Here is a 54,963-nt window from a genome sequence, read left to right as displayed (position 1 = left end):
GGTGGATGGGCTGGAAAGCGGGCGACATGGCCGGTGCTTTCAATGGAGCGATCAGCCCCGGCCCCACCAGCCATGACCGCGCCGGTCCATCTTCTCGCGCACCTGCTGTTGCTGCGCGGGGGTCAGGCTGTCGTAGAAGTCGCCAAACGCGGCCAGCACCTTGGGGCCGTTGCCTTGCACCACCTGGGTTTTCTGGTCGAGCAGGGCCTGGGCCTTGATGCGGTCGAACTTGTCGCCCGCCACCAGCGATTTCATGTCGGCGCGCGGGTCGGCGGAGCCGCCCTTGAAGGCCTTGCGCGAGGCGATCATTTCGTCGGCCAGCACACCGAGCTTGGCTTTCTGCTCGGCGTTGAGGTCGAGCTTGCCGCTGATTTTTTCGATGGCCTTGCCGCGCACCTCGGTGATGCGCTCGTCGCTCCAGCCGCGGGCGTGGTCGCCGCGCGAACCGCAGGCGGTGAGACCGCCGAGCACGACGGTGGCGGCTGCAAAGCCGATGAGACTGCGTTTGATCCAGGTTTTCATGACGGTGTCCCTTTCAGGAAGCTGTTGAACATGACCGTGATGGTGCCGGGGGCCAGCGTGCCAAGGGTGTCAGCGCGGTAGCGGTTTCTTTCGTTTTGTATCGGCGCCGGCCTGGCGCACCCGCTGCAGGTGCAGGTCCACATGAACCGCCAGCGACTCGGCCACGATGCGCGCGATGCGCGGCAGCGGGCGGCTCGCGCTGGTGGCCACCGACACGCTCTGCGCCTGCGCGTTGCGGTCGCGCAGGGGCACGAACACCACGCTGCCGTCGAGCACCTCGGGGCCCACGTCCAGCTCCGAGGTCAGTGCCACGTGGCTGCCGCTGCGCACCAGGCTCTTGACCAGCTGCAGCGAGTTGGTCACCAGCGGCGGCCGCGCTTCCTGCAGCAGCCAGCCGTGGCGTTTTTCCAGGTAGCGGCGAATCGCCAGCGCGCGGCTCTGCGCGGCCAGCGGCCAGGCCGCCACGTCCTTGAAGCCCACCTCGGCGAGCGCGGCCAGTGGGTGCCCGGCCGCCACCGCACAACCCAGCGGCAGCTCGGCGCTCCAGATCAGGTTCAGGTCGCGCTGGGGCTTGAGGTTGAAGGCCACGGCGATGTCCACGTCGCCGCTGAGCAGGTGGGTCACGGCGTCGTCGGGGCTGACGATCTCGATGTCGATCACGATGCCCGGGTGCTCGCGCGCCGCGGTCTGCAGGAACTCGGGCAGGAAGCCGTTGGCGTGGCTGTCCATGGCGGCCAGGCGCAGCTGCCCGTGGTTCACGCCCTGCAGCTGCTTGATGTCGGACAGCGTGCGGTTCAGGTCGGCCTTCCAGCGCTGCGACAGCGCCAGCAGCAGCTCGCCCGCAGCCGTGAGCCGCATGCCGCGCGGCAGGCGCTCGAACAGCGGCACGCCCAGGTCTTCTTCCAGGATCAGGATCTGGCGGTCGATGGCCGAGGCAGAGATCGACACCTCGCGCGCGGCGGCCTGGACCGAGCCAAGCTGGGCCACGGCCGCCACGTAGCGCAACGCTTTCGGGTGCAGGGGACTGTTGAGGCTTCTCATCGTGCTGTTTATTCGAATGATTGACATCAAATTATGCGATGGACGGCAACGCAAAGCGACATCAAACTGCGCCCAAGATGTCCACCACCGACCCACACCCCCTTCCTTTCGACGCGCTGCAGGCGCTCGACGAGTCCGGTTTTGTCGCCCGCCTGGGCGGCGTGGTCGAGCTGTCGCCCTGGGTGGTGCAGCGCGCCTGGCAGCGCCGCCCGTTCGCCTCCCGCGAGGCGGTGTTCGAGGCGCTGGCGGGCTGCATCCGCAGCGCCCCGCTGGACGAGCAGCTCGCGCTGCTGCGCGCACACCCCGAGCTGGCCGGGCGCGAGGCCGTGGCCGGCACCATGACCCCGGAGTCCAACGCCGAGCAGGGCCGCCTGGGCCTGCTGGCCCTGAGCCACGCCGACTGGGAGCGGCTCCACGCCCTGAACGCCCGCTACCGCGAGCGCTTCGGCTTCCCGTTTCTCGTGGCGCTGCGGCTGCACGCCTCGCTGGCCTCGGTCTTCGACAGCTTCGAGCGCCGCCTGCACAACGACCCGGCGCAGGAACGCGACGAGGCGCTGGGCCAGGTGTGCGAGGTGATGCGCGGGCGCCTGGAGCGCACCCTGGCCGAGGCGGGAGCCACGGCATGAGCGCCGCGCTGGGCCGCCCCGAGCAAGCTCGCACCGCAGCCCGAAGGGTGGAGGTTTTCCCATGAGCGCGTTTGACTTCGACCTGGTCGTGCGCAACGCCCGCGTGGCCACCGCCAGCGACGTGTTCCTGGCCGACATCGGCGTGCGGGACGGCCGCGTCGCCCAGCTCGGCCGCGAGCTGCCGCGCGGCGCAACGGACATCGACGCCGCCGGTCGCACCGTCACCCCCGGCGGCGTGGACGCCCACTGCCACCTCGACCAGCCCATGGCCCCGCCGCTGCGCATGGCCGACGACTTCGACACCGGCACCCGCGCCGCGGCCTGTGGCGGCACCACCACCGTGATCCCGTTCGCCGCCCAGGCCAAGGGCGGCAGCCTGCGCGCCGCCGTGGCCGACTACCACCAGCGCGCCGAGGGCCGCGCCCATGTGGACTACGCCTTCCACCTGATCGTGAGCGACCCCACGCCCACCGTGCTGGCACAGGAACTGCCCGCGCTGATCGCCGAGGGCTACAGCTCGTTCAAGATCTACATGACCTACGACGACCTCAAGCTCGACGACGGCCAGATGCTGGACGTGCTGGCGGTGGCCCGCGAGCACGGCGCCATGGCCATGGTGCACGCCGAAAACGCCGACTGCATCGAGTGGCTGACGAAACGGCTGGAGGCCGCCGGGCGCACCGCGCCGCGCTTTCACGGCCTGTCGCGGCCGATGCTGGTGGAGCGCGAGGCCACGCACCGCGCGATGTCGCTGGCCGAGCTGGTGGACGTGCCGATCCTGATCGTGCACGTGTCCGGGCGCGAGGCGGTGGAGCAGATCCGCTGGGCGCGTTCGCGTGGCCTCAAGGTGTTTGCCGAGACCTGCCCGCAGTACCTGTTCCTCACCGCCGACGACCTGGGCCTGGACGACAGCTACCAGGGCGCGCGCTGCGTCTGCAGCCCACCACCGCGCGACAAGGCCAACCAGGCCGTGATCTGGGACGGCCTGGCCGATGGCCTGTTCACCGTGTTTTCTTCGGACCACGCCCCGTTCCGCTTTGACGACCCAGAGGGCAAGAAGCCCGGCGGCGAAGAGGTGCCGTTCCGCCACATCCCCAACGGCATCCCCGGCATCGAGACTCGGATGGCCTTGCTGTATTCCGAGGGCGTGCTGGGCGGGCGCATCACGCTGGAGAAGTTCGTCGAACTCACCGCCACGAACCCGGCCAAGGCCTACGGCCTGCACCCGCGCAAGGGCACGGTGGCCATCGGCAGCGACGCCGACCTGGTGATCTGGGACGAGGGCGAGCGCGTCATCCGCAACGCCGACCTGCACCACGCGGTGGACTACACGCCCTACGAAGGCCAGCGCCTGCGCGCCTGGCCTGGCACGACGATTGCAAACGGCGAGGTGGTGTGGGACGGGGCCTTCCATCCCCGCGCCGGCCAAGGCCGCTTTCTGGCCTGCGGCGCGCCCACGCTGCTGCCCCGCGCGCCCCGGAGCCTCGCCCCATGAAGCTGCTGTTCATCAACCCCAACATCTCGGACAGCGTCTCCGACCTGATCCGCGCCGAGGCGATGCGCAGCGCGTCGCCCGGGACCGAGGTCACGGTGCTGACCGCGCCCTTCGGCGTGGCCTACATCGAGACCCGCTTCGAGGCCCTGATCGGCGCCTACGCCGCGGCCGAACTGGCGGCGCAGCACCACGCGGGGTACGACGCCGTGGTGGTGGCGGCCTTCGGCGATCCCGGCCTGGGCGGTCTGCGCGAAGCCCTGCCCTGCGCCGTGACCGGGCTCACCGAAGCGGCACTCGCCAGCGCCTGCCTGCTGGGCCAGCGCTTTTCCATCGTGGCGATCTCGCAGCGCATCCGTCCCTGGTACCGCGAAACGGTGCACGCCAGCGGCCTCACCGGCCGGCTGGCCAGCATCCGAGGGCTCGACGAACCGCTGGCCGACATCGGCAGCGTGCAGACCGACCAGGGCGAGCGCCTGGTGCGGCTCGCGCAACGCTGTGTGGACGAAGACGGTGCCGACGTGATCGTGCTGGCCGGCGCGCCGCTCGCGGGCCTGGCCCGCGGCCTGGCCGGGCGCCTGCCGGTGCCCATGGTGGACGGCGTCTCCAGCGCCGTGCGCCATGCCGAAAGCCTGGTCGCCCTGCGCCCGCACCGCCCCACCGGCGGCAGCTTTGCGGCGCCCCCGCTCAAACCGAACCGGGGCCTGAGCCCGGCCCTGTCGCTCCTGCTCGCCGCAGGCCGCACCCCCTGATCCATACCCGCCTTTTCACTCACCTCGAAAGCACCGCCATGAAAACACCCTCTTTTGCCCGCCTGCTCGCCCCCGTGTCCCTGGCCGTCGCCCTGATGGCCGCCACCCCCGCCCACGCCCAGCAGAAGCTGCAGATCGCCGGCAACTTCGCCGTCGAGCACCCCAGCAGCGTGGCGGTGGAACAGGTGTTCAAGAAAGAGGTGGCCCGCCTGAGCAACAACCAGCTGGTGGTGGATGTGTTCCCCGCCATGCAGCTCGGTGGCGCCAAGGAAAACGTGGACGCGGTGCGCTCGGGCACCCTGGCCATCACCTGGGTCGGCGCGGCCTTCCTCTCGCGCATCGCGCCCGAGCTGGAAGCGGTGAGCCTGCCCTTCATCTTTGCCAACCGCGACGCCGCCTTCCGCGTGATCGACGGCCCGGTCGGTGACGCCATCGACAAGAAGCTGCAGGACAAGGGCTTCATCGCCCTGGGCTGGATGGAACTGGGCATGCGCCACATCACCAACAGCCGGGCGCCGGTGCAAAACATCGCCGACCTCAAGGGCATGAAGCTGCGCCTGCAACCCAACGAAACCCACCTGGCCACCTTCCGCGCGCTCGGCGCCAACCCGGTGGCCATGGATGCCAAGGAGGTGTACTCGGCGCTCGAACAACACGTGGTGGACGCGCAGGAGAACCCGTACACCGTGATCAGCGCCAGCCGCTACGGCGAGGTGCAGAAGCACCTGAGCAACTCGGGCCATTTCTTCGACTTCATCGCCGTGGTCGCCAGCAAGAAGGCCTTCGAGCAGCTGAAGCCCGAACAGCAGAAGCTGATCCGCGAAGCCATGACCACCACCATCGCCCACCAGCGCAAGCTGGCCATCACGACCGAGGCCAGCGCCCTGGCCGGCCTCAAGGGCAAGATGACCTACACCGAGGTGTCGCCGGCCGTGAAGGAAGAGATGCGCAAGGTGGCGATGGCGGCGGTGCTCGACGGGGTGAAGAAACGCGCCGGCGCCGAGCTGGTCGATCAGGTGCTGGCCGAAGTGGCCAAGCGCTGAGGAGCGAGGCATGAGCGAAGCCGTCTTGCGCCACCCGGTGCTGCCCGTCGTCTACGACACGGCACGCTGGCCGGGCCGCGTGCTCCACGCGTTCGACCACGGGATCATGGTGCTGCTGCTGGTGGCCGTGGGCACCATGGTGGGCGTGGTCTCGGCGCAGGTGCTGCTGCGCTACGGGTTCAACCTGTCGATCGACTGGGCCGACGAGATCTCGCGCCTCGCCTTCGTGTGGAGCATCTTCCTGGCGATCCCGCTGGGCGTTCGCCAGGGCGCGCACATCGGCATCGACATCGTGGTGCTTAAGCTGCCCGTGCCGGTGCAGACCGGCCTGCGCCGGATCGCGGCGGCGCTCAGCGCGGCCCTGATGCTGGCGATCGCCTGGGCCTCGTGGGGCGTGGCGGCCGAACAGTGGGACGAGCTCATGGCCACGCTGGACTGGAGCGTGGGCTGGTTCATTGCGCCGGTGGGTATCGGCGCCCTGCTCTCGGGCCTGCATCTGGTGCGCATCGCCATCGAAGGGCCGCCCCTCGCGGTCGCCGGAGGTGCGGAATGAACGTCGCCACACATTTCATGGAGGCATCGACATGAGCGCCGCCGTCGTCATCGGCTTCATGCTGCTGGCCTGCTTCGGCCTGCCGATCGCCTTTGCCATGGGCGTCGCCGCGCTCGGCGCCCTCTGGGCCACGGGGGTCGATTTCTCCATGGTGCCGCAGCGCATGATGCACGCGGTCAATTCGTTCCCTTTGATGTCCATCCCCTTCTTCATGCTCGCGGGCGAGCTGATGATCAAGGCCGGCATCGTGGAGCGCCTGATCGGGCTGGCCAACGCGCTGGTGGGCCGGGTGCGCGGTGGCATGGCCCACGTGACCATGCTCTCGGGTGCGGGCCTGGCCACGGTGTCGGGCGCGGCGGTGTCGGACGCGAGCGCGCTCTCGTCCATCCTCGTGCCCTCGCTCTCCAGGATCTACGACAAGGGTTTCGCCACCGCCATCGTGGCGGCCGCAGCCAACCTGGGTCCCATCATCCCGCCCAGCGGCGCCATGATCGTCTACGCCTTCATGGCGGGGTCGTCGGTGTCGGTCGGCGGCATGTTCATGGCCGGCGTGGTGCCGGGCCTGATCATCACGGTGGGCTTTATGGCGCTGTGCTCCTGGATCGCCACGCGGCGTGGCTGGGCCGTCACGGGCGAGCCCTTCCGCATCGCCCATGTGCTGCACGAACTGCGCCGCTCGCTGGTGGTGCTGGCCATGCCGGTGCTGGTGATCGGCGGCATCGTGGGCGGCGCCTTCACCGCCACCGAGGGCGCGGCGATTGCCGTGGTCTATGCACTGATCATCGGTTTCTTCATCACGCGCCAGCTCTCGGTGCGCGACCTGCCGGGCCTGGTGGTGCGCGCGGCCATCACCTCGGCGGTGGTCGGTGCGCTGATCGCCTTCGCCTCGGTGATCACCTACCTGATGACGGTGGACCTGCTGCCGCAGACGCTGTCGCAGGCGCTGCGCGGGCTGACGTCCGATCCACTGGTGTTCCTCGCGCTGGTATCGGTGCTGCTGTTTGTGGTGGGCATGTTCCTGGAGTCGAATGCGGCCTACATCATGCTGGTGCCGCTGCTGCACCCCATCGCGCTGCAGTACGGCATCGACCCGCTGCACTTCGGCTTTTTGTTCGTGCTCAACCTGGTGATCGGCATGCTCACGCCACCCGTCGGCGTGGTGCTGTTCGTGGTCTGCGGCGTGACCGGCGTGACCATGCGCGAGCTGGTGCGCAACGCCTGGCCCTTCATCACGCTGATGTACGCGGTGCTGGTGCTGTGCATGTTCTTCCCCGCGGTCGTCACCACCCTGCCCCGGGCACTCGGCTACTGAGCCCGCTGCTTTTCCGCCGTTTCTCTTTACCCACCTCGAAGGACGTTTGCCATGAAACACGCCACCCGCACCTGTCTCGCCGCCAGCGCCCTGCTGTCGCTGGCCCTGCCCGCCGCCCACGCCCAGGCCTGGCCGGCCAAGCCGATCAAGATCGTCGTCACCTTCGCGCCGGGCGGCTCGTCCGACATCGTGGCGCGCCTGCTGCAGCCCGGCCTGCAGGAGAAGCTGGGCCAGACCGTGATCGTCGAGAACAAGCCGGGCGCGGGCAGCACCATCGGCGCCAACGAAGTGGCCAAGGCCGCGCCCGACGGCTACACGCTCCTGCTGTCGAACACCGCGCCCATGAGCCTCTCGCCGTTCATGATGGACAAGGCGCCCTACGACCCGGTCAAGAGCTTCACGCACATCGCCTACATCGGCTCGGTGCCCAACGTGTTCGTGGTGCACCCCTCGGTGCCGGCGAAGACCATGCCCGAGCTGGTGAAGTGGATCAGCGCCCAGAGCCAGCCGGTGAACTACGGCAGCGGCGGCATGGGCTCCATCGGCCACATCGTGGGTGAGATGTTCAAGAACCAGTACAAGCTGAAGATGGAGCACGTGCCCTACAAGGGCTCGTCGCCCATGCACACCGACCTGCTCGGCGGCCAGCTGCAGTTCGCGGTGGACACGCTGACGCAGAACGTGCCCTACATGAAAGACGGCAAGCTGATCGGCATCGCGGTGACCTCGCGCACCCGCTCGCCCATGTCGCCCGGCGTGCCTACGGTGGTCGAGGCCGGCTACCCCAAGCTGCTGGCGGAAAACTTCCTCGGTATCTCGGCACCGGCCGGCACGCCGAAAGACGTGGTGGACAAGGTCAACGCCGCCGTGGCCGACGTGGTGTCGCGGCCCGATGTGGCCAAGCGCCTGGCCGACCTGGGGGTGAGCACCGAGAAGATGAGCCCGGCCGAGTTCACCAAGTTCGTGAGCGACCAGGTCACCGAGTGGGCGCCGGAGGTGAAGGCCTCGGGCGCGCGGCTGAACTGAGCGCCCCATGAACGGCGGACTCTCCATTCACTGTGTGGACGTGGCCAGCGGCCGCGTCGCGGCGGGCCTGCGCGTGGCGGTGCAGCGCCTGGGGCCGGACGGCCTGCCGCAAGGGCCGCTGGTCGCCGAGGGCGCCGTGGGCGGCAACGGCCTGCTGCAGCACCCGGCGCTGATGAGCGAGGCCATCACGGCCGGTGGCTACGAGGTGCGGTTCGAGGTGGGCAATTTCTACCGCGCACAGGGCGTGGCCGTGCCCGAGCCGGCGTTCCTGGAGGTGGTGCCCTACCGCTTTCACATCGCCGACACCACGCAGCACTTCCACCTGCCCTTCAAGTTCACGGCCTGGGGCTTCTCGCTGTTCCGCGGCGGCGCCTGAGCAGGCCTTCACGGCCCCGTCACACACTTGTCGTCCGGGTTTCATGGCGCACGGCGAAGCTGCACAGCTGTGCGGTTTCACCGCCGATCCAAACTCTCACCCCGACGACACCATGCACTTCACCCTCCGGCTTCTGCCCGCCCTGCTCACCCTGGCTCTGGGCAGCGCCCAGGCCCAGACCACCTTCCCCGCCACGCTCATGGGCCACGCCATCCTGCCGGCGAAGACGTTCATCGCCGCACCCAAGGACGCGCCAGCCGACCTGCAGGTCAGCGGTAAGTTCACCACCGGCCAGCGGGTCGAAAAGATCGGCAGCGTCGAAGGCAAGTCCGCCGGCCGCGCCACCGGTGTGTCGCTGCCCTTCAAGGGCCAGCCCATCCAGGGCCACTCGGGCATCAAGCGCCTGGCCGATGGCAGCTTCTGGCTGCTGACCGACAACGGCGCCGGCTCCAAGGCCAACTCGCCCGACTTCGCGCTGTTCCTCAACCGCTACACGGTGGACTTCAAGAGCGGCCAGTTCAAGCGCCTGCAGACCGTGTTCCTTCACGACCCCGACAAGAAGGTGCCGTTCCGCATCGTCCACGAGGGCACGAAGCAGCGTTACCTGACCGGCTCCGATTTCGACACCGAAGGCTTCCAGATCGCTGGCGGGCACTTCTGGATCGGCGACGAGTTTGGCCCGTACCTGATCAAGGCCGACATGAAGGGCCGGGTACGGGCCGTCCATGAAACGAAGGTGGACGGCAAGACCATCGTCTCGCCGGACCACCCTTCGGTCACCACCCCGGGCGCGCCCAACGGCGAGCTGAAGTTCCAGTCGCGCCGCTCCAAGGGCTACGAAGGCCTGGCCTCGTCGCCCGACGGCAGCAAGCTCTACGCCCTGCTCGAAGGCGCGCTGTGGGACGAAGCCACCAAGGCGCCAGAGACCCTGGACGGCAAGCAGTTCCTGCGCGTGCTGGAGTTCGACGTGAGGACCGAGCAGTGGACAGGCCGGCACTGGAAGTACGTGCTCGACGCCAACCACCACGCCATCGGCGACTTCAACATGATCGACGCCACCACCGGCCTGATCATCGAGCGCGACAACGGCGAAGGCACGGCCGACAAGGCCTGCCCCGAAGGCCAGAAGCGCACGGACTGCTTCCACGACCTCGCGAAATTCAAACGCATCGTCAAGGTCGAGCTGAGCGAGGCCAACGTGGGCGGCCCACTGCGCAAGATCGGCCACATCGACCTCATGGCCATCGCCGACCCGAACAAGCTCTCGCGCAAGCCCCTGACCAACGGCGTGCTGACCTTCCCGTTCTTCACCATCGAAAACGTGGACGTGGTGGACGCGACGCACATCGTGGTGGGTAACGACAACAACCTGCCGTTCTCCAGCAGCCGCGAGCCCAACCAGGCCGACGACAACGAGCTGATGCTGCTGGAGGTGGGTGACTTCCTGAAGGCGCGCTGAGCGCTGCCCTGGCCAAAGACAACCGGCCTTGGCCGGTTGTCTTTTTTGTCTCAGAACACCTCGGTGTCCACCTCGGTGTTGGCCTGGGCGGTGTAGCGGTCTCCGTGCACGGTGTGCTGGTTGATCAGCGCGTTCAGGCGCGCGATCACATCGGCCGACAGCCCCACGCTGGCCGCGCCGATGTCGTCCATCAGGTGCTCCACGCTCGTCGTGCCGGGGATGGGCAGGATGTGATCGCCCTGGTGCAGCAACCACGCGATCGTCAGCTGCGCGGGCGTGCAGCCCACCTCGGCCGCGATGGCGTTGTAGGCCGGCAGCAGCGCCAGGTTCCTGGCGTAATTGTCCGGCGCAAAACGCGGCATGCTGCGGCGGATGTCCTTGGCTTCGAAGGCGCTCACGTCCATGGGGCCGCAGAGGAAGCCGCGCGCCACCGGACTGAAGGCGACGAAGCTCACACCCAGTTCGCGGCAGGCCTGCAGCACCGCGATCTCGGGGTTGCGGGTCCAGAGCGAGTACTCGGTCTGCACCGCCGCGATGGGGTGCACCGCGTGCGCCTTGCGCAAGGTGGTGGCCGAGACTTCGGAGAGGCCAATGCTGCGGATCTTGCCCGCGCGCACCAGGTCGGCCAGCGCGCCCACGCTGTCTTCAATGGGCACCTGCTTGTCCCAGCGGTGCAGGTAGTAGAGGTCAATCACCTCGGTCTGCAGGCGCTTCAAGGCGTCCTCGCAGGTGGCCTTGATCGTCTCGGGCCGGCCGTCGATCACGCGCACCTTCACGCCTTGCTCGTTCGGCACGCCCTGCATGCCGCACTTGCTGGCCAGGGTGAACTTCGATCGGTGCTTCGAGAGGTATTTGCCCACCAGGGTCTCGCTGGCCCCGAAGCCGTAGAGCGCCGCGGTGTCGAAGTGCGTCACGCCCGCGTCCAGCGCGGCGAGCAGCACACGCTCGGCCTGCTGTTCGGAAACCGGCGCGCCGTAGGCGTGGCAGATGTTCATGCAGCCCAGGCCGATGGCCGAGACCTGGAAGGGGCCGAGTTGGCGTTGTTGCATGGTGTGATCTCCTGAAATGGGCAACGGCCCCAGCCGTGAGGATGGAGCCGTCGATGCTAAAGGCTGAGCGAAGGGCTTGGTCAAGGGACGCCGCGGAACCGGCTTTGCCGGGCCACTGGCGTCGTCAGTGCCGCAGGGGTGGGCTTAGCCCTTGAGTTGCTGTTCCAGGTTGTGCAGCACCTGGTAGCAGTTGAAGACCTTGCCCACGCTGGAGTTCGGCTCGCGGCCTTCCTTGATCGCGGCGAAGAACTCGCGGTCCTGCAGTTCGATGCCGTTCATGGACACCGCCACTTTCGACACGTCGATCTTTTCTTCCTTGCCGGTGAACAGGTCGTCGTAGCGCGCGAGGTAGGTCGCGGTGTCGCCGATGTAGCGGAAGAAGGTGCCGAGCGGGCCGTCGTTGTTGAACGACAGGCTGAGCGTGCAGATCGCGCCGTTGGCGGCCTTGAGCTGGATGCTCATGTCCATGGCGATGCCCAGGGTCGGGTGGATCGGGCCCTGAATGGCGTTGGCCTGCACGATGGGGCTGTTGCACTGGTAGGCGAACAGGTCCACGGTGTGGGCGGCGTGGTGCCACAGCAGGTGGTCGGTCCAGCTGCGCGCCTGGCCCAGCGCGTTGGTGTTGGTGCGGCGGAAGAAGTAGGTCTGCACATCCATCTGCTGGATGTTGAAGCGGCCCGCCGTGATTTCCTGGTTCACGTACTGGTGGCTGGGGTTGAAGCGGCGGGTGTGGCCGCACATCGCCACCAGCCCGGTCTGCTTCTGCAGGGCCACGACTTCTTCGGCGCCCTTGAGGCTGTCGGCCAGGGGAATCTCCACCTGAACGTGCTTGCCGGCCTTCAGGCAGGCCAGGGTCTGCTCGGCGTGCATCTGCGTCGGCGTGCAGAGGATGACGGCGTCCACTTCCTTCATCGCCAGGCTGTCGGCGAGGTCGGTCGTCACATGCTGGATGCCGTACTTGTCGGCAACCTCTTTGGTCTTTTCCAGGTCGCGGCTGATCAGCGACACGACTTCAACGCCATCGATGTTCTTGATGCCGTCCAGGTGCTTGATGCCGAAGGCGCCGGCGCCGGCGAGTGCGACTTTGATGGTCATGTCAGTTGTTCTCCAGGATGAGGTGGCCCACCGCCGTGTTGGACGCGGGCACATGGTAGAAGCGGTGCTTCACGGTCGGGGCAGGTCCCTGCACCTTGCCGTCGACGATGTCGGACATGGCGCCGCGGGCGATCAGCCACATCACGAGTTCGATGCCTTCGCTGCCCGCTTCGCGCACGTAGTCGATGTGCGGCGTGTCGGCGCAGGCCACCGGGTCGGCGATCATCTTGTCGAGCCAGGCGTTGTCCCACTCGCGGTTGATCAGGCCGGCGCGCGCGCCCTGCAGCTGGTGGCTCATGCCGCCCGTGCCCCAGATGTGCACGTTCAGGTTGTCGTCGTAACTTTCCACCGCCTTGCGGATGGCCTGGCCGAGCATGAAGCAGCGCTTGCCCGAGGGCACCGGGTACTGCACCACGTTGACCGCGAACGGGATCACCGGGCAGGGCCAGGCGTCCTTCTTCGGGTCGAGTTCGCCGCACATCAGCGACAGCGGCACGGTCAGGCCGTGGTCCACGTCCATCTTGTTGACGATGGTGAGATCGAAGTCCTGCTGGATCACGCTCTGCGCGATGTGTGAGGCCAGATCGGGATGACCGATCACCTGGGGCACCGGGCGCGGGCCCCAGCCTTCGTCGGCCGGCGTGAACTCGGCCGCGGTGCCGATGGCGAAGGTCGGAATCATCTCCAGGCTGAAGGCCGTGGCGTGGTCGTTGTAGACGAGGAAGATGACGTCGGGCTTGTTGTCCTTCATCCACTGCTTGGAGTAGTCGTACCCCGCGAACAGCGGCTTCCAGTAGTCCTCTTTGGTCTTGCCCAGGTCCATGGCCGCGCCGATGGCGGGCACGTGGGAGGTGAAAACGGATGCGGTGATTTTTGCCATGGTCAAGCCTTCTTTCCTGCGGCGCCCTGGGGTTGGCGGTGCGCCTGCGCGTCGCCGTCTTCGCCCACCACGCGGTTGCCTTCGGCGCTGCGGCCGCCGCTGATCATCATGTTGCGGTACTCCTCTTCGGTCATGCCGGTCATGGAGCCCGCCATCTGCTGGAAGCTCTTGCCGTCGGTCGATCCGATCTTGGCCAGGAAGTAGATGTTGCCGCCCAGGCGCATGCACCAGTTCAGATCGCGTGCCAGCACCGCCTGCTTCTGTTCTTCGGACATCGGCCATTCGTCGAGGTAGGTGCGCTGATCGGCCTTGAAACGCTCGCGGTTCTCGGCCTTCATCAGGCTCATGCAGAACTGGTTGAGCCAGTAGCCTTTGCGCGATTGCTCGGCGTCAAAGATGATCGTGCCGGGCACGTCCAGGTAGGGTTTGTTGAGGGACATAGGGTGCTCCTGTGATCCGTTCGGGCTGAGCCTGTCGAAGCCTTCGACAAGCTCAGGCTGAACGGGTTATTTGACTTCCTCAGGCCAGTAGAGACGCATCGGGTTGTCCACCAGCAGCTTCTGCTGCAGCTCGGCGGTCGGCGCGATGTGCGGGATGAAGTCCACCAGCAGGCCGTCGTCGGGCATGTGGTCTTTCAGGTTGGGGTGCGGCCAGTCGGTGCCCCAGAGCACGCGGTCGGGGAACTGCTCGACGATGCGCTTGGCAAACGGGATCACGTCGGTGTAGGCGTTCTGCTCGCCGTTCAGCGCCTTGGGGCCAGTGACCGACAGGCGCTCGGGGCAGCTGACCTTGCTCCACACATTGGTGTGCTCGCGCATGAATTTTTCGAACAGCGCGAACTGCGGGCCGTCGACCGGCAGGCTCACATCGGGCCGGCCCATGTGGTCCACCACCACCGTGGTGGGCAGCGCGGTGAAGAAGTCCCACAGCTCGGGCAGGTCCACGGCTTCGAAGTAGATGACCACGTGCCAGCCCAGCTTGGCGATGCGGCCGGCGATCTCCATCAGCTCGTCCTTGGGCGTGAAGTCGACCAGGCGCTTGACAAAGTTGAAGCGCACACCGCGCACGCCGGCGGCGTGCAGGGCCTGCAGTTCTTCGTCGGTCACCGAACGCTTGACCGTGGCCACGCCACGCGCCTTGCCGCCGCTGGACAGGCAGGCATCGACCATGGCGCGGTTGTCGGCGCCGTGGCAGGTGGCCTGCACCACCACGTTGCGGGCAAAGCCCAGGTGGTCGCGCAGCGCGTACAGCTCCGTCTTGCTCGCGTCGCAGGGCGTGTACTTGCGCTCGGGCGCGTAGGGGAATTCGGCCCCCGGGCCGAACACGTGGCAGTGCGCATCCACCGCGCCAGCCGGCAGTTGGAAACGGGGCTTGGCGGGACCGGTGTACCAGTCCATCCAGCCCGCGGTTTTGGTGAAGTCACCGGAAGTGGGTTTGCTCATGGTGCCCTCCTCAGTCGATGTATTTGAGACCCGCAGCCGCCAGCGGCTCGCGCATCTTGTACATGTCCAGCCCCAGCACGCCCGAGGCCAGCTTGTCGCGCTTCTCGCCTTCGAAGCTCTCGCGCTTTTGCGCGGCGGCCAGGGTCGCAGCGGCCTTGGCGGCGGGCACGCAGACCACGCCGTCGTCGTCCGCCACGATCACGTCGCCCGGCGTCACGTAGGCACCGGCGCAGACGATGGGGATGTTCACCGAGCCCAGCGTGGCCTTGATCGTGCCCTTGCTGCTGATCGCCTTGGACCAGACCGGGAAGTTCATTTCCTTGAGCGTCTTCACGTCGCGCACACCAGCTTCGATCACCAGCGCGCGGGCGCCGCGGGCCTGGAAGCTGGTGGCCAGCAGGTCGCCAAAGTAGCCGTCGCTGCAATCGGCGGTGACGGTGGCGATCACGATGTCGCCCGGCTGGATCTGCTCGGCCGCCACGTGCATCATCCAGTTGTCACCGGGCTGCAGCAGCACGGTCACGGCCGTGCCCGAGACCTGCACGCCGGTCTGGATCGGCCGCATGTAGGGCTTCAAAAGGCCGACACGGCCCATGGCTTCGTGCACGGTGGCCGAGCCGAGCGCGGCCAGGCCGTCGGCGGCTGCGCGGTCGGCGCGGTTGATGTTGCGGTAGACAACGCCCAGTTCGTACATCTTTATCTCCTCATTCAAAAGCACAGATGGTTGTGCGAAGGGTTTGATTCCAGAGACACCGCGGAACCGGCTTTGCCGGGCCGCTGGTGTCGCCCCCTTGAGGGGGTCGCGCGGAGCGCGGCGGGGGTGTTTTCCGATTACTTGCCTTGGGCCTTGAGGCGGGCGTCCAGGCGCGGGAACACGCGCCGCGCATTGCCTTCGTACACCTTGTAGCGGTCGTCGCCCACGACGATGGTCGAGGCTTCGATGTAGCGCTTGGTGTCGTCGTAGTAGTTGCCGGTCTCGGGGTCGATGCCGCGCACGGCGCCGATCATTTCGGACGCGAACAGGATGTTCTCCACCGGGATCACCTTGGTCAACAGGTCGATGCCGGGCTGGTGGTAGACGCAGGTGTCGAAGAACACGTTGTTCAGCAGGTGGTCCTTGAGCAGGGGCTTCTTCATCTCCTGCGCCAGACCGCGGAAGCGGCCCCAGTGGTAGGGCACCGCACCGCCGCCGTGCGGGACGATGAATTTGAGCGTCGGGAAGTCCTTGAACAGGTCGCCCTGGATCAGCTGCATGAAGGCCGTGGTGTCGGCGTTCAGGTAGTGCGCGCCCGTGGTGTGGAAGCAGGCATTGCAACTGGTGCTGACGTGGACCATCGCGGGGATGTCGTACTCGACCATCTTTTCGTAGATGGGGTACCAGGCCTTGTCGGTCAGCGGCGGGCTGGTCCAGTGGCCGCCCGAAGGGTCGGGGTTGAGGTTCAGGCCCACGTTGCCGTACTGCTCGACGCACTTGACCAGCTCGGGGATGCAGGTCGCGGGGTCCACGCCGGGGCTCTGCGGCAGCATGGCGGCGGGCACGAAGTGGTCGGGGAAGAGCTGGCTCACGCGGTAGCAGAGCTCGTTGCAGATGGCGGCCCAGGTGGACGACACGTTGAAGTCGCCGATGTGGTGCGCCATGAAGCTCGCGCGCGGGCTGAAGATGGTGATGTCCGAGCCGCGCTCTTTCATCAGCTTGAGCTGGTTGGTCTCGATGGATTCGCGCAGCTCGTCGTCGCTGATCTTGAGGTCGCTGACCTTCGGCATCGAAGCCGGGTCCTTGATGCTGGCGATCTGCGCGTTGCGCCAGTTCTCCAGCGCCTTGGGGGCCGTGGTGTAGTGGCCGTGGCAGTCGATGATGAGGGGCTTTTGCTGGCTCAAGGGAGGTCTCCTGTCAGGGCTTTGAAAGTGGGTGCATTCTGGTCCTGGCCCCGCCCACACTCAAGAGGCATAACCCACTACCAGCTATCGCAAAAAAGCATTTCAAAACCAACGAAATGCCGGCGACGCATAGCAGCTGTTCGCCTGGGCCATGGCCGGTTCACCGCCGAACTGATAGATTGCCCATGGCCTTTCCTTCCCCTCCACACACCAACAAGACCGAGACAAGCATGACCACCATCCCTCTTCGTGTCCGCCGCCTGCAACTGCTGGGGGCGCTCGGCGCCTGCGCCGTGGCCGCCCTGCCGCTGGCCGCCACCGCCCAGGACTACCCGACGCGGCCGATCCGCCTGATCGTGCCCTTCACGCCGGGCGGCAGCACCGACATCCTGGCGCGAGCCATCGGCCTGGAGCTGGGCAAGGCCTGGGGCCAGTCGGTGGTGGTCGAAAACGTGCCGGGCGCGGGTGGCGCCATCGGGGCGGAGAAGGTGGCCAAAGCGGCGCCCGATGGCTACACCCTGCTGATGGGCCACATCGGCACGCTGGCCGTGAACCCCAGCCTCTACCCCAAGCTGCCGTACAACCCCTTGAAGGACTTCACGCCCGTGGCCTGGGTGGCCAACGTGCCCAACGTGCTGGTGCTGCACCCCGCCACCCAGGCGGGCAACATGAAGGCGTTCGTGGCCTACGCCAAAGCCAACCCGGGCCGCCTGAACTACGGCTCGGGCGGCAACGGCAGTGCCGCCAACCTGGCCACCGAATACCTCAAGATGCGCACCGACATCTCGCTGGTGCACATCCCCTACCGCGGCACGGCGCCCGCCGTCAACGACCTCGTGGCCGGCCAGACGCAGGTGCTGTTCACCGGCGTGCCGGCGGTGATCGGCCAGATCCGCAACGGCCAGCTCAAGGCGCTGGCGGTGTCGGGCGCGGCCCGCGTCGAGGCCCTGCCCGATGTGCCCACGGTGAACGAGGCGCTGGGCCTCAAGGACTTCGAGGCCGACCAGTGGTACGGCGTGGTCGCGCCCACCGGCACCCCGGACCCCGTCGTGGCCAAGCTCAACCAGGCCATCAACGCCGCGCTGAACGCGCCGGAGCTCAAGAAGCGCCTGGGCGCCGAGGGGGCCGTGGCCAACCCGACCACGCCCGAGGCCTTTGGCAAGTACATCGCGGCCGAGATCGCGCGCTGGAAGCCGGTGATCACGTCGGGGCGCGTGAAGGTCGACTGACCCCAGTCGACGGCTCCCCCCGCGCCGCCTTTGGCGTCACCCCCCAGGGGCGATGCAAGTGGCCCGGCGAAGCCGGCTCCACCGCATCCTGGGTGGTGCATTTCGCGCCGGGCTGCTCTTTTTGAATAGCTGACCGTCGGTTATCGCAAAGTGAAATAATCAGGTCCTCACCGCAGGACCTGCATGGACCTCAAACAACTCGAATACTTTGTGCGCGTCGCCGAGCTGGGCAGTTTCACCCGGGCGGCGATCGCGCTGAACGTGGCGCAGCCCGCGCTCTCGCGGCAGGTGCGCCTGCTGGAGGTCGAGCTGCGGCAGAACCTGCTGGTGCGCAACGGCCGGGGCGCCACGCCGACCGAGGCGGGCAAGCTGCTGCTGGAACACGGGCGCGGTATCCTGCACCAGGTCGAGCGGGCGCGCGAGGAGCTGGGGCGGGTTCGGGGCGCGCTGGCCGGGCGGGTGGCCATCGGCCTGCCGCCCAGCCTGGCGCGGGTGCTGACCGTCCCGCTGACCCGGGCCTTCCGCGCGCAACTGCCCGAAGCCCGACTGTCGATCAGCGAGGGGCTCTCTGCCACCATGCAGGAGTGGCTGAACACCGGACGGCTCGACATCGCCGTGCTCTACAACGCCATGCCCACGCCCGACATCGACATCAGCCCTTTGCTGGAAGAAGAGCTGCTGCTGGTGCAGCCACGCCCGCCCGGGCTGGCCGAGGAGCCCCCGCCGCCGCCGGTGCCGCTGGCCGAGGTGGCCGCGCTGCCGCTGGTGATCCCGAGCCGGCCCAACGCGATCCGCATGCACGTCGAGGCCGAGATGGCCAACATCGGCTGCCGCCCGCTGATTGCGCTGGAGATCGATGGCGTCTCCGCCATCCTCGATCTGGTGGCCGACGGCGTGGGCAGCGCCCTGCTCTCGCGCCACGCCGTGGCCAGCTCGATCCGCCCCTCGGCCTACCGCACCCGGCCGGTCAACCCGCCGCTGCGCACCCGCGCCAGCCTGGCGAGCAGTTCGCAACGGCCCGCCACCCTCACCCAGCGCGCCGCGCTGGGCATCATTGCCGAGGTGTGCGCCAGCCTGGGGCTCTGAAAGGCCACCCCCGTCGCGCTCCGTGCGCTCCCTCAAGGATGCGTGCTCAGGCGAGCCAGCCGACCCCGTGGCGCAGCAGCCAGAGCAAGGCGCTCAGCGTAAAAAACGACGTGAGCGTGATCACCAGCAGCGCGGCCGACGCCAGGCCTTCGTGGCCGTGGCGCTGGGACAGGATGGTGTAGATGCCCATGGTGGGCATGGCGCAGGTGAGCAGCAGGGCCACACGCAGCTGCGGGTCGTCCAGGGGCACCAGCCAAGTCAGCACCAGCAACATGCACAGCGGGTGCAACACCAGCTTGCCCAGCCCGATCTGCGCCACCGTGCGGCGCAGGCCCTTCAAGGGCTGGCCCACGAGGCTGCCCCCGATCACGAACAGCGAGAGCGCACTGCTGGCCTGCGCAAACAGCGTGACGGTGCGCGACAACGGTGAAGGGATGTGCAGCCCCAGCACCGACACCAGCATGCCGGCCACGATGGCGATGATCAGCGGGTTGCGCAGCAGGCCCTTGAAGGTCTGGAGCACGGCCCGCTGCCATTGGCCGGGCTCGTGCCGGTCCATGTCGGCCAGCGCCAGCAGCACCGGGATGATCAGCAGGTTTTCGACCACCATGTTCAGCGCCAGGCTCACGCCGGCCACCGATGCACCCAGTGTGAGCATCAGGATCGGGTAACCCACAAAACCGCTGTTGGGGCAAGACATGCCCATCGCCATCACGCTGGACAGGCTCGCCGAGCGCTTCGCCACGAAGCGGGACCACACAAAGGCCACCGCCAGCACCAGGCCGCTGCCCAGTGCATAGGCCAGCAGATAGCGGCCGTTGAAGATCTCGCCCACGCTGCGCTGCGACAGCGCATTGAACAGCAGCGCGGGCAGGGCCAGGTTGATGACGAACTTGCCGAACACGCGCATGTCGGCTTTGGCAAACAGGCCCCAGCGGGTCACCCCGAAACCGAGGGCGATGCAGAGGTAGATCGGGCCGGTGATGGCCAGGATGTCGAGCATGGGGGGATCAGGTGTCCAGCGCCGGGCCACTCCGGGCGGAACCCGCTCCCCTTGGGGGCAGCGACCCGCGCAGTGGTGGAGCCCCGGGTTTTCGCCGAAGGTGGAAAAACGCTGGGGGGTTACTCGATGGTCTCGTCGTTGGCGGCGGGTCCGCGCGCGGCCAGCAGGCGGTCGGCGAAGGCCTGCCACGGCGGGTTCGGACCCAGGTCGGCGAACAGGCCGGCGCGGGTTTGCGCGGCCATCCAGTCGTGTTTCTGCGCAATGGCCGCCGCCATGAAGGGCTCGAAGCCGGCCTCGCGCACGGTGTGGGCGACCTCGCGCATCTCCTCGGCGCGGCGCTTTCCGTGCTGCGCCACGCGGCTGAAGAAATAACTGCCCTGCTTGTGCCAGTCGATCGAGGGAAAGGTCTCCTGCAGCGTGGCGATCATCGCGTCTTCCACGCCGTGGTGCCGCGCGGTGGTGTAGCTCTCGATCACCAGCGCTTCGAGGCCCTTGATCATCACGCTGCGGCACATCTTGGTGGCCGAGGCGATGCCCAGCTTTTCACTGGCCACGGTCGCCTCCATGCCCAGCGCGGCCAGCACCGGCTGCAGCCGCGCCGCGTGCGCGCCCCCCAGCAGCATGGGCACGCGGATGCCGTAGGGCGGCACCGAGGTCATGACGCCCGCTTCGACATAGTGGGCGCCGGCCGCGTCGATCAGCGCCGCCGCCCGCTGCTTGGTGCCGGGCGAGGCGGAGTTCAGGTCCAGGAACACGCTGCCCGGCCGGATGTGCGGGGCGACCGCTTCGGCCACCGCCAGCGTGTTCGAGGCGGTCACGGCCGAGATCAGCAGCGTGGCCTGCGCGCACAGGCTGGCCACGCCGTCGCAGGCCTCGATGCCCTGTGCCATCGCGTGGGCCAGCGGCTCGTCACGCTGCGCCGGATCGTCGAACTTCAGGTCCCAGGCGCCGGTCCAGACCGCGCCGGGCTTCAGCCCCGCAGAGAAGGTTCGACCGACCTCGCCGTAACCGATCAGTCCGATGCGCAAGCTGTCCATACAAAAACCCCGTATCTGAATACCAACCGGCGCGAAGTGCCTCAGGGAAGCTGCCCAAGCCGGAGCGAAATGCCGAACCCAGGACGCGGCGGAACTGGCTCCGCCAGGCCGCACCGCGTTGCCCCCTTGAGGGGGTCGCGCGCAGCGCGGCGGGGGTGTTCAACAAGTCACTGCTTCGGAATGCCGGCCTTCTCGATCACCGCGCCCCAGCGCTTGATGTCCGACGCCAGCAGTTGCGCCGCTTCGTCGGGCGTGCTCATGTCGGCGTCGATGTTCAGGTCGGCCAGCTTCTTCTTCACCTCGGGCTTGGCGAGTGCGGCCACGATGTCCTTGTTCAGGCGGTCGATGATGGGGCGCGGTGTCTTGCCCGGCACGGCCAGCGCGTTCCATGACGAAGCCTGGAACCCCTTGACGCCCGCTTCCACGGCGGTCGGCACGTCGGGCAGCACGCTCGAACGCTTCTTGCCGGTCACGGCCAGGGCGCGGAAGGCACCCGCCTTGATCTGCGTCAGCGCGGGGCCGAGGATCTCGACACCCACATCGACCTGCTTGCCGCGCAATGCACCGACCAGCTCCGGCGTGGCCTTGAACGGCACGATCTGCACGTCGATGTCGGCGCTGGACTTGAACAGCTCGGCCGCCAGGTGCTGCGTGCTGCCGATGTTGATGCTGCCGATGTTGAGCTTGTTGGGGTTGGCCTTGGCAAACGCCACCAGCTCGCCCAGGGTCTTGAACGGCGAATCGGCCTGCACCAGCACGGCCAGGTCGAAGGTGCCCAGCGTGGAGACGGGTGCCAGGTCCTTGACCGTGTCGTAAGGCAGGCTGTTGTACAGGCTGGCCGTGACCGCCGTGCCGTTGGACATCAGGAACATCGTGTGGCCATCGGGATCGGCCCGCGCCACCGTGCTGGCCGCCACCACGCCGCCGGCACCGGGCTTGTTCTCGATCACGACCGGCTGGCCCAGCGACAGGGTCAGCTCGGCCGCCACGATGCGCGCCGTGAGGTCGCCCGCGCCGCCGGCCGCGAACGGCACCACGATGCGCAGCGGCTTGCTCGGGAAGGCCTGCGCCATCGCCAAGGGCGCGGCGAACACCGCCACGGCGGAGAGGGCCGACAGCACCACGCTGCGGCGGCGGGCAAAGAAACGGGTCTTCATGGTGTTGTCTCCTGTGTGTTTGATGGAAAACCTAGCCGACGAACTGCACCAGCCAGAGCGATATCGACGGGAACAGCAGCAGCAGCGTGGTGCGGAACACGTCGCTGATCAGGAAGGGCATCACGCCCTTGTAGCTCTCGCTGATCGGCACGTCCTTGGCCATGCCGTTCACGACATACACGTTGAGCCCCACCGGCGGCGCCAGCAGGCCGAAGCCCACCGTCATCAGCACCATGATGCCGAACCAGATCGCGGTCAGTTCCTGCGACATGCCGAAGTCCATGGCCATGATCATCGGGAAGAAGATCGGGATCGTCAGCAGGATCATGGACAGCTCGTCCATCACCGCGCCCAGCACCACATAGAACAGCAGGATGGCGGTGACCACCATCAACGGCGACAGGCCCCAGCCGTTCACCAGCTCGGCCAGCATCGCGGGCACCTGCGTCAGCGCCAGCGCCGAGTTCATCAGGTCGGCGCCGATGAAGATCATGAAGATCATCGCGCTGGCCTCGGCCGTCGCGTAGAAGCACTTCTTGACCTTGGCCCAGGTCAGCTCGCGCTTGAGCAGCGCGGCCACGAACGTGCAGGCCGCGCCCACGCCAGCCCCTTCGGTGGGGGTGAACAGGCCGCCGTAGATGCCACCGAACACGATCAGGAACACCACCGCGATCGGCATCACGCCCAGCAGCAGCTTGGCGGTCAGGCGGGGCATGTTCTCTTCGTCGTGCTCGGGCGCCTGGCCGGGCACCACGCGCACGTAGATCGCAATGGCGATGATGTAACCCGTCATGGCGATCACGCCGGGGATCATGGCGGCGGCGAACAGCTTGGCGATGTTCTGCTCGGTCAGGATGGCGTAGATCACCAGCGGCACCGAGGGCGGGATCAGGATGCCCAGCGTGCCGCCGGCGGCCAGCGTGCCGGTGGACAGGCGACCGGAATAGCCGTGGCGCTTCATCTCGGGCAGGGCCACCGAGGTGATGGTGGCCGCGGTGGCGATGGACGAGCCGCAGATGGCACCGAAGGCCGCGCTGGCCATCACGGCCGCCATGGCCAGGCCACCCTTGAAGCGCGCCATGATGGTGGCGGCCAGCTCGAACAGCGACTTGGAGATGCCACCCTGCGTGGCGAAGTTGCCCATCAGGATGAACAGCGGGATCACCGAGAGGTCGTAGCTCGCGAAACGCGCGAAGGCCAGGCCGTTGAGGTTGTTCGAGAACGGCAGCCAGCCGACCTGGGTGATGTAGCCGAACACGCCGGCGGCGAACATCGAGATCGCGATCGGCACACGCAGCGCCATCAGGACCAGCATGACGCCGAAGATGGCGCCCGCCATGGACAGGGAACTCATTGATCTTGCTCCTGGAAATTGCCAATGAACGTCTGATGGAAGGCGATCAGGCCCGTCAGGAACAGCGGCGGGATCATCGCCACGTACGCGATCCACTCGGGAAAGCCGAGCATCATGGTGGTGGTTTCGGACCGGTAGGAGCTGAGGGCGCCCACCGAGGTGCGCCAGGCCAGCAGGAACATGATCAGGCCGAGCACCAGGCTGCCGAAGCGGTCGAGCCGGGCGTTGATGGCTTCGGGCACTTTGGAGGTGAAGAAGTCCACGATGATGTTGCCGCGGCGCAGCTGGGCCCACGGAAGGAACAGCGCGACGGCCGCGCCCGCGGTGACGGCGGTGAGTTCGTAATCACCCACGAGCGACACGCCCACGGTGTTGCGACCGATCAGGCTGCCGCAGGTCACCAGCGTGATGAGCGTGAGCAGGACGCCCGCCAGCAGGGCACAGGCTTTCGCCAGGGTGGACAAGAGTTTCAATGGATCACCTCGATGAGCGAAGGCGCGACGGTGCGGTGGCGACGAACACCCACCAGACCCCACGCGCCGGAAAGAACCACAGACAGAAGCGGAAACTGCCGCCACATGGGCCGCCAGCCGCTTCGATTTTCCTCCCACGGACGGCGTCAGCCGTTCCGGGAGGCGAACTATAGTGCAGAATTTTATATAGGTAAATGCATTTACCCTATCGAAATCCCTTGGTTGCCGGCCCCCACAGGCTGTGCTGGGCCCCGACTGTGCAGCGATTTCGAGCCATTGACCAGCGGATGCGGCGACTTTCAGTTATCGCAACCCGGCATGAACCAATTGGTTCAATGCCGAACTGCGATGACGCTCCAAGTTCGCGGCACCTCCATCGCCGACGCTCCAAGAAAAACCGCCCTCATCGGAGGGCGGTGGTTTCAATGCGGGGGGCGCCGAGCCCTCACTCCCTCACTTCGTGTGCTTGTCGATCAGCGAGCGGGCTTCAGACACCAGCTTGGCGCCGTCGATGCCCTTGCCCTTCATCTCGTTGATCCAGTCGGTCTCCACCGTGCTGGCGGTGCGGCGCCAGCGCTGCACCTCGGCCAGTTCCAGCGCCACGATGTTGTTGCCCGCCTTCTCGGCGATGGCGCGGCCCGCCTTGTCGCCGTCGTCCATGGCCTTGCCGAACATGGCGGCGGTGGCGATGCCGGAGTTGTTGTCGATCACCTTTTTCAGGTCGGGCGGCAGCTTGTCGTAGGAAGCCTTGTTCATCGAGAACGCGAAGGTCTGGGTGTAGAGTCCCTGCTTGCCGGCGAACGTGGTGTGGTTCTTCACCAGCTCGGTCACCTTCAGCGACGGCGTCACTTCCCATGGAATGGTGGTGCCGTCGATGGTGCCCTTGGACAGCGCGTCGGTCACCGCCGGCACCGGCATGCCCACAGGGGTGGCGCCCAGTTTGACCAGCATGTTGCTGATGATGCGCGAGCCACCGCGCACCTTCATGCCGCGCAGGCTCTCCAGCCCGGTCACAGGCGTCTTGGTGTGGAACAGGCCCGGGCCGTGGGTGTGCACGGCGATCAGTTTGACGTCCTTGAACTCGTCGGCCGCGAACTTCTCGACGTATTCCTGGATGGCTTTGGAAGACGACTCGGCCGAGCCGCTCATGAAGGGCAGCTCGAACACCTCGGTCTTGTTGAAGCGGCCGGGCGTGTAGCCCAGCACCGTCCAGGTCAGGTCCACCACACCGTCGCGTGCCTGGTCAAACAGCTGGGGCGGCGTGCCGCCGAGCTGCATGGCGTTGAACAGCTGGACCTTGATCTTGCCGCCCGACTCGGCCTCGACCTTCTGGGCCCAGGGCACGAGCGCCTTGGCGGGAATGGTGGCCTGCGCGGGCAGCATCTGGTGCAGGCGCAGCGTGACCGTCTGGGCCATCGCGGTGCCGGTCATGGCCAGGGCCGCGACCGCACCCATGGCGGCCAGGGCGGTGCGACGGGGAATGAACTTCATGGTGTCTCCTAGGGTTGAAAAACGGAATGGATGCCTTCAGCGCCGGCGCCGGATCATGCGGATCGCCGGCATGTTGCCGGCCAGGGGTTCGGTCGGGTGGGCGGCGAGCACCTCGACCAGGTTGCGACGCGCCAGGCGCGAGTGTTCGCGCATGATGGATTCGGCGCGCGCACCCTCGCGCTGCTCGATGGCGTCGAGCACCTGGCGGTGCTGGTCCTGCGCCACCGCCAGCATGTCGCGCGCCCGGGTGGACTGCGCCTGCAGCAACACGAAGCCCGAGGGCGAGGCGAACGGCAGGCTGGCCGCGCGCTCCAGCTGCCGGGTGATGGTCGGGCTGTCGGCGAGTTCGTAGAGCAGCGAATGGAAGTGGCTGTTGAGCGCCACGTAGCCCGAGAACGCGTCGTCGTCCAGGCGGGGCGCGGTCAACAGGGCGTCGATGCGGTCCAGGCACTGGCGGGCTTCGGCCAGCACCACCGAGGGCGCGCCGCGCTCGGCCGCCAGCCGCGCGAGCAGGCCTTCGAGCGTGCCGCGCAGCTCGATGGCGTCGGCCACATCGCGCTCGGAAAAACTCTGCACCACGAAGCCGCCGTTGGGCAGGGCTTCGAGCAAACCCTCCTGCTCCAGCCGCACCAGCGCGGCGCGGATCGGGGTGCGCGACATGCCCAGCCGCTCGACGATGGCCAGCTCGGCGATGCGCGTGCCGCCGGCCAGCTCGCCCGAGAGAATGAGCTCGCGCAAGCACAGCAAGGCGCGCACCTGGGCGCTCTCGACGGAGGCCGTTCCCTGGACAGCGGACGCGTCAACGGGTCGGTCTTGCACGGTGTTCATGGATACGCAATGTATACAGAAACACCCCAAAATCCCTCAGGATTACCCCTGTATCAGGGAAATCCATGAGGCTCTGTATCCAACCCAAGCGGTGATGTGTTGACTACGATGCGTGTCGGACCGATTCACCCCCACGGAGACACCATGACCCTGCGCACCACACCCCCCTTTCGCGCCGACCACGTCGGCAGCTTCCTGCGCCCCGCCTACCTGCTGGAAGCCCGGGACAAGTTCTTCAACCAGAAGACCCTCAGCGCCGCCGAACTGCGCGCCGTCGAAGACAGGGCGATCACCGAGATCGTGAAGTTCCAGGCCGACGTGGGCCTGCAGTCCATCACCGACGGCGAGTTCCGCCGCACCTACTTTCACATCGACTTCCTGGAGCAGCTGGGCGGCGTGAAGACCGACATCCCGGTCACCATCATCCGGCCCGACGGCAGCGAGGAGCTGGCGCCGCCCGTGATCCGCGTGATCGACAAGGTGCGCCACGCCAAGAACATCCAGCTCGCCGACTTCCAGTACCTCAAGGCGCAGGTCGAGGCACTGGGCCTGCCCGCCGTGGTGCCCAAGGTCACCATCCCCTCGCCCACCATGCTGCACTTCCGGGGCGGGCGCGCCGGCATCAGCCGCGAGGCCTACCCCGAGCTCGACCCGGTGTTCTACGACGACGTGGCCAAGGCCTACGGCGAGGAGTTGCAAAGCCTGGCCGACGCCGGCTGTACCTATGTGCAGATGGACGACACCAACATGGCCTACCTGTGCGACGAGAAGATGCGCGAGGCCGCCCGCCAGCGCGGCGACGACCCCAACGAGCTGCCGCACCGCTACGCCAGCTTCATCAACAAGGTGGTGGCGCACAAGCCGGCCGGCATGACGCTGGCCATGCACCTGTGCCGCGGCAACTTCAAGAGCACCCACGCCGCCGCCGGCAACTACGAACCGGTGGCCGAGGCCCTGCTATCAGAGATGCACCTGGACGCGTATTTCATGGAGTACGACGACGACCGCTCGGGCGACTTCCGGCCGCTGCGTTTCCTCAAGCCGGGCAAGACCGTGGTGCTGGGCCTGGTGACCACCAAGTTCGGTCAGCTCGAAAGCAAGGACGACCTCAAGCGCCGGATCGCCGAGGCCGCGAAATACGCGCCGCTGGAGCAGTTGGCGCTGAGCCCGCAGTGCGGCTTCTCCAGCACGGTGCACGGCAACAACATCGCGGTGGAAGACCAGCGCCGCAAGCTGGCACTGGTTGTCGAAACCGCCAGGGAAGTCTGGGGAAGCTGACCCGACCATTGCCCGGCGCGGGCGTGAACCCGCGCCGGGCGGCGCGGTGCAGCCGCATCGGGTTTGTACGCATGGCAGCGCCGCGGGGCCTGCCCGATATTCCTATGTCATATAGGTTTATCTCCGAATGCCATGAACCCACCGTCAGTCCCCGCCGCCGCACTCGACGAGGTCCAGGTCGAGCACCAGGGCGCCGTTGCCCTGATCCGCCTGTGCCGCCCGGCCAAACGCAATGCGCTGAGCGACGGCCTGATGGCCGCGCTGTGGCAGCGTTTTCGTGAGCTTCCCGACAGCACCCACGCGGTGGTGCTGCACGGCGAAGGCGCGCATTTCTGTGCCGGCCTGGACCTGAGCGAACTGCGCGAGCGGGACGCGGTGCAGGGCCTGCACCACTCGCGCTCCTGGCACCCCATCCTGAACGGGATCGAGTTCGGGCGGGTGCCGGTGATCGCGGCGCTGCACGGCGCGGTGGTCGGCGGCGGCCTGGAGCTGGCCAGCGCGTGCCACATTCGGGTGGCCGACGACTCGGCCTTTTTCGCGCTGCCCGAAGGCAGCCGGGGCATCTTTGTGGGCGGGGGCGGCTCGGTCCGTCTGCCCAAGCTGATCGGCACCCACCGCATGCTGGACATGATGCTGACCGGGCGCGTCTACCCGGCGGCCGAGGCGGTGCAGCGGGGCTTTGCGCAGTACCACGTGCCCGTGGGTCAGGCGCTGGAGAAGGCGCTGGCCCTCGCACAGGCGGTGGCCGGCAACGCCCCCATGACGAATTTCGCCCTGATGCACGGCCTGCCCCGCATTGCCGAGCAGCCCGCCGACCACGGCTTCCTGACCGAGTCTTTGCTGGCCGCCATTGCCCAGTCGGCGCCCGAGGCGAAGGCGCGCGTGCGGGCCTTTCTGGACGGCAGCGGGCCCAAGGTCAAAGCCGTCTGACGGGAGCCACCGCATGACCGCTTCCAACACCGCGCGTTACCGCCACTTCCCGTTCGGGGTCACACAGGCCGTGGTGCGCCACGAGGGCGGCCACACCCACCTCCGCTGCGACCAGGACCTGCAACCGCATCCCCCTCGCATGACGGACAGGCTGCACGCCTGGGCCGAGCGCCAGCCCGACACCCCGCTGTACGCGCAGCGCGACCCGGCGGATCGCAGCCGCTGGCAGCACCTGAGCTATGGCGGCGCGCTGGCCGCCGCGCGCCAGATCGGCCAGGCCCTGCTGGACCGGGGGCTGAGCGCCGAACGCCCGCTGGTGATCCTGAGCGAAAACAGCCTGGACCACGCCGCCCTGGCCCTGGGCGCCATGTACGCCGGCGTGCCCTTCAGCGCCGTCTCGCCGGCCTACTCCCTCGTCAGCAAAGACCACGGGAAGCTGCGGCACGTGATGAACACCCTGACGCCGGGGCTGGTGTACGCCGCCGACGCACGCTACCGCGCCGCCATCGAAGCGGCGGTGCCGGCCGACACCGAGGTGGTGCTCAGCGAGGGCGGGCCTGGCGCGCTGACCTCACACCGGTGCACGCCGCTCGGCGAACTGCTGGCCACGGCCCCAACCCCGGCGCTGGACGCGGCCATGCGCGCCACCGGGCCCGACACCATCGTCAAGTTCCTGTTCACCAGCGGATCAACCAACCTGCCCAAGGCCGTCATCACCACGCAGCGCATGCTGTGCGCCAACCAGCAGCAGATCCTGCAGTCGATGCCGATCCTGGGCCAGGCGCCGCCCGTGCTGGTGGACTGGATGCCCTGGAACCACACCGCCGGCGGCAACCACAACTTCTTCATGGCGCTGTACAACGGCGGCACGCTCTACATCGACGAAGGCAAGCCCACCCCCGCGCTGCTGGGCGAAACGCTGCGCAACCTGCGCGAAGTGGCGCCCACCTGGTACTTCAATGTGCCCATTGGCTACGAGGCCATCGCCCGCGCCATGGACACCGACCCGCAGCTCCGCCGCAACTTCTACGCCCGGCTGAGCTGCCAGCTGTATTCGGGCGCCGCGCTGTCGCAGGCCATCCAGGACGCGCTGCACCGCCATGCCGAAGCCGCGCTGGGAGAACGCGTGGTGATGACGGCCGGGCTGGGCATGACCGAGTCTTCGCCCTTCGCCCTGTTCGTCACCAACCCCCACACCCGGGCGGGTGAGGTCGGCCTGCCCGCGGCCGGGCTGGAGGTGAAGCTGGCACCGGTCGGCGAGAAGACCGAGATCCGCTACCGCGGCCCCAACATCACCCCCGGCTACTGGCGGAACGCGGAAGCGACCGAGGCGGCCTTTGACGAGCAAGGCTTTTTCCGCACGGGCGACGCCGTGGCCTGGATCGACCCGACCAACCCGCACCTGGGGCTGCGCTTCGATGGGCGGACGGCCGAAGACTTCAAGCTGGCCACGGGCACGTTTGTCAGCGTCGGACCGCTGCGGGCCCGCATCGTGGGCGCCGCCGCCCCCTACCTGCAGGACGCCGTGATCACGGGGCTGAACCGCAACGAGGTGGGGGCGCTGCTCATCCCGGCGCCGGCGCTTCGCCGCCTGACCGGCGCACCCGAGTCGGTTCCGCTCGACACCGTGGCCGCGGACCCCCGGGTACAGCGCTGGATGCAGTCCCTGGTGCAGGACCTGGCCGCGCAATCCACCGGCAGCGCCAACCGGCTGGCGCTGGCCCACCTGCTCACCGCGCCGCTCTCGCTGGACAACGGCGAACTGACTGAAAAGGGCTCCATCAACCAGCGCGCCGTGCTCAAACACCGGGCCGACGTGGTGGCTGCCCTGCACGAAGGCCGGCTCAACCTGGTCGCCCGGCTGAACAACCCCTGAGCCCCCGCCACCCACCCACCACCGGAGAACCGCATGCCCACCCGTCGTCGCTTTGTCCAGTTGATCGGCACCTCCGCCACCTCGCTGTCGCTGGCGCCCCTGGGGGTGCTGGCCCAGGGGATCGATCAGGTCAGGATCTTGTATGGCTTCCCTGCGGGCAGCTCGGGCGACAGCGTGGCGCGCCGCGTGGGTGAAAAGCTGGCCGGCAGCGCCTACACGCGCAACGCTGCCGTGGTGGAGAACAAGCCCGGCGCCAGCGGGCGCATCGCGCTGGAAACCCTCAAGGCCGCGCCCGCCGATGGCTCGGTGCTGGCCATGGCGCCGGTCTCGGCCATGGCCAACTACCCCTTCATCTACCCCAAGCTCGCGTACGACCCGAAGGACTTTGCCCCCGTGTCGATCGCGGCGATCGCCCACCATGGCCTGGCCGTGGGCCCGCTGGTGCCGGCCTCGGTGAAAACCGTCCGGGACTTTCTGGCCTGGTGCAAGGGCAACGCCGCGCAGGCCCACTACGGTTCGCCGGGTGCGGGCTCCACGCCCCACTTTCTCGGCGCCCTGCTGGGCCTCAACAGCGGGACCGAACTGCGGCATGTGCCCTACCGGGGCTCGGTGCCCGGCGTGGTGGACGTGGTCGGCGGCCAGATCGCGGCGATGGTGACCACCCACGGCGACTTCCTGCCACACCACCGGGCGGGCAAGCTGCGCATCCTGGGCACCTCGGGGCCGAGCCGCTCGCCCTTCGTGCCCGAGGTGCCGACCTTTGCCGAGCAGGGCTTTCCCGAACTGACCACCGAGGAGTGGTTCGGTTTCTATGCGCCGGCACGCACGCCGGCCGTCGTGGTGGCGGCGGCCAACGCCGCCATCACGGGAGCGCTGAAAGACAAGGCGGTGCAGGACGGCATCCTGTCCGTGGGGTTGATCCCCCATGGTTCGTCCATCGAGGAGATGGTGCGCTGGCAGCGGTCCGAGGTGGAGGCCTGGCGGCCCCTGATCCGCAAGATCGGCTTCACGGCAGAATCCTGATCCATGGCCCCATCCGAACCCCGCCCCGCCTCAGCGGTCGAGGCCACCCCCACCCGTGTTCCAGAGGACTTTCTCGGCTACGTGGTGCGTCGCAGTTCGATGGCCATCACCGAGCGGTTCCAGGCCCGCATGCAGCGCCACGGTCTGCGTCCGCTGACCTTCACCGTGCTGTTGCTGATCCGCGGCCAGCCGGGCATCACGTCGAGCCAGCTCTGCAGCTTGCTGGACCTGCAATCGTCCAATGTGGTGGGACTCATCCGCGAACTGGAAAGCCGCGGCCTGGTCGGCCGGCAGGACCATCCGCAAGACCGCCGCGCCTGGGGCCTGCGGTTGCAGCCCGAGGGCGAGGAACTGCTGGCGGCGGCCGAGCCGGACGCTTGCGCCGCCGACGCAGAGGCCATGCCGCACCTGACACCGGCCGAACTCAGCACCCTGCGTCAGCTGATGTGCAAGGGCCTGGGCCTGGCGGGCCGGCCAGCCCCCTGAGCGGGGCAGTCAGCGAGCAGCGGCAGGCCGCCCGGATCAGGCCACCGCGTCCAGCCCCAGCAGCCTCACAGCGTTGCCCTTGAGGATGCCGGGCATCACCTCGGGTTTGAAACCGGCGACTTCGAAATCTTTCATCCAGCGCTCGGGCGTGATCAGCGGGTAGTCGCTGCCGAACAGGATGCGGTCCTTGAGCAGCGTGTTCGCGTACTGCACGAGTTGCTTCGGAAAGTACTTCGGGCTCCAGCCGCTGAGGTCGATCCACACATTGGGCTTGTGCGTTGCCACACTCAGCGCCTCGTCCTGCCACGGAAAGCTCGGGTGCGCCATGACGATCTGCATGTCGGGGAAATCGATCGCCACGTCGTCCAGGTGCATGGGGTTGCTGTACTCCAGCCGCAGGCCACCGCCGCAGCGCATGCCCGAGCCGATGCCGCTGTGGCCGGTGTGGAAGATGGCCGGGAGTTTGTGGGCGTTGATCACCTCGTAGATCGGCCAGGCCATCTTGTCGTAGGGGTGGTAGCCCTGCACCGTGGGGTGGAACTTGAAGCCCTTGATGCCCTCTTCCTTGATCAGGCGTTCGGCTTCGCGCGCGCCCATCTTGCCCTTGTGCGGGTCGATGCTGGCGAAGGCCACCATCATGTCGCTGTTCTCGCGCGCGGCCTGCGCGATCTCTTCGTTCGGGATGCGGCGGCGGCCCAGTTGCGACTCGCTGTCCACCGTGAACATCACGAGGCCGATCTTCTTCTCGCGGTAGTAGGCAATCGTCTCGGCGATGGTGGGCCGGCGGTTGCTGCCAAAGTACTTGTCGGCGGCGCGGTCGTACTCCTCGCCATAGTTGTCGAAGGGGTTGCGGCAGCTCACTTCCGCGTGGGTGTGGATGTCGATGGCAATCAGGTTCTGGTGGTCCATGGTGGCTCCTGATGAGGGGTGGGACTAGGGGTAAACACGGGGGTTGAAGGACAGGGTTTTTCTTGATTTGGTTATTGTTTATAACAATAATCGCATCACTCAACAAGCTCCAAAACCCCCTAGCACCATGAACACCCCACACCCCGATCTGACCGTCAGCCTGCGCGGCGAACAAGCCGAAGTCGCCGTGATCACGCTCAACCGCCCGGCCAAGCGCAACGCGCTGAACGACGGTTTGATCCTCGCCATCCGCGACGCGTTCCAGAACCTGCCGCAGAGCGTGCGCGCGGCGGTGGTGGACGGCACCGGCGAGCACTTCTGTGCCGGCCTGGACCTGTCGGAACTGAGCGAGCGTGATGCGTCAGACGGCGTCTTCCACTCGCGCATGTGGCACGCGGCGCTGGAGTGTGTGGAAAAGGGCAACGTGCCCGTGGTCGCGGCGCTGCACGGCGCGGTGGTCGGCGGCGGCCTGGAGCTGGCCAGCGCCTGCCACATCCGCGTGGCCGATGAGACCACCTTCTACGCGCTGCCTGAAGGCACGCGCGGCATCTTCGTGGGCGGCGGTGGCGCGGTGCGCGTGCCCAAGCTGATCGGCGCCGCGCGCATGACCGACATGATGCTGACCGGCCGCGTCTACAACGCCGCCGACGGCGAGCGGATCGGCCTGGCGCAGTACCTGGTGCCGACCGGCACCGCGCTGGAGAAAGCCGTCGAGCTGGCCACGCGCATCGCCTCCAACGCCCGCATGACCAACTTCGCGCTCATGCACGCCCTGCCCCGCATCGCGGAACAGCCGGCCGACCACGGTCTGTTCACCGAGGCGCTGATGGCCTCGATCGCGCAGAGCGCCCCCGAAGCCAAGGAACGCGTGCAAGCGTTCCTGCAGGGCAAGGCCGCCAAAGTCAAGAAGGACTGACCCCCCCCCCCCCGCGCCGCCTGCGGCGTCACCCCCCAGGGGGCGATGCCAGAGGCCCGGCGAAGCCGGTTCCTCGGCATCTCTGGTATCAGACACGCGCGCCGGAAGCCGGTCCGCTCATCACAGTCAAGAACACGGAGACAACATGACCGAAGCAAAATACCGCCCTCTGAAATTCGGCGTCACCCGCGCCACCGTGCGCGACGGCGAGGCCGGGGTGCACTACCTGCGTGCCGACCAGGAACTCGGCCCCTACCCCGAGCGCCTGACCGACCGGCTGGTGCACTGGGCCCAGGCGCGGCCCGACCAGACCCTGTTCGCCCGACGGATGAAGAACGCCGACGGCAGCAGCGGCGACTGGCAGCACATCACGTTCGCGCAGGCGCTCGACGCCGCGCGGCGCATCGGCCAGGGCCTGCTCGACCGCGGCCTCTCGGCCGAAAAGCCGGTGCTCATCCTGAGCGAAAACGACCTGGAGCACGCGCTGCTGGCGTTGGGCTGCATCTACGCGGGCATAGCCTACTGCCCCACCTCGCCGGCCTACTCGCTGGTCAGCCAGGACTTCGACAAGCTCAAGCACGTGGTGAAGACCCTGACCCCGGGCCTGGTGTTCGCCAGCGACGCGCTGCGCTACAGCCGCGCGATGCTCGCCACCCTGGGCGACGACGTGGAGCTCGTCACCACCAAAGGCACGGTGCCGGGTCGCGACACCACCTCGTTCGCCGCGCTCATGGCCACCGAACCCACGCCCGCCGTGGACGCCGCCATGGCCGCCACCGGGCCCGACACGATCGCCAAGTTCCTGTTCACCTCGGGCTCCACCAAGATGCCCAAGGCCGTGATCAACACGCAGCGCCTGTGGTGCGCCAACCAGCAGCAGATGGCCACGTCCATGCCGGTGCTCGCCGAGAAACCGCTGGTGCTGATCGACTGGCTGCCCTGGAACCACACCTTCGGCGGCAACCACAACTTCGGCATGGTGATGTACCACGGCGGCACGCTCTACATCGACGACGGCAAGCCCACGCCCGCGCTGATGGGCGAGACGCTGCGCAACCTGCGCGAAATCGCGCCCACGGTGTACTTCAACGTGCCCACCGGCTTCGAGGCGATCGCCAACGCCATGAAGACCGACGACGCATTGCGCAAGATGCTGCTCTCGCGCGTGCGGATGTTCTTCTACGCCGGCGCCTCGCTGGCGCAACCGGTGTGGGACGCACTGCACGCCGCGCAGGAAAGCGAGATCGGCGAGCGCATCGTCATGGGCACGGGTCTGGGCATGACCGAGTCCGGCCCCTTCGGCATCTTCGTGACCAGCCCCAACGTGAAGGCCGGCGACCTTGGCCTGCCCACACCGGGCCTGGAACTCAAGCTGGTGGATGCCGGCGGCAAGACCGAGGTGCGCTACAAGGGCCCCAACATCACGCCTGGCTACTGGCGCATGCCGGCCGAGACCGCCGAGGCATTCGACGAAGAAGGCTTCTTCAAGACCGGCGACGCGGTGAAGTGGATCGACGAGACCGACATCCACCTGGGCCTGAAGTTCGACGGCCGCATCGCCGAAGACTTCAAGCTCGCCACCGGCACCTTCGTGAGCGTGGGCCCGCTGCGCGGCAAGATCATCGCGGCCGGCGCGCCCTTCATCCAGGACGTGGTGCTCACCGGCATCAACCTCAAGGAGGTGGGCGCCATGGTGTTCCCGACGCCGGCGGTGCGCACCCTCGCCGGCCTGCCGGCCGACGCGTCGATGCACGACGTGCTGGACCACCCTGCGGTGCTGGCGCAGTTCCAGACCATCGTGGACGAACTGGCGCGCAACGCCACCGGCAGCGCCAACCGCATCGCCCGTCTGTGCCTGCTGGCCGACCCGCCCACCATCGACCGCGGCGAGGTCACCGACAAGGGATCGATCAACCAGCGCGCGGTGTTGTCGCACCGCGCGGACACCGTGGCCAAGCTGCACACGGATGAGCTGCGCTACATCCTGAAACCACGGTAACCCCCCGCGCCGCCTGCGGCGTCACCCCCCAAGGGGGCAACACCAGCGGCCCGGCAAAGCCGGTTCCGCGGTGTTCTCGAACCAGGCACGCGCTTCGAACATTTTTTAGGAGAACACGATGCAAATCAAAGGACACGCCGCCCTCGTCACCGGTGGTGGCTCCGGCCTCGGCGAGGCCACCGCGCGCGAACTGGCCCGTCTGGGCGCCAAGGTCGCGGTGCTCGACCTCAACCTCGAGAACGCGCAGCGCGTGGCGGCCGACATCGGCGGCGTCGCCGTGCAGTGCAATGTGTCGGACCCGGACAGCATGGAGGCCGCGGTCGAGGCCGCTGCGGCGGCCCACGGTCCGGCGCGCATCCTGATGCAGATCGCCGGCATCGGCAGCGCCAAACGCGTGGTCGGCCGGGACGGCAACGCCGCCCCGCTGGCCGACTTCGCCCGCGTGATCAACGTCAACCTGATCGGCACCTACAACGCGGCCCGCCTGTTCGCCGCCGCCTGCGCCAAGCTCGACCCGATGGACGACGGTGAGCGCGGCGTGATGGTGTTCACCGCCAGCGTGGCGGCCTTCGACGGCCAGGTCGGCCAGCAGGCCTACAGCGCGTCCAAGGCCGGCGTGGCCGGCATGACATTGCCGATGGCGCGCGACCTGGCGCAGCACGGCATCCGCGTCTGCACCATCGCCCCCGGCCTGTTCGCCACGCCGCTGATGAAGGAGCTGCCCGAGGCCGTGCAGGAGTCGCTGGCCAAGAGCATCCCGTTCCCGAACCGCCTGGGCAAGCCGGAAGAGTTCGCCGAACTGGCCGCCCACATCGTGAGCAACGGCCACCTGAACGGCGAGGTGATCCGCCTCGATGGTGCACTCAGAATGGCACCACGCTGATGAGCAAGGTCGTCGTTTACGAGGTCGAGGTGATGTTCGGCGACTGCGATCCCGCCGGGATCGTCTTCTTCCCGAACTTCAGCAAGTGGATGGACGCCTCGTCGCTCAACTTCTTCGTGCGCTGCGACGTGCCGCCGTGGCGCGAGCTGCAGAAAACGACGGGGATCATCGGCACGCCGCTGCTGGAGATCCACACGAAATTCTTCACCCCCGCCACCTACGGCGAGCGCCTGCAGGTCCACACCAGCGTCACCGAGTGGCGCGAGAAGGTGCTGATCCACAAGCACATCGTCAAGCGCGGCGACACGCTGATCTGTGAGGGCGAAGAGACCCGGGCCTTCTGCATGCGCGACCCGGCCCACCCCGACCGCATCAAGGCCATCCCCATCCCCGCCGACATCAGGGCCCTGTGCAGCTGATGCCTTTCCCGCCACCTTTTTCACCACCACCACCGGAGACAACACCATGACCCTCAACCGCCGCCAGATCATCCAGGCCACCGCCGGCTCCACCCTGCTGGGCAGCCTCGGCCTGCAACACGCCTTTGCCCAGGGGCTCGAACAGGTGAAGATCGTCAACGGCTTTCCCGCCGGCGGCAGCGCCGACGTGACCAGCCGCCGCATCGGCGAAAAGCTGGGCGGCTCGGCGTACACCAAGAACGCCGCCGTGGTGGAGAACAAGACCGGCGCCGCGGGTCGCATCGCCGTCGAAACCGTGAAGAACGCCGCGCCCGATGGCGCCACGCTGCTGCTCACGCCGTATTCGATGATGTCGATCTACCCGCACATCTACAAGCAGCTGAGCTACGACCCCTTCAAGGACCTGGTGCCCGTCGCCATGGCCTCGATGCTCGCGCACGGCCTGGCCGTCGGCCCGATGGTGCCAGCCTCGGTGAAGACGGTGAAGGACTACCTGGCTTGGTGCAAGGCCAACCCCACGCTGGCCAACTACGGCTCGCCCGCCGCCGGTTCCACGCCGCACTTCCTCGGCGCGCTGCTGGGCCTGGAAGCGAACGTGGACCTCAAGCACGTGCCCTACCGTGGCTCCATCCCCGGCATCACCGACGTGATCGGCGGCCAGCTCGCCAGCATGTTCACGCCCCACGGCGACTTCCTGCCCAACCACAAGGCCGGCAAGCTGCGCATCATCGCCACCTCGGGCAAGCAGCGCTCGACCTTCGTGCCAGAGGTGCCCACCTTCGCCGAGCAGGGCTTCCCCGACCTGGTGGTCGAGGAGTGGTTCGGTTTCTACGCGCCGGCCAAGACCCCCGCGGCCGTGGTGACCAGCGCCAACCAGGCCATCAACGCCGCGCTCAAGGAAAAGACGGTCATCGACAGCCTGGCCATCTCCGCCATGGTGCCGGTCGGCGGCTCGCCGGAAGAGATGGCCAAGAGCATGAAGTACTACTTCGACCTCTGGGGCCCGCTGGTCAAGAAGATCGGCTTCACCGCCGAGTCCTGATGAGCGCGGGGCGGCCCGCCGCCGCCCCCTTTTTTTGCCGTGTCTTCGGCCCCGCTCCGGCGGGGTGAATCTTCCCCCATTCAAAGGCCGTCCATGAAGTCCCTGCACCGCTCCCTGCGCATCGCCGGCGCCACCCTGACCGGCATCACCCTCGCCGCCTGTTCCTCGTCGCCCACCGCCCCCGCCGGCACCGCGCGCCTGAGCGCCGCTGTCGGCGCGCCCCTGAAAACCTGCGCCGAACTGGCCCAGTCCTTCCGCTTCGACCAGACCACCGTGGACGCCGTGAGCACCGTGCCGGTTGGCGAGCTGAAGCAGGGCAACCAGCCCGTGGCGGAACACTGCCTGGTCAAAGGCGCCATGCACAAGCGCAAGGGATCGGACAACCGCGACTACGCGATCGGCTTCGAGATGCGCCTGCCCAAGGCCTGGAACGGCCGCTTCTACTACCAGGGCAACGGGGGCCTGGACGGCTCGGTGAAGACGGCCGACGGCGCGCTGGGCGGCGGCCCGCTGACCGGTGCGCTGATGCAAGGCTTTGCCGTGATCAGCTCCGACGCCGGTCATTCGGGCCCGCAGACGCCCTACTTCGGTCTGGAAGCCCAGTCGCGGCTGGACTACGGCTACCAGGCGGTGGCCAAGCTCACGCCCATGGCCAAGGCCCTGATCGCCACGGCCTACGGCAAGGGACCGGACCGCTCCTACCTGGGCGGCTGCTCCAACGGCGGCCGCCACGCGCTGGTCGAGGCCGCGCGCGGCCAGGCCTACGACGGCTACCTCGTCGGCGCACCCGGCTACCGCCTGCCCAACGCCGCGCTGGCCCAGCTCTGGGGTGCGCAGCAGTGGGCGCCGCTGGCCGTGGCCGGTGCGACCACCCAACACCCGCTCAACCCGACCGCGAAGATCCCCGACCTCGGCGGCGCCTTCACCAAGGCCGAGCGCCAGCTGGTGGCCAGCGCCATCCTGGGCAAATGCGACGCGCTGGACGGCGCGAAGGACGGCATGGTCCAGGCCATGCAGGCCTGCCAGGCCAGCTTCAAGCTGGACACCGGCGTGCCCACCTGCTCCGGCGAGCGCAACGGGCAGTGCCTGAGCGCGGCACAGAAGACGGTGATCGCCAGCGTGTTCGCCGGCGGCCGCACCAACGGCGGTCAGTCGATCTACGCCGCCTTCCCCTTCGATCCGGGTCTGGCCGGTGACAACTGGGGCACCTGGAAGTTCGCCAACTCGGTCGCGCTCGACCCGCTGTCGGTCGGCACCGTGTTCAGCGTGCCGCCGGGCATGTTCGACCCGCTCAAGGTCGACATCACCGCCCGCCTGCCCATGTTCAGCGCCACCAGCGACGTGTACCGCGAATCGGGCCTGTCGCTCATGACCCCACCCGGTCACGAGAATCCGGTGAACCTCGCCAAGCTGAAGGACCGCGGCGCGAAGATGGTGATCTACCACGGCGTGGCCGACGCGATCTTCTCCGCCGAAGACACCCGCCAGTGGATGCTGCGCCTGGACCAGGCACTGGGTGGAAAGGCCGACGGTTTCGCACGCTTCTTCCCGGTGCCCGGCATGGCGCACTGCAGCGGCGGCCTGTCCACCGACCAGTTCGACCTGCTCTCGCCCCTGGTCAAGTGGGTCGAGCAGGGCCAGGCGCCGCAGGCCGTGGTAGCCACGGCGCGCGGCGCGGGCAACCCCGGCGGCGAAAACACCGAGGTGCCGGCCAGCTGGGCGCCCAACCGCAGCCGCCCGCTGTGCGCCTACCCCACGGTCGCGACCTACAAGGGATCGGGGCCAACGGAAGACGCGTCCAGCTTCGTCTGCCGCTGATCCCCGAACGTCCACCGAACGGAGCACCGCCATGTACTACGAACCGGGCCAGACGCCCCATGGCCTGCCGCACAACCCGTTCAAGTCCTGCGTGGTCCCGCGCCCCATCGGCTGGATCTCCACGGTGGACGCGCTGGGCCGCGACAACCTCGCGCCCTACAGCCAGTTCCAGAACGTGACCTTCGACCCGCCGATCGTCATGTTCAGCGCCAACCAGAGCACGCAGGGTGAGCGCAAGGACTCGGTGCGCAACGCCGAGCAGATGGGCCAGTTCGTCTGGAACATGGCGACCTTCGCGCTGCGCGAGGCGGTCAACATCAGCGCCGAGGAGTTGCCGCACGGTGTCGATGAATTTGAACGCGCCGGGCTGGAGAAGCTGGAGAGCCGGCTCGTCAAACCCAAACGTGTCAAGGGCTCGCCGATCCAGTTCGAATGTGAATACCTCAACACCGTGCGCTTCCCGGGCCGCCCGCCCATGGGCACGGTGGACGTGGTGTTCGGCCGCGTGGTGGGCATCCACATCGACGACCAGTACATCGACGGCAACGGCATGGTCGATGTGCTCAAGATGCAGCCGATCGCGCGCATGGGCTACTACGAATACACCACCGTGGACAACAAGTTCCAGATGGTCATTCCCGGCAGCAACAAGGCGCTGCTGGCCGGGCTCGAAGGCTCGCCCGACAAGACCCAGGAAGCCACCCGCGACCGCTGATCCATCCCACACACGACCTCATGAACGCCTACCAGCCCCAGCCCGCCGAACAACGTTTCATCCTGCAGCACGTGCTGCAGGCGCCGCAGCAGCTCGCCGCCCTGCCCGCCTACGCCGATGTCGATGAGGACCTGCTGGTGCAGGTGACGGACGAAGCCGGCAAGTTCGTGGGCGAGGTGATCGCCCCGCTCAGCCGCGAGGGCGACGAGGTGGGCGCGCAGTGGAAGGCTGGCGCCGTCACCATGCCGCCCGGTTTCCGCGACGCCTACCAGGCCTTCTGGCAGGCCGGCTGGCCGTCGCTGGCCTGCGCCACCGAAGACGGCGGCCAGGGCCTGCCGGCCGTGCTGGAGGCCATGCTGTACGAAAACCTGAGCGCCGCCAACCACGGCTGGACCATGGCGCCCGGCCTGCTGCACGGCGCCTACGAATGCATCAAGCACCACGCCTCGCCCGAACTGAAGGCGCGTTACCTGGAGAAGCTCGCCACCGGCGAATGGCTGGCCACCATGTGCCTGACCGAGCCGCACGCGGGCTCGGACCTGGGCCTGTGCCGCACCAAGGCCGTGCCGATGGCCGACGGCCGCTTTGCCCTCTCCGGCACCAAGATCTTCATTTCCGGCGGCGAGCACGACCTGACCGACAACATCGTGCACCTGGTGCTGGCGCGCCTGCCCGACAGCCCGCCCGGCCCCAAGGGCCTGTCGCTGTTCCTGGTGCCCAAGTTCTACGAGGACGGATCCAGAAGCGCGGTGGTCTGCGAACGCATCGAAGAAAAAATGGGCCTGCACGGCAGCCCCACCTGCGTGATGCGTTTCGACGAAGCCCCGGGCTGGATCGTGGGCGAGCCCGGCAAGGGCCTGAACGCGATGTTCGTGATGATGAACGCCGCCCGCCTGCACGTGGGCCTGCAGGGCATCGGCCTGCTCGATGCGGCCTGGCAGAAGGCCGACGCCTACTCGAAAGAACGCCGCCAGATGCGCGCGCCGGGTGGCAGCGCCAAAGCGGGTGAAGCGGATCTGATCGAACAACACCCCGCCATGCGCCGTATCCTCGACGCGCAGCGCGCCTGGGTGGACGCCGGCCGCGTCGTCGCCTACCGCACCGCGCTGGAACTGGACATCCTCAAGCACCACGGCGACGCTGCGCGTCGCGGGCTCGCCAGCCGCTGGTGCACCCTGGTCACCCCGGTGCTCAAGGCGGCCTGGACCGACCAGGCCTTCCACGGCGCCAGCGCCTGCCTGCAGGTGTTCGGCGGCCACGGCTTCGTGCGCGAATGGGGCATCGAGCAGATCGTGCGCGACGCGCGCGTGGCCATGATCTACGAGGGCACGAACGAGATCCAGGCGATCGACCTGCTGCTGCGCAAGACCCTGCCCGACGGCGCTGCGGCGCTGCTGCAGCTGCTGGCCGACATCGGCGCGGAGCTCGGTGACGACGAACAGGCCCGGCGCGTGAAAGCGCAACTCGACGGCTTTGCCACCTTCCTGCGCGAGCGCCTGCTGCCGCGCACCACCTCGAAAGACGCGCCGGCCGACCTGCCGCACTGGCTGGCCGATGATTTCCTGCGCGCCGTGGCGATGCTGCTGATGGCCTGGGCCTGGGCGCGCATCGGCGCCACGCCGGGTTCGGACACCACCCGCTGGCAGACCGCGCAGACCGGCTTCTGGCGCTGGGTCTGGCCCGAGTTCCAGATGCGGCTGGCGATGATGGAACACACGCTGGCCGGGTGACAACCCCCTGAGAAGCCGATCACGATACCGTTATCCTTGGCAACCATGCCCGAAACGACCGTTGCCAACACCCTGCGCCGCCCGCGCGCTGCCCGCAAGACCGCCACCGGCACGGCACCGAAGTCGTCCGCCACCACCGACAGCGACGCTGGCATCGACACCAGTTACCTCGAATCCCTGCTGGGCTACAACGCCCGGCGCGCGGCGCTGGCCGTGATCGGCGTATTCCTGCAGCGCATGGCGCCCTTCGGCCTGCGCCCGGTGGACTTCTCGGTGCTCACGCTCATCGCCCACAACCCCGGCATCACCTCGCGCCAGCTCTGCGTCGCGCTGGACATCCTGCCGCCCAACCTGGTCGGCATGATCAAAAGCCTGGACAAGCGCGGGCTGATCGAGCGCCGGCCCCACCCCACCGACCGCCGCGCCCAGGGCCTGCACCTCTCGCCCGCCGGCAAGAAGCTGCAAAAGAGCGCCCAGGCCACCGCCACCCAGCTGGAGATCGACGTGGCCAGCCGGCTCTCGGCGAAAGAGCTGGACACCCTCAAAGCCTTGCTGCGCCGGGTTTATCGGCCGTAAGGCCCCCTCCCCGCCCCGGGGGGCGCAATCGGGGTAAATCCTGATCGTGGGTCTTTGCGCCACATTGCTGCACCGCACGCAGCTAGCAAACTGCTAGCAAGGGCCGGATGTCCCTATAGTGGACCTCAGCCAGCCCGACAGAGGTTGGCTGACAGGAGACACAGCATGGCATCCAAAGACAAGGCCGCGGTGATTCAGCTCTTCGACTTGCTGGAATCGCGCTACGCGATGCGCGTGATCTGGGCCTTGAGCGATGGGCACCCACAGACCTTCCGCCTGCTGCAGGACAGCGTGGGTGGCGTCACCCCCAACACCCTCAACACCCGCCTGAAAGAGCTGCGTGCCGCCCGGCTGGTGGACCACACAGGCGACGGCTACCGCCTCACCCACCTGGGCGCCGACCTCGCGCGCCGCATGGGCGAGGTGCAGCAGTTCGCCAGCAAGTGGGCGCACCAGCAAGCCCGGGCCGCCACGGCCAGCGCGGCCGCCGCGCAGTCCTCCCACACGCCCTGATCAGCGGGCGGGGCTGGCCACCACCACCTGGCGCTGCTCGCCCAGGCCGCGCCCGCCCAGGGTCACCACGTCGCCCACCTTCAGGTAGGTCGGCGGCTTCATGCCCATGCCCACGCCCGGTGGCGTGCCGGTGGGGATCACGTCACCCGGCTGCAAGGCCATGAAACGGCTCAGGTAACTCACGATCTGCGCCACGCCGAAGATCATGGTGCGGGTGTTGCCGGTCTGGCGGCGCACGCAGTTCACGTCCAGCCACAGGTCCACGTTCTGCGGGTCGCCCAGCTCGTCGGGCGTGACCAGCCAGGGGCCGATGGGGCAATGCGTCGGGTAGCTCTTGCCCTTGGTCCACTGGCCCTCGTATTCGATCTGGTAGGCCCGCTCGGACACGTCGTTGACCAGGCAGAAGCCGGCCACGTGTTGCAGGGCGTCCGCCTCGCTCACGTGGAACGCCCGCTCGCCGATCACGATGCCCAGCTCCACCTCCCAGTCCAGCTTTTCCGAGCCGGGCGCGAGCCACACGTCGTCGGTCGGGCCGCTGATGGCGCCGTTGTGCTTGTTGAACACGATGGGCTGGCCGGGCGCCTTCAGACCGGCTTCGGCCGCGTGGTCGGCGTAGTTCAGACCGATGCAGACCACGTTGCCCACCCCGCCCACACAGGCGCCCAGGCGGGTGTCGGCGGGCAGCAGGGGCAGCGACGCCGGATTCAGCGCCGCCAGCCGGGACATAGAATCACGCCCCAGGGTGGCCGGGCCGATGTCCGCCACCACGCCCGAGAGGTCGCGCAGCGCGCCGCTGGCGTCGATCAGACCGGGTTGTTCTGCGCCCTGTGGGCCGTGTCGAAAGAGTTTCATGGGCTTTGCCTGTGGAAAAACCCCGATTTTCGCCCCCCGCCAGCCAATTGGCTGTCGCCAGCCCTTGAACCCGGCCTGACCGCCCCTACATGTTGCGCACGGCCAGCTTTGCCTTTGATTTCACGACCTTTTACCCGCCATGAGCCAACCACAACACCCCGCTGACAGCCCCGAGAACCACGCTCCCATGAGCACGGAAGAGGTCCTGGCCGCTGCCGCGGTGGCCGAAGCCGACGCGCTGGCCGCCCTGAGCAACGAAGTCACCGAACTCAAGGCGAAAAACGCCGATCTGGCCGACCAGTTCCTGCGCGCCAAGGCCGAGGCCGAAAACGCCCGCCGCCGCGCCGAAGACGAGATCAGCAAGGCCCGCAAGTTCGCGGTGGAGAGTTTTGCCGAGAGCCTGCTGCCCGTGACCGACAGCCTGGAAGCCGGCCTCGGCATCCAGGAAGCCACGCGCGAACAGCTGCGCGAAGGCTCCGAAGCCACGCTCAAGCAGCTCAAAAGCGCGCTGGAGCGCCACAAGGTGCTCGAAATCGCCCCCGCCGCCGGCACCAAATTCGACCCGCACCAGCACCAGGCCATCAGCATGGTGCCCGCCGAGCAGGACGCCAACACCGTGGTCGCCGTGCTGCAAAAGGGCTACCTGATCGCCGACCGCGTGCTGCGCCCGGCCCTGGTCACGGTGGCCGCCCCCAAATAAAGGCATTTGTGACGGCAGGGGCTTGAAAAACACCTGACTTATCCACACCTCTTCCACAAGGGATGCACACCGCGTCCACAGCGTTTTCAACATTCATTTTTTAGAACCGGAGCAGAGCACATGGGAAAAATCATCGGCATCGACCTGGGCACCACCAACTCGTGCGTGTCCATCATGGAAGGCAACACCACCAAGGTGATCGAGAACTCGGAAGGTGCGCGCACCACGCCGTCGATCGTGGCCTACCAGGAAGACGGTGAAGTGCTGGTTGGCGCGTCCGCCAAGCGCCAGGCCGTGACCAACCCCAAGAACACGCTCTACGCGATCAAGCGCCTGATCGGCCGCAAGTTCACCGAGAAAGAAGTCCAGAAGGACATCAACCTCATGCCCTACGCCATCGTGGCCGCCGACAACGGCGACGCCTGGGTGGAAGTGCGCGGCAAGCAGATCTCGGCCCAGCAGGTCAGCGCCGACATCCTGCGCAAGATGAAGAAGACCGCCGAGGACTACCTGGGCGAGCCGGTGACCGAGGCCGTGATCACGGTGCCGGCCTACTTCAACGACGCCCAGCGCCAGGCCACCAAGGACGCCGGCCGCATCGCCGGCCTCGACGTCAAGCGCATCATCAACGAGCCCACCGCCGCGGCCCTGGCCTTCGGCCTGGACAAGACCGAAAAGGGTGACCGCAAGATCGCGGTGTACGACCTCGGTGGCGGCACCTTCGACGTGTCCATCATCGAGATCGCCGACGTCGATGGCGAGAAGCAGTTTGAAGTGCTGTCCACCAACGGCGACACCTTCCTGGGCGGCGAAGACTTCGACCAGCGCATCATCGACTTCATCGTCACCGAGTTCAAGAAAGAACAGGGCGTTGACCTGACCAAGGACGTGCTGGCCCTGCAGCGCCTGAAGGAAGCCGCCGAGAAGGCCAAGATCGAGCTGTCCAGCTCGGCCGCGACCGACCTCAACCTGCCCTACATCACCGCCGACGCGTCGGGCCCCAAGCACCTGAACATCAAGCTCACGCGCGCCAAGCTCGAAGCCCTGGTGGAAGAGCTGATCGAACGCACCATCGCGCCTTGCCGCATGGCCATCAAGGACGCCGGCATCAGCGTCTCCGACATCCACGACGTGATCCTGGTCGGCGGCATGACCCGCATGCCCAAGGTGCAGGAGAAGGTCAAGGAGTTCTTCGGCAAGGAGCCGCGCAAGGACGTGAACCCCGACGAAGCCGTGGCCGTGGGCGCCGCCATCCAGGGCCAGGTGCTCTCGGGTGACCGCAAGGACGTGCTGCTGCTCGACGTGACCCCGCTGTCCCTGGGCATCGAGACCATGGGCGGCGTCATGACCAAGATGATCCAGAAGAACACCACGATCCCGACGAAGTTCGCTCAGACCTTCTCGACCGCCGAAGACAACCAGCCGGCCGTGACCATCAAGGTGTTCCAGGGCGAGCGTGAGATCGCCTCCGGCAACAAGCTGCTGGGCGAGTTCAACCTCGAAGGCATCCCTGCTTCGCCGCGCGGCATGCCTCAGATCGAGGTGTCGTTCGACATCGACGCCAACGGCATCCTGCACGTGGGCGCCAAGGACAAGGGCACCGGCAAGGAAAACAAGATCACCATCAAGGCGAACACCGGCCTCTCCGAAGCCGAGATCCAGCAGATGGTGAAGGACGCCGAGCTCAACGCCGCCGACGACAAGAAGAAGGTCGAACTCGTGCAGGCGCGCAACCAGGCCGAGGCCATGGTGCACAGCGTGAAGAAGAGCCTGGGCGAACACGGGGACAAGCTCGACGCCGCCGAGAAGGAAGCCATCGAGACGGCCCTGAAGGACGCGGAAGAAGCGGCCAAAGGCGAGGACAAGGAAGCCATCGAGGCCAAGACCGAAGCGCTGATGACCGCCAGCCAGAAGCTCGGCGAGAAGGTGTACGCCGCCTCGCAAGCCGAGCAGGCGGCCACCGCCGAGAGCGCGCCGCAAGGCAACAGCAAGGCGAACGACGACGATGTCGTCGACGCCGAAGTCAAGGAAGTGAAGAAGTCCTGATTCGCTGAAGCTTCGATCATCCGCCGCGTCAGGGAAGCCTGTCGCGGCGTTTGTGTTCCAACCGAACCCCCAGGGGCTGTTCCCTAAAGACCATGGCTAAACGCGATTTTTACGAAGTGCTGGGCGTGCCCAAGAACGCCGCAGACGAAGAAATCAAAAAGGCGTATCGCAAGCTTGCGATGAAGCACCACCCCGACCGCAACCAGGGCGATGCATCCAAGGCGGCGGAAGAGCGGTTCAAGGAGGCCAAAGAAGCCTACGAGATGCTGTCGGACCCGCAGAAAAAAGCGGCTTACGACCAGTATGGCCACGCCGGCGTGGACCCCAACCTGCGCGGTGGCGCGGCCGGCGCCGAGGGCTTCGGTGGCTTCTCGGAGTCGTTCGGCGACATCTTTGGCGACATCTTCGGTGGTGCGCGCGGCCAGCGCAGCGGCCGCCAGGTCTACCGCGGCGCCGATCTGTCGTACGCCATGGAAATCTCGCTCGAAGAGGCTGCCGGCGGCAAGGAAACGCAGATCCGCATTCCGAGCTGGGACGACTGCGAAACCTGCACCGGCACCGGCGCCAAGCCCGGCACCAGCGTGAAGACCTGCAGCACCTGCCACGGCCAAGGCTCGGTGCAGATGCGCCAGGGTTTCTTCAGCGTACAGCAGACCTGTCCGCAGTGCAGCGGTACCGGCAAGATCATTCCCGAGCCCTGCCCCACCTGCCACGGCCAGGGCAAGATCAAGAAGCAGAAAACGCTGGAGATCAAGATCCCCGCCGGCATCGACGACGGTCAGCGCATCCGCAGCACCGGCAACGGTGAGCCCGGTCAGAACGGCGGCCCCTCAGGCGACCTCTACATTGAAGTGCGGCTGCGCAAGCACGACATCTTCGAACGCGAAGGCGACGACCTGCACTGCCAGGTGCCGGTGAGCATGACGGTGGCCGCCCTGGGCGGCGAGATCGACGTGCCCACGCTCGCGGGCAAGGCCACCATCGACCTGCCCGAAGGCACACAAAGCGGCAAGACCTTCCGCCTGCGCGGCAAGGGAGTCAAGGGCGTGCGCAGCAGCTACCCCGGCGACCTGTACTGCCACGTGGCGGTCGAGACGCCGGTGAAGCTGACCGAACACCAGCGCAAGCTGCTCAAGGAACTCGACGAGTCGTTCAAGAAAGGCGGCCACAAACACAGCCCGAATGACAAGGGCTGGTTTGAGAAGGCGAAGAGCTTTTTCAGCTGATTCGCGCTGACAGGTTCAGAAAAGGGAAGGGGGCGACGGGTGACCGTCGCCCCCTTCCCTCTTGGTTGCAGAACAACCTTATGTTGAACGAATAATTTTGAGTCATCACCAATGGCAGGCTCTCAATTCTCCGCAACTAAACCTCTATCGAACTTTAGGTAGTTGGTTTGACGGTCACCCAACACCAGAACAAATGGCCCATGTGGAAATCCGTCGAGAAAGCCCCCGCTCCAATCCGCGATGTCTTTAGTACCACTGGCCTTGCCTGTGTAGGGCTCCCCAGAGTTCCAACTGGCAAAAACCGGAAGGTAGCCGTTGTACGCGTAGACGATACTGGACCTAGTAACTTGGTTGCCGGAAATACCTTGCTGCGGATGACCGAAGAATGTGAGGGCATTTTCTGCTGCACCTTCGTCAGCCTTTACAGCCTCCGCCGCTCCTCCTTTGCCCCACAACACACCTGCCAAAGGCATTTCGAGGAACTTCGCGCACATCGCCGTCGAGTCGATCATGGGTTGTGCTTTGGCGCGATCCCCGTTGGTGGTGATCAGCCACAGGCGCTTCTGGCTCATCTGCGCCTTGAACTCCAGCCCCGGCACGCGCAGCCAGGCGCTCCAGTGGTCGAGGTAGGCCTTGAGCGTGGCGGGGAAGCTGAACCAGTAGACCGGTGCAACGAAGACGAGGTCGGTGCAGGCCAGGGTCTGGTCCAGCAGGTTGCGCATCACGCTGCCGCTTTCGGGCATGGGGTAACTGCCGACGGTGTGGCGCTGGTCGATGAACTCGGGGATGCCGGCGCGGGCCAGGTGCACCCAGGTCTGGGTGGTGTCGGGCGGCAGGCTGGCCGCGGCCTGGCGGGCCAGCCACTCGGTGTTGCCGACGTGGCCGGGTTCGCGGGTGGAGGCGACGAGGAAGAGGACGTGGCGGGCTGAGGTCATGCCGGAAAGCATACCGGCACCGGCTCGCTGGCCCTCAGGCCATCGAGTGCAAACCCACGCGGTTGCCCTCGGTGTCGATGAAGTGGGCGAAGAAGCCGAAGCCGCTGCCGATGTCGCTCTTGGGCACGGTCACCGAGCCGCCGGCGCCCTCGACCCGTGCGAGCGTCGGCGCCAGGTCGTCGCCGCCGTTGAGGTAAACCAGCGTGCCGCTGCGCGAGGGCGTGGCGCCCTCTTCGTGCACGATGGCGCCGCCCACCGAGTCCGGGCCCATGGAAAGGAAACCCATGGTGGACGGCCCCAAGGCCATGGTCTCGATGGGCCGACCGAGCACCGTTTCATAGAAGGCCACGGCGCGGGCGAAGTCGGTCACGGGGATTTCAAACCAGTTGATGGCGTGGGGGGAGGTGGACACGGTGGTCTCCGGTGTGTGACGGGGTGGACACTGTGCGCCCCGGTGCCCGGACGGTCAACCAGCCGTCACCCCAACCACCACCAGCACAGCAGCCCCAGCCCCATGAGCAGCTGCACCCACAGGGCCACCCGAACCAGGGCCACCCGAACCAGGCCCACCGCCACGCCCGCGAGCGAGCTGCGGGAACGCGCCCACAGCCCCAGCAGCCCGGTCACGGTGCAGACGCCGGCCCACACGAACCAGTACATGCCCACGCCCATGCAGCCAAAGCCCTCGCAGCGGATGCGCAGGCCGTAGACCATGCCCCACACCAGCAGGGCGAGCAGCGCCAGGTACAGGTTGACCCAGACGAGGGCTGCGGCCTTCGACGATTCGCCAAGGGTCGTTGGGCTCATGTGGCAGCCACATCCTCCCCCAGCAACGACACACCCGACCGGCGCGCGGCGTCGACCACGGCGTGCAGCAACTGCCGCGTGCCGGGTTTGACCAGCGGCCATTGCTGCGTTCGCTTGAGCGCTGCGATGCCATCCGGGAACAGGCAAACGCAGGCGTGTTGCGGGTGTTGGGCCGAGGCATAGATCAGCCCTTGGTGACCTGCCTTGACGCAGTCCCGCGCCAGCGCCTGGGTCTGTGCGATCCGCAGGCTCTGCAACACCGGGTAGGGCTCAGCCAGAGGACGCAGGTCCACCAGTCGCAGCGGCTGCATGGTGCTGAACTGCAGCAGCGCGCGCTTGCGCAGGTCGGCCAGGCTGCGACTGACCGCGTCGCGGCGGAACAGCGACTCAAACAAGGCGGTCGCTGCGCTGTCGGCCAGGTAGGCCGTCACCCGGTCGGCCAGGCAGAAGCGACCGGAGAGCACACCGGCCGGTGGCAGCAGCAGGCCGTTGGCCTTGACGCTGCCGGGTCGCGCGCGCAGCAGCTGCACGCGAAAGAAGTTCTGCCCAGCGGGCAGCTCAGTCAGCGGCGGGTTGAGTTCTTTGAGATCCATGGGCAGGGGTCGTCAATGACCCTCTGCTGTTGCCAACCCCAGCACACGGCTCGCATCCACGCCCTGCTCCAGCGCCACACGGGGCGTCTGCCCGTCCAGCGCCGGGTGCGGGCTCTCCAGAAAGGCCAGCAGCTGCCAGCCATCGGTGGCGCCCAGCGCCTGCGACAGGGGCTGGAGGTGCGGGAACACGAAGGGCTCGAACTGCCAGCGCGGCAGCTTGTAGCCGCGCCGCAGGTGCGCCACGCCGATGCAGCGGCCGGCCTTGATCCAGGCGTTGATGGTCACGCGCGTGGCGCCCGCCAGTTCGGCGGCTTCGTCGGTGGTGACCATGTCGGCGGCCTGGATGCGCTCGCGCCGGTAGGCCGCGCCTGAGCGCAACAGCGCGGTGGTTTGCGCTTCGCTGGCGTAAGGGTCCGCGGACGCGCGGGCGGCGCTCCGGCGCGGCGCTTTCTCCGTGGAGCCCAGAGGAATGGCAAGTGTGTTCATGATCGGTCCCTGTTGATTTGTTTTGACGGCTATTTTCGGTCAATCCGTTTAATTCGTCAATATCGTAAAGTTCGTTATTCTTGCTGGAAACATGGCGTCCCTCAACGACCCTGGCCTCATCGTCGCCCGCCCGGAAGGACTGTACTGCCCTGCGGGCGACTTCTTCATCGACCCCTGGCGACCGGTGCAACGGGCCGTGATCACGCATGGCCATTCGGACCATGCGCGCTGGGGCCACGCGCACTACCTGGCGCACACGCACAGCGCGGGCACGCTGCGCCAGCGACTCGGGGCGGACATTGCCCTGCAGACGCTGGACTATGGCGAAGCCATTGAACACCACGGCGTGCGCCTGTCGCTGCACCCGGCCGGGCATGTGCTGGGCTCGGCGCAGGTGCGGCTGGAACACGGCGGCCGGGTGTGGGTGGCCTCGGGCGACTACAAGACCGAGGCCGACGGCACCTGCGCGCCGTTCGAGCCGGTGCGCTGCGACACCTTCATCACCGAGAGCACCTTCGGCCTGCCGGTCTACCGCTGGCCCACGCAGGCGGTGCTGTTCGACGACATCAACGCCTGGTGGCGGCGCAACGCCGACGAGGGCCGCGCCTCGGTGCTGCTGTGTTACGCCTTCGGCAAGGCGCAGCGGCTGCTGCATGGGGTGGACGCCAGCATCGGTCCCATCGTCGTGCACGGCGCGGTGGAACCATTGAACGCGGTGTACCGCGAGGCGGGCGTGCACCTGCCGCCCACGCACCACGTGACCGAGCTGGACAAGACCGCGCTGCAGCACGCGCTGGTGCTCGCCCCGCCCTCGGCCCAGGGCACGCCCTGGATGAAGCGCTTCGGCGCCGACGCGGTGGACGCGTTCGCCAGCGGCTGGATGCAGGTGCGCGGCACGCGGCGGCGGCGTGGCGTGGACCGGGGCTTCGTGATGTCGGACCACGCGGACTGGCCGGGGCTGATGGCGGCCATCAAAGGCACCGGCGCCGAACACATCCGCGTGACGCACGGCAGCGTGCCGGTGCTGGTGCGCTGGCTCACCGAGCAGGGGCTGGACGCGCAGGCGTTTGAGACCGAGTACGGCGACGAGGACTCGGCGGACAAGGCTGTTGAAGTCGCTCCCGGGGAGCCCGCCCCATGAAGCGCTTCGCCGCCCTCTACCGCGAGCTGGACGCGAGCACCGCCACGCGCGAAAAGCAGGCAGCGCTGCAGCGCTACTTCAGCGAAGCGCCCGCCGCCGATGCGGCCTGGGCGGTGTATTTCCTGGCCGGCGGCAAGCCACGCCAGACCGTGCCCACGCGCGCGCTGCGCGAGCTGGCGCAGGCGGCGGCGGGCCTGCCCGAGTGGCTGTTTGAAGAGAGTTACCAGACCGTGGGCGACCTGGCCGAGACCGTGTCGCTGCTGCTGCCGCCGGCCAGCGCGCCGGTGGACCGCGGGCTCGCCGACTGGCTCGTGCAGCACCTGCTGCCGCTGCGCGGCCTGCCGCCTGAAGTGTTGGCGTCAAAACTGCAAGCCCAGTGGGACGCACTGCCCGACGATCAGCGCTTCGTCTACTTCAAGCTCATCACCGGCGGCTTCCGCGTCGGCGTGTCCAAGCTGCAGGTCACGCAGGCACTCGCTGCCGTGGCCGGCGTGGACGCGAAACGCGTGGCGCAGCGGCTCATGGGCTACACCCACATCGGCGCCTTGCCCTCGGCGGCCGACTACGCGGCGCTGGTGGCGCCGGAAAGCCCCACCGAGCAGAACCAGCAAACCAGCGGCCAGCCCTACCCCTTCTTTCTGGCGCACCCGTTCAACGAAGCGCTGGAGCGATTCGATCAACTGCTCGGGCCGCCCGCCGACTGGCAGGTGGAGTGGAAATGGGACGGCATCCGCGCGCAGCTCGTGCAGCGCGCGGGCCAGGTGTGGCTGTGGTCGCGCGGCGAAGAACTGGTGACCGAGCGCTTTCCTGAGCTGGTGGCGCTGGGCGAGGCGCTGCCGGAAGGCACGGTGCTCGACGGCGAGATCGTGGTCTGGCGCGAGGACAAGCCGCAGCCCTTCGCCGAGCTGCAGAAGCGCATCGGCCGCAAGACGCTGGGCCCCAAGATCCTGCGCGAGCTGCCGGTGGCGCTGCTGGCCTACGACCTGCTCGAACAGGCCGGGCAGGACCTGCGCGAACAGCCGCTGCACGCGCGCCGCGTGGCGTTGGACGCGCTGGTGCAGGACCTCAACCACCCGCTGCTGATCGCCAGCCCGGTGCTGACGGGCGACACCTGGGCGCAACTCGCCGCCCTGCGCGAAGAAGCCCGCGAACGCGGCACCGAAGGCTTCATGCTCAAGCAGCGCGCCAGCAGCTACGGCGTGGGCCGCACCAAGGCCGCGGGCACCTGGTGGAAGTGGAAGACCGACCCGATGAGCGTGGACGCGGTGCTGATCTACGCCCAGCGCGGCCATGGTCGCCGCGCCAGCGTCTACAGCGACTACACCTTCGCGGTGTGGAACGCGCCGCCAGGCACCGAGGGCCGCGCGCTCGTGCCCTTCGCCAAGGCCTACTCGGGCCTCTCCGATGCCGAGATGGCGCGGGTGGACACCATCATCCGCGCGACCACCATCGAGAGCTTCGGCCCGGTGCGCAGCGTGCGGCCCACGCTGGTGTTCGAACTCGGCTTCGAGGGCATCGGCCGCAGCCCGCGCCACAAGAGCGGCATCGCGGTGCGCTTCCCGCGCATGTTGCGCTGGCGCGAAGACAAGCCGGTGGAAGAGGCCGACTCGCTGCAGACACTGGCGGCACTGCTGCCCGGCGGCGGGTGAGCAGCAAGCCGCCGCATGCCACGACAGCCTGCAAGCATCCCGCCCACGCACCACAATGCAGGCCTCCCCAACCCCAAGGCGTTGTCATGACCCTCACCGTCCACCACCTGAACAACTCCCGCTCGCAGCGCCTGCTGTGGCTGCTCGAAGAGCTGGAACTGCCCTACGAGATCCGCTTCTACGAGCGCGACAAAAGCACCATGCTCGCGCCGCCCGAGCTCAAGAAGGTGCACCCGCTGGGCAAGTCGCCGGTGCTGGAAGACGGGGCCATCAAGCTGGTCGAGACCGGCGCCATCTGCGAGTACCTGGTCGAGAAAACCGGCCAGCTCGGCCCGGCCGACAGCGGCGTGGGCCAACGCCGCTACCGCCAGTTTCTGCACTACGCCGAGGGCTCGGTCATGCCCATGCTGCTGCTCATCCTGGCCATGTCCAAGATCCCCCTGCTGGGCCAGCTCGCGATCAAGAAGGTGCAGCCCATGCTCGACGTGCACCTCGACTACATCGAGCAGGAACTCGCCTCGCGCCCCTGGTTCGCCGGCCAGCAGATGACCGCCGCCGACATCATGATGAGCTTCCCGCTCGAAGCGGCCGTGTCGCGCGGCGGCCTGGGCGCTTCGCGGCCCGCCACCATGGCCTGGCTCAAGAAGATCCATGCTCGCCCGGCTTACAAGCTGGCGCTGGAAAAAGGCGGCACCTACGACTACGCATGACCCGGCGGCACCACGCGCGCCGCGATGCGCCTGCCCTGCTTCGTGAGCGAACCGGGCCATCCTGCCGGCGTTCGGTGCGTTCACGCCAGTTCTACGACGCCACGGTGATGCACGCGCTGGGCGCGCGGCATTCGCTGCTGAGGCGCGTGCTGCTGTGGGAATACGTGCTGCTGGCCGCCGTGACCGCCGGCTTTGCCCTGCTGGCCGGAAGCGCGCTGGCCACCGCGCTGCTGCAGTGGCGGCTGGACATGAGCCCGGCTGGGCTGTACTGGAGCAGGCTGCTGACCGCGGCTGGTGTCAGCACGCTGAGCCTGGGGCTGGGCGCGCGCTACCTGCTGGCGCAGATGCGACTCAACCCGGCGATGCTGTTGCGCAGCGGGGGTTGAAAACAGCGACCGGCGCTGCAGAATGCGGGCATGAACCTCAACCACGCCTCGTCCTACCCAAGCACCCGCCTGCCGCTGTTCGCGCGCAACGTCGTCAGCACCTCGCACCCGCTGG

Annotated in this window: 57 protein-coding genes (1 of these 57 only partly in view); 33 read left to right on the top strand and 24 right to left on the bottom strand. The window is 67.6% G+C overall.

All coding sequences use genetic code 11. The annotated features are described in order from the left end of the window. The 3 genes from IV088_RS06295 to IV088_RS06285 all read right to left on the bottom strand — a co-directional run. On the bottom strand, window positions 1–28 hold the beginning of the coding sequence (locus IV088_RS06295) for a hypothetical protein (protein WP_291099261.1). The gene continues 371 nt to the left of window position 1, outside the view; the window shows 28 of its 399 coding nt (coding positions 1–28); its start codon is at window positions 26–28; the stop codon falls past the left edge of the window. A 23-nt stretch (window positions 29–51) separates the two neighbouring features. After that, on the bottom strand, window positions 52–522 hold the full coding sequence (locus tag IV088_RS06290) for a Spy/CpxP family protein refolding chaperone (RefSeq protein ID WP_291099258.1): 471 nt from the start codon (window positions 520–522) through the stop codon (window positions 52–54). A gap of 69 nt (window positions 523–591) precedes the next feature. Next, complete coding sequence (locus tag IV088_RS06285; RefSeq protein ID WP_291099255.1) at window positions 592–1,563, bottom strand: LysR family transcriptional regulator; 972 nt, start codon at window positions 1,561–1,563, stop codon at window positions 592–594. A gap of 77 nt (window positions 1,564–1,640) precedes the next feature. Here IV088_RS06285 and uraD point away from each other — a divergent pair, with 77 nt between their 5' ends. The 9 genes from uraD to IV088_RS06240 all read left to right on the top strand — a co-directional run bounded on the left by uraD (window position 1,641) and on the right by IV088_RS06240 (window position 10,202). Further along, window positions 1,641–2,189 carry a 2-oxo-4-hydroxy-4-carboxy-5-ureidoimidazoline decarboxylase gene (gene uraD / locus IV088_RS06280; RefSeq protein WP_291099252.1) on the top strand — a complete coding sequence of 183 codons (549 nt, stop codon included), beginning with the start codon at window positions 1,641–1,643 and terminating at the stop codon, window positions 2,187–2,189. 61 nt (window positions 2,190–2,250) lie between these two features. Then, complete coding sequence (gene hydA / locus IV088_RS06275; RefSeq protein WP_291099250.1) at window positions 2,251–3,684, top strand: dihydropyrimidinase; 1,434 nt, start codon at window positions 2,251–2,253, stop codon at window positions 3,682–3,684. Beyond that, window positions 3,681–4,433 (top strand): aspartate/glutamate racemase family protein, encoded by a 753-nt coding sequence (locus tag IV088_RS06270; protein ID WP_291099248.1) that lies wholly within the window; start codon window positions 3,681–3,683, stop codon window positions 4,431–4,433. Before hydA ends, IV088_RS06270 begins: the two co-directional genes overlap by 4 nt. Window positions 4,434–4,471: 38 nt before the next feature. After that, a complete protein-coding gene (locus IV088_RS06265; protein WP_291099245.1) occupies window positions 4,472–5,476 on the top strand; it encodes a TRAP transporter substrate-binding protein in 1,005 nt (334 codons plus the stop codon). 10 nt (window positions 5,477–5,486) lie between these two features. Continuing rightward, window positions 5,487–6,029 carry a TRAP transporter small permease gene (locus tag IV088_RS06260; RefSeq protein WP_291099242.1) on the top strand — a complete coding sequence of 181 codons (543 nt, stop codon included), beginning with the start codon at window positions 5,487–5,489 and terminating at the stop codon, window positions 6,027–6,029. A 31-nt stretch (window positions 6,030–6,060) separates the two neighbouring features. Next, a complete protein-coding gene (locus tag IV088_RS06255; RefSeq protein WP_291099239.1) occupies window positions 6,061–7,341 on the top strand; it encodes a TRAP transporter large permease in 1,281 nt (426 codons plus the stop codon). Between the two features lie 51 nt (window positions 7,342–7,392). Continuing rightward, window positions 7,393–8,367: a tripartite tricarboxylate transporter substrate binding protein gene (locus tag IV088_RS06250; RefSeq protein ID WP_291099236.1), complete on the top strand. Its 975-nt coding sequence runs from the start codon at window positions 7,393–7,395 to the stop codon at window positions 8,365–8,367. A gap of 7 nt (window positions 8,368–8,374) precedes the next feature. Further along, window positions 8,375–8,743, top strand: coding sequence for a hydroxyisourate hydrolase (locus IV088_RS06245; RefSeq protein WP_291099232.1), 369 nt, complete (start codon window positions 8,375–8,377; stop codon window positions 8,741–8,743). Window positions 8,744–8,855: 112 nt separating this feature from the next. Continuing rightward, window positions 8,856–10,202, top strand: a complete 1,347-nt coding sequence (locus tag IV088_RS06240) for an esterase-like activity of phytase family protein (RefSeq protein ID WP_291099229.1) — start codon at window positions 8,856–8,858, stop codon at window positions 10,200–10,202. Between the two features lie 50 nt (window positions 10,203–10,252). Here the strand turns inward: IV088_RS06240 and IV088_RS06235 are convergent, their stop codons facing one another. The 7 genes from IV088_RS06235 to IV088_RS06205 all read right to left on the bottom strand — a co-directional run bounded on the left by IV088_RS06235 (window position 10,253) and on the right by IV088_RS06205 (window position 16,546). Then, window positions 10,253–11,251, bottom strand: coding sequence for an aldo/keto reductase (locus IV088_RS06235; RefSeq protein ID WP_291099226.1), 999 nt, complete (start codon window positions 11,249–11,251; stop codon window positions 10,253–10,255). A gap of 144 nt (window positions 11,252–11,395) precedes the next feature. Beyond that, on the bottom strand, window positions 11,396–12,346 hold the full coding sequence (locus IV088_RS06230; protein ID WP_291099223.1) for a Gfo/Idh/MocA family oxidoreductase: 951 nt from the start codon (window positions 12,344–12,346) through the stop codon (window positions 11,396–11,398). Between the two features lies 1 nt (window position 12,347). Beyond that, window positions 12,348–13,226, bottom strand: coding sequence for a class III extradiol dioxygenase subunit beta (locus IV088_RS06225; RefSeq protein WP_291099220.1), 879 nt, complete (start codon window positions 13,224–13,226; stop codon window positions 12,348–12,350). A gap of 2 nt (window positions 13,227–13,228) precedes the next feature. Then, entirely contained in the window at window positions 13,229–13,666 is a 438-nt protein-coding gene (ligA, locus tag IV088_RS06220) for a protocatechuate 4,5-dioxygenase subunit alpha (RefSeq protein ID WP_291099218.1), read from the bottom strand. 66 nt (window positions 13,667–13,732) lie between these two features. Next, complete coding sequence (locus IV088_RS06215; protein WP_291099216.1) at window positions 13,733–14,668, bottom strand: amidohydrolase family protein; 936 nt, start codon at window positions 14,666–14,668, stop codon at window positions 13,733–13,735. A gap of 10 nt (window positions 14,669–14,678) precedes the next feature. Beyond that, window positions 14,679–15,362, bottom strand: a complete 684-nt coding sequence (gene ligK, locus IV088_RS06210; protein WP_291099213.1) for a 4-carboxy-4-hydroxy-2-oxoadipate aldolase/oxaloacetate decarboxylase — start codon at window positions 15,360–15,362, stop codon at window positions 14,679–14,681. Window positions 15,363–15,499: 137 nt separating this feature from the next. Further along, window positions 15,500–16,546, bottom strand: coding sequence for an amidohydrolase family protein (locus IV088_RS06205; RefSeq protein ID WP_291099210.1), 1,047 nt, complete (start codon window positions 16,544–16,546; stop codon window positions 15,500–15,502). A gap of 230 nt (window positions 16,547–16,776) precedes the next feature. Here IV088_RS06205 and IV088_RS06200 point away from each other — a divergent pair, with 230 nt between their 5' ends. Together IV088_RS06200 and IV088_RS06195 are read left to right on the top strand one after the other, a co-directional pair. Beyond that, window positions 16,777–17,775 carry a tripartite tricarboxylate transporter substrate binding protein gene (locus tag IV088_RS06200; RefSeq protein ID WP_291099206.1) on the top strand — a complete coding sequence of 333 codons (999 nt, stop codon included), beginning with the start codon at window positions 16,777–16,779 and terminating at the stop codon, window positions 17,773–17,775. Window positions 17,776–17,958: 183 nt separating this feature from the next. Beyond that, entirely contained in the window at window positions 17,959–18,861 is a 903-nt protein-coding gene (locus tag IV088_RS06195; RefSeq protein ID WP_291099203.1) for a LysR substrate-binding domain-containing protein, read from the top strand. A gap of 46 nt (window positions 18,862–18,907) precedes the next feature. On the opposite strand, the gene IV088_RS06190 is transcribed toward IV088_RS06195, so the two are convergent. The 7 genes from IV088_RS06190 to IV088_RS06160 all read right to left on the bottom strand — a co-directional run bounded on the left by IV088_RS06190 (window position 18,908) and on the right by IV088_RS06160 (window position 26,204). Next, window positions 18,908–19,864, bottom strand: a complete 957-nt coding sequence (locus IV088_RS06190; RefSeq protein WP_291099200.1) for an AEC family transporter — start codon at window positions 19,862–19,864, stop codon at window positions 18,908–18,910. Between the two features lie 119 nt (window positions 19,865–19,983). Continuing rightward, window positions 19,984–20,901: an NAD(P)-dependent oxidoreductase gene (locus IV088_RS06185; protein ID WP_291099197.1), complete on the bottom strand. Its 918-nt coding sequence runs from the start codon at window positions 20,899–20,901 to the stop codon at window positions 19,984–19,986. A gap of 167 nt (window positions 20,902–21,068) precedes the next feature. Beyond that, complete coding sequence (locus tag IV088_RS06180; protein WP_291099195.1) at window positions 21,069–22,058, bottom strand: tripartite tricarboxylate transporter substrate binding protein; 990 nt, start codon at window positions 22,056–22,058, stop codon at window positions 21,069–21,071. Between the two features lie 31 nt (window positions 22,059–22,089). Then, window positions 22,090–23,412, bottom strand: a complete 1,323-nt coding sequence (locus IV088_RS06175) for a TRAP transporter large permease (RefSeq protein ID WP_291099193.1) — start codon at window positions 23,410–23,412, stop codon at window positions 22,090–22,092. Next, the gene (locus tag IV088_RS06170) at window positions 23,409–23,885 is read right to left on the bottom strand and encodes a TRAP transporter small permease (RefSeq protein WP_291099190.1); all 477 of its coding nucleotides are present in this window, start codon (window positions 23,883–23,885) and stop codon (window positions 23,409–23,411) included. The genes IV088_RS06175 and IV088_RS06170 overlap by 4 nt, the downstream gene beginning before the upstream one ends. 453 nt (window positions 23,886–24,338) lie before the next feature. Further along, window positions 24,339–25,376, bottom strand: a complete 1,038-nt coding sequence (locus tag IV088_RS06165; RefSeq protein WP_291099187.1) for a TRAP transporter substrate-binding protein — start codon at window positions 25,374–25,376, stop codon at window positions 24,339–24,341. A gap of 36 nt (window positions 25,377–25,412) precedes the next feature. Further along, window positions 25,413–26,204: a GntR family transcriptional regulator gene (locus IV088_RS06160; protein ID WP_291099184.1), complete on the bottom strand. Its 792-nt coding sequence runs from the start codon at window positions 26,202–26,204 to the stop codon at window positions 25,413–25,415. A 144-nt stretch (window positions 26,205–26,348) separates the two neighbouring features. Here IV088_RS06160 and IV088_RS06155 point away from each other — a divergent pair, with 144 nt between their 5' ends. The 5 genes from IV088_RS06155 to IV088_RS06135 all read left to right on the top strand — a co-directional run bounded on the left by IV088_RS06155 (window position 26,349) and on the right by IV088_RS06135 (window position 31,797). After that, the gene (locus IV088_RS06155; protein WP_291099182.1) at window positions 26,349–27,482 is read left to right on the top strand and encodes a 5-methyltetrahydropteroyltriglutamate--homocysteine S-methyltransferase; all 1,134 of its coding nucleotides are present in this window, start codon (window positions 26,349–26,351) and stop codon (window positions 27,480–27,482) included. Between the two features lie 132 nt (window positions 27,483–27,614). Beyond that, window positions 27,615–28,412: a crotonase/enoyl-CoA hydratase family protein gene (locus tag IV088_RS06150; RefSeq protein ID WP_291099179.1), complete on the top strand. Its 798-nt coding sequence runs from the start codon at window positions 27,615–27,617 to the stop codon at window positions 28,410–28,412. Between the two features lie 13 nt (window positions 28,413–28,425). Next, complete coding sequence (locus tag IV088_RS06145; RefSeq protein WP_291099176.1) at window positions 28,426–30,288, top strand: feruloyl-CoA synthase; 1,863 nt, start codon at window positions 28,426–28,428, stop codon at window positions 30,286–30,288. 33 nt (window positions 30,289–30,321) lie between these two features. Next, a complete protein-coding gene (locus IV088_RS06140) occupies window positions 30,322–31,311 on the top strand; it encodes a tripartite tricarboxylate transporter substrate-binding protein (protein WP_291099173.1) in 990 nt (329 codons plus the stop codon). Window positions 31,312–31,314: 3 nt separating this feature from the next. Then, complete coding sequence (locus tag IV088_RS06135; protein ID WP_291099171.1) at window positions 31,315–31,797, top strand: MarR family transcriptional regulator; 483 nt, start codon at window positions 31,315–31,317, stop codon at window positions 31,795–31,797. 36 nt (window positions 31,798–31,833) lie between these two features. Here IV088_RS06135 and IV088_RS06130 read toward each other — a convergent pair whose 3' ends face one another. Next, complete coding sequence (locus IV088_RS06130) at window positions 31,834–32,706, bottom strand: amidohydrolase family protein (protein ID WP_236961139.1); 873 nt, start codon at window positions 32,704–32,706, stop codon at window positions 31,834–31,836. A 127-nt stretch (window positions 32,707–32,833) separates the two neighbouring features. Here IV088_RS06130 and IV088_RS06125 point away from each other — a divergent pair, with 127 nt between their 5' ends. From IV088_RS06125 to IV088_RS06080, 10 genes are all read left to right on the top strand, one after another. After that, the gene (locus IV088_RS06125; protein ID WP_291099166.1) at window positions 32,834–33,622 is read left to right on the top strand and encodes a crotonase/enoyl-CoA hydratase family protein; all 789 of its coding nucleotides are present in this window, start codon (window positions 32,834–32,836) and stop codon (window positions 33,620–33,622) included. A gap of 145 nt (window positions 33,623–33,767) precedes the next feature. Then, window positions 33,768–35,621, top strand: a complete 1,854-nt coding sequence (locus IV088_RS06120; RefSeq protein WP_291099164.1) for a feruloyl-CoA synthase — start codon at window positions 33,768–33,770, stop codon at window positions 35,619–35,621. Window positions 35,622–35,739: 118 nt separating this feature from the next. Further along, window positions 35,740–36,504 (top strand): SDR family NAD(P)-dependent oxidoreductase, encoded by a 765-nt coding sequence (locus tag IV088_RS06115; RefSeq protein ID WP_291099161.1) that lies wholly within the window; start codon window positions 35,740–35,742, stop codon window positions 36,502–36,504. Next, window positions 36,504–36,923 carry a thioesterase family protein gene (locus IV088_RS06110; RefSeq protein ID WP_291099159.1) on the top strand — a complete coding sequence of 140 codons (420 nt, stop codon included), beginning with the start codon at window positions 36,504–36,506 and terminating at the stop codon, window positions 36,921–36,923. The genes IV088_RS06115 and IV088_RS06110 overlap by 1 nt, the downstream gene beginning before the upstream one ends. Before the next feature lie 46 nt (window positions 36,924–36,969). After that, the gene (locus IV088_RS06105; protein WP_291099156.1) at window positions 36,970–37,965 is read left to right on the top strand and encodes a Bug family tripartite tricarboxylate transporter substrate binding protein; all 996 of its coding nucleotides are present in this window, start codon (window positions 36,970–36,972) and stop codon (window positions 37,963–37,965) included. A 93-nt stretch (window positions 37,966–38,058) separates the two neighbouring features. Continuing rightward, window positions 38,059–39,783 carry a tannase/feruloyl esterase family alpha/beta hydrolase gene (locus IV088_RS06100; protein WP_291099153.1) on the top strand — a complete coding sequence of 575 codons (1,725 nt, stop codon included), beginning with the start codon at window positions 38,059–38,061 and terminating at the stop codon, window positions 39,781–39,783. A 31-nt stretch (window positions 39,784–39,814) separates the two neighbouring features. Beyond that, complete coding sequence (locus IV088_RS06095) at window positions 39,815–40,498, top strand: flavin reductase family protein (RefSeq protein ID WP_291099150.1); 684 nt, start codon at window positions 39,815–39,817, stop codon at window positions 40,496–40,498. A 20-nt stretch (window positions 40,499–40,518) separates the two neighbouring features. Then, window positions 40,519–42,228, top strand: coding sequence for an acyl-CoA dehydrogenase family protein (locus IV088_RS06090; RefSeq protein ID WP_291099147.1), 1,710 nt, complete (start codon window positions 40,519–40,521; stop codon window positions 42,226–42,228). A gap of 45 nt (window positions 42,229–42,273) precedes the next feature. Continuing rightward, window positions 42,274–42,804, top strand: a complete 531-nt coding sequence (locus IV088_RS06085) for a MarR family winged helix-turn-helix transcriptional regulator (protein ID WP_291099145.1) — start codon at window positions 42,274–42,276, stop codon at window positions 42,802–42,804. 165 nt (window positions 42,805–42,969) lie between these two features. After that, complete coding sequence (locus IV088_RS06080) at window positions 42,970–43,317, top strand: helix-turn-helix domain-containing protein (protein ID WP_291099142.1); 348 nt, start codon at window positions 42,970–42,972, stop codon at window positions 43,315–43,317. Here IV088_RS06080 and IV088_RS06075 read toward each other — a convergent pair whose 3' ends face one another. After that, window positions 43,318–44,169, bottom strand: a complete 852-nt coding sequence (locus tag IV088_RS06075) for a fumarylacetoacetate hydrolase family protein (protein ID WP_291099139.1) — start codon at window positions 44,167–44,169, stop codon at window positions 43,318–43,320. A 139-nt stretch (window positions 44,170–44,308) separates the two neighbouring features. Between IV088_RS06075 and grpE the strand changes: the two genes are divergently transcribed. From grpE to dnaJ, 3 genes are all read left to right on the top strand, one after another. Continuing rightward, complete coding sequence (gene grpE / locus IV088_RS06070) at window positions 44,309–44,869, top strand: nucleotide exchange factor GrpE (protein ID WP_291099136.1); 561 nt, start codon at window positions 44,309–44,311, stop codon at window positions 44,867–44,869. A gap of 120 nt (window positions 44,870–44,989) precedes the next feature. Beyond that, on the top strand, window positions 44,990–46,915 hold the full coding sequence (gene dnaK, locus IV088_RS06065; protein ID WP_291099133.1) for a molecular chaperone DnaK: 1,926 nt from the start codon (window positions 44,990–44,992) through the stop codon (window positions 46,913–46,915). 92 nt (window positions 46,916–47,007) lie between these two features. Next, entirely contained in the window at window positions 47,008–48,141 is a 1,134-nt protein-coding gene (gene dnaJ / locus IV088_RS06060) for a molecular chaperone DnaJ (RefSeq protein WP_291099131.1), read from the top strand. A gap of 122 nt (window positions 48,142–48,263) precedes the next feature. On the opposite strand, the gene IV088_RS26330 is transcribed toward dnaJ, so the two are convergent. The 5 genes from IV088_RS26330 to IV088_RS06035 all read right to left on the bottom strand — a co-directional run bounded on the left by IV088_RS26330 (window position 48,264) and on the right by IV088_RS06035 (window position 50,962). Then, the gene (locus IV088_RS26330) at window positions 48,264–49,076 is read right to left on the bottom strand and encodes a flavodoxin family protein (protein WP_367171571.1); all 813 of its coding nucleotides are present in this window, start codon (window positions 49,074–49,076) and stop codon (window positions 48,264–48,266) included. A 34-nt stretch (window positions 49,077–49,110) separates the two neighbouring features. Further along, entirely contained in the window at window positions 49,111–49,488 is a 378-nt protein-coding gene (locus IV088_RS06050) for a VOC family protein (RefSeq protein WP_291099128.1), read from the bottom strand. A 65-nt stretch (window positions 49,489–49,553) separates the two neighbouring features. Continuing rightward, window positions 49,554–49,883: a hypothetical protein gene (locus IV088_RS06045; protein WP_291099125.1), complete on the bottom strand. Its 330-nt coding sequence runs from the start codon at window positions 49,881–49,883 to the stop codon at window positions 49,554–49,556. Then, window positions 49,880–50,476: an RES family NAD+ phosphorylase gene (locus IV088_RS06040; RefSeq protein ID WP_291099122.1), complete on the bottom strand. Its 597-nt coding sequence runs from the start codon at window positions 50,474–50,476 to the stop codon at window positions 49,880–49,882. Before IV088_RS06040 ends, IV088_RS06045 begins: the two co-directional genes overlap by 4 nt. Window positions 50,477–50,488: 12 nt before the next feature. Continuing rightward, window positions 50,489–50,962, bottom strand: a complete 474-nt coding sequence (locus IV088_RS06035; RefSeq protein WP_291099121.1) for a hypothetical protein — start codon at window positions 50,960–50,962, stop codon at window positions 50,489–50,491. Window positions 50,963–51,053: 91 nt separating this feature from the next. On the opposite strand from IV088_RS06035, the gene IV088_RS06030 reads away from it, so the two are divergent. From IV088_RS06030 to IV088_RS06015, 4 genes are all read left to right on the top strand, one after another. Then, window positions 51,054–52,103 carry a ligase-associated DNA damage response exonuclease gene (locus tag IV088_RS06030; protein ID WP_291099119.1) on the top strand — a complete coding sequence of 350 codons (1,050 nt, stop codon included), beginning with the start codon at window positions 51,054–51,056 and terminating at the stop codon, window positions 52,101–52,103. Beyond that, window positions 52,100–53,752 carry an ATP-dependent DNA ligase gene (locus IV088_RS06025; protein WP_291099116.1) on the top strand — a complete coding sequence of 551 codons (1,653 nt, stop codon included), beginning with the start codon at window positions 52,100–52,102 and terminating at the stop codon, window positions 53,750–53,752. Before IV088_RS06030 ends, IV088_RS06025 begins: the two co-directional genes overlap by 4 nt. An 86-nt stretch (window positions 53,753–53,838) precedes the next feature. Then, window positions 53,839–54,462, top strand: a complete 624-nt coding sequence (locus tag IV088_RS06020) for a glutathione S-transferase (RefSeq protein WP_291099114.1) — start codon at window positions 53,839–53,841, stop codon at window positions 54,460–54,462. Between the two features lie 74 nt (window positions 54,463–54,536). Next, a complete protein-coding gene (locus IV088_RS06015; protein ID WP_291099110.1) occupies window positions 54,537–54,848 on the top strand; it encodes a hypothetical protein in 312 nt (103 codons plus the stop codon). Window positions 54,849–54,963 lie beyond the last annotated feature (115 nt).

The organism is Hydrogenophaga sp., from assembly GCF_018780075.1.
Taxonomy (GTDB): domain Bacteria; phylum Pseudomonadota; class Gammaproteobacteria; order Burkholderiales; family Burkholderiaceae_C; genus Hydrogenophaga.
This window is presented reverse-complemented; position numbering and strand designations above follow the sequence as displayed.

What these genes read in the sequence shown, in the direction of transcription:
- IV088_RS06290 (WP_291099258.1), bottom strand. Translation starts at nt 522, where the DNA reads ATGAAAACCTGGATCAAACGCAGTCTCATCGGCTTTGCAGCCGCCACC.
- IV088_RS06285 (WP_291099255.1), bottom strand. Translation starts at nt 1,563, where the DNA reads ATGAGAAGCCTCAACAGTCCCCTGCACCCGAAAGCGTTGCGCTACGTG.
- uraD (WP_291099252.1), top strand. Translation starts at nt 1,641, where the DNA reads ATGTCCACCACCGACCCACACCCCCTTCCTTTCGACGCGCTGCAGGCG.
- hydA (WP_291099250.1), top strand. Translation starts at nt 2,251, where the DNA reads ATGAGCGCGTTTGACTTCGACCTGGTCGTGCGCAACGCCCGCGTGGCC.
- IV088_RS06270 (WP_291099248.1), top strand. Translation starts at nt 3,681, where the DNA reads ATGAAGCTGCTGTTCATCAACCCCAACATCTCGGACAGCGTCTCCGAC.
- IV088_RS06265 (WP_291099245.1), top strand. Translation starts at nt 4,472, where the DNA reads ATGAAAACACCCTCTTTTGCCCGCCTGCTCGCCCCCGTGTCCCTGGCC.
- IV088_RS06260 (WP_291099242.1), top strand. Translation starts at nt 5,487, where the DNA reads ATGAGCGAAGCCGTCTTGCGCCACCCGGTGCTGCCCGTCGTCTACGAC.
- IV088_RS06255 (WP_291099239.1), top strand. Translation starts at nt 6,061, where the DNA reads ATGAGCGCCGCCGTCGTCATCGGCTTCATGCTGCTGGCCTGCTTCGGC.
- IV088_RS06250 (WP_291099236.1), top strand. Translation starts at nt 7,393, where the DNA reads ATGAAACACGCCACCCGCACCTGTCTCGCCGCCAGCGCCCTGCTGTCG.
- IV088_RS06245 (WP_291099232.1), top strand. Translation starts at nt 8,375, where the DNA reads ATGAACGGCGGACTCTCCATTCACTGTGTGGACGTGGCCAGCGGCCGC.
- IV088_RS06240 (WP_291099229.1), top strand. Translation starts at nt 8,856, where the DNA reads ATGCACTTCACCCTCCGGCTTCTGCCCGCCCTGCTCACCCTGGCTCTG.
- IV088_RS06235 (WP_291099226.1), bottom strand. Translation starts at nt 11,251, where the DNA reads ATGCAACAACGCCAACTCGGCCCCTTCCAGGTCTCGGCCATCGGCCTG.
- IV088_RS06230 (WP_291099223.1), bottom strand. Translation starts at nt 12,346, where the DNA reads ATGACCATCAAAGTCGCACTCGCCGGCGCCGGCGCCTTCGGCATCAAG.
- IV088_RS06225 (WP_291099220.1), bottom strand. Translation starts at nt 13,226, where the DNA reads ATGGCAAAAATCACCGCATCCGTTTTCACCTCCCACGTGCCCGCCATC.
- ligA (WP_291099218.1), bottom strand. Translation starts at nt 13,666, where the DNA reads ATGTCCCTCAACAAACCCTACCTGGACGTGCCCGGCACGATCATCTTT.
- IV088_RS06215 (WP_291099216.1), bottom strand. Translation starts at nt 14,668, where the DNA reads ATGAGCAAACCCACTTCCGGTGACTTCACCAAAACCGCGGGCTGGATG.
- ligK (WP_291099213.1), bottom strand. Translation starts at nt 15,362, where the DNA reads ATGTACGAACTGGGCGTTGTCTACCGCAACATCAACCGCGCCGACCGC.
- IV088_RS06200 (WP_291099206.1), top strand. Translation starts at nt 16,777, where the DNA reads ATGACCACCATCCCTCTTCGTGTCCGCCGCCTGCAACTGCTGGGGGCG.
- IV088_RS06195 (WP_291099203.1), top strand. Translation starts at nt 17,959, where the DNA reads ATGGACCTCAAACAACTCGAATACTTTGTGCGCGTCGCCGAGCTGGGC.
- IV088_RS06190 (WP_291099200.1), bottom strand. Translation starts at nt 19,864, where the DNA reads ATGCTCGACATCCTGGCCATCACCGGCCCGATCTACCTCTGCATCGCC.
- IV088_RS06185 (WP_291099197.1), bottom strand. Translation starts at nt 20,901, where the DNA reads ATGGACAGCTTGCGCATCGGACTGATCGGTTACGGCGAGGTCGGTCGA.
- IV088_RS06180 (WP_291099195.1), bottom strand. Translation starts at nt 22,058, where the DNA reads ATGAAGACCCGTTTCTTTGCCCGCCGCCGCAGCGTGGTGCTGTCGGCC.
- IV088_RS06175 (WP_291099193.1), bottom strand. Translation starts at nt 23,412, where the DNA reads ATGAGTTCCCTGTCCATGGCGGGCGCCATCTTCGGCGTCATGCTGGTC.
- IV088_RS06165 (WP_291099187.1), bottom strand. Translation starts at nt 25,376, where the DNA reads ATGAAGTTCATTCCCCGTCGCACCGCCCTGGCCGCCATGGGTGCGGTC.
- IV088_RS06160 (WP_291099184.1), bottom strand. Translation starts at nt 26,204, where the DNA reads ATGAACACCGTGCAAGACCGACCCGTTGACGCGTCCGCTGTCCAGGGA.
- IV088_RS06155 (WP_291099182.1), top strand. Translation starts at nt 26,349, where the DNA reads ATGACCCTGCGCACCACACCCCCCTTTCGCGCCGACCACGTCGGCAGC.
- IV088_RS06150 (WP_291099179.1), top strand. Translation starts at nt 27,615, where the DNA reads ATGAACCCACCGTCAGTCCCCGCCGCCGCACTCGACGAGGTCCAGGTC.
- IV088_RS06145 (WP_291099176.1), top strand. Translation starts at nt 28,426, where the DNA reads ATGACCGCTTCCAACACCGCGCGTTACCGCCACTTCCCGTTCGGGGTC.
- IV088_RS06140 (WP_291099173.1), top strand. Translation starts at nt 30,322, where the DNA reads ATGCCCACCCGTCGTCGCTTTGTCCAGTTGATCGGCACCTCCGCCACC.
- IV088_RS06135 (WP_291099171.1), top strand. Translation starts at nt 31,315, where the DNA reads ATGGCCCCATCCGAACCCCGCCCCGCCTCAGCGGTCGAGGCCACCCCC.
- IV088_RS06130 (WP_236961139.1), bottom strand. Translation starts at nt 32,706, where the DNA reads ATGGACCACCAGAACCTGATTGCCATCGACATCCACACCCACGCGGAA.
- IV088_RS06125 (WP_291099166.1), top strand. Translation starts at nt 32,834, where the DNA reads ATGAACACCCCACACCCCGATCTGACCGTCAGCCTGCGCGGCGAACAA.
- IV088_RS06120 (WP_291099164.1), top strand. Translation starts at nt 33,768, where the DNA reads ATGACCGAAGCAAAATACCGCCCTCTGAAATTCGGCGTCACCCGCGCC.
- IV088_RS06115 (WP_291099161.1), top strand. Translation starts at nt 35,740, where the DNA reads ATGCAAATCAAAGGACACGCCGCCCTCGTCACCGGTGGTGGCTCCGGC.
- IV088_RS06110 (WP_291099159.1), top strand. Translation starts at nt 36,504, where the DNA reads ATGAGCAAGGTCGTCGTTTACGAGGTCGAGGTGATGTTCGGCGACTGC.
- IV088_RS06105 (WP_291099156.1), top strand. Translation starts at nt 36,970, where the DNA reads ATGACCCTCAACCGCCGCCAGATCATCCAGGCCACCGCCGGCTCCACC.
- IV088_RS06100 (WP_291099153.1), top strand. Translation starts at nt 38,059, where the DNA reads ATGAAGTCCCTGCACCGCTCCCTGCGCATCGCCGGCGCCACCCTGACC.
- IV088_RS06095 (WP_291099150.1), top strand. Translation starts at nt 39,815, where the DNA reads ATGTACTACGAACCGGGCCAGACGCCCCATGGCCTGCCGCACAACCCG.
- IV088_RS06090 (WP_291099147.1), top strand. Translation starts at nt 40,519, where the DNA reads ATGAACGCCTACCAGCCCCAGCCCGCCGAACAACGTTTCATCCTGCAG.
- IV088_RS06085 (WP_291099145.1), top strand. Translation starts at nt 42,274, where the DNA reads ATGCCCGAAACGACCGTTGCCAACACCCTGCGCCGCCCGCGCGCTGCC.
- IV088_RS06080 (WP_291099142.1), top strand. Translation starts at nt 42,970, where the DNA reads ATGGCATCCAAAGACAAGGCCGCGGTGATTCAGCTCTTCGACTTGCTG.
- IV088_RS06075 (WP_291099139.1), bottom strand. Translation starts at nt 44,169, where the DNA reads ATGAAACTCTTTCGACACGGCCCACAGGGCGCAGAACAACCCGGTCTG.
- grpE (WP_291099136.1), top strand. Translation starts at nt 44,309, where the DNA reads ATGAGCCAACCACAACACCCCGCTGACAGCCCCGAGAACCACGCTCCC.
- dnaK (WP_291099133.1), top strand. Translation starts at nt 44,990, where the DNA reads ATGGGAAAAATCATCGGCATCGACCTGGGCACCACCAACTCGTGCGTG.
- dnaJ (WP_291099131.1), top strand. Translation starts at nt 47,008, where the DNA reads ATGGCTAAACGCGATTTTTACGAAGTGCTGGGCGTGCCCAAGAACGCC.
- IV088_RS26330 (WP_367171571.1), bottom strand. Translation starts at nt 49,076, where the DNA reads ATGACCTCAGCCCGCCACGTCCTCTTCCTCGTCGCCTCCACCCGCGAA.
- IV088_RS06045 (WP_291099125.1), bottom strand. Translation starts at nt 49,883, where the DNA reads ATGAGCCCAACGACCCTTGGCGAATCGTCGAAGGCCGCAGCCCTCGTC.
- IV088_RS06040 (WP_291099122.1), bottom strand. Translation starts at nt 50,476, where the DNA reads ATGGATCTCAAAGAACTCAACCCGCCGCTGACTGAGCTGCCCGCTGGG.
- IV088_RS06035 (WP_291099121.1), bottom strand. Translation starts at nt 50,962, where the DNA reads ATGAACACACTTGCCATTCCTCTGGGCTCCACGGAGAAAGCGCCGCGC.
- IV088_RS06030 (WP_291099119.1), top strand. Translation starts at nt 51,054, where the DNA reads ATGGCGTCCCTCAACGACCCTGGCCTCATCGTCGCCCGCCCGGAAGGA.
- IV088_RS06025 (WP_291099116.1), top strand. Translation starts at nt 52,100, where the DNA reads ATGAAGCGCTTCGCCGCCCTCTACCGCGAGCTGGACGCGAGCACCGCC.
- IV088_RS06020 (WP_291099114.1), top strand. Translation starts at nt 53,839, where the DNA reads ATGACCCTCACCGTCCACCACCTGAACAACTCCCGCTCGCAGCGCCTG.